33 protein-coding genes are annotated in these 48,932 nt (G+C 51.4%); 15 read left to right on the forward strand and 18 right to left on the reverse strand.

The genetic code is table 11. The features are described from left to right. The 7 genes from AB1656_02070 to thpR form a co-directional block, all read right to left on the reverse strand. Window positions 1-1,997, reverse strand: a 1,997-nt coding sequence (locus AB1656_02070) for an NPCBM/NEW2 domain-containing protein (protein ID MEW6234150.1), incomplete at its 3' end; no start/stop codon positions are given. Between the two features lie 434 nt (window positions 1,998-2,431). Next, window positions 2,432-3,055 carry a cyclase family protein gene (locus AB1656_02075; GenBank protein MEW6234151.1) on the reverse strand — a complete coding sequence of 208 codons (624 nt, stop codon included), beginning with the start codon at window positions 3,053-3,055 and terminating at the stop codon, window positions 2,432-2,434. Window positions 3,056-3,066: 11 nt separating this feature from the next. Beyond that, on the reverse strand, window positions 3,067-4,509 hold the full coding sequence (locus AB1656_02080; GenBank protein MEW6234152.1) for a S41 family peptidase: 1,443 nt from the start codon (window positions 4,507-4,509) through the stop codon (window positions 3,067-3,069). A 277-nt stretch (window positions 4,510-4,786) separates the two neighbouring features. Next, entirely contained in the window at window positions 4,787-7,249 is a 2,463-nt protein-coding gene (locus AB1656_02085; GenBank protein MEW6234153.1) for an O-antigen ligase family protein, read from the reverse strand. Further along, window positions 7,250-8,911, reverse strand: coding sequence for an ATP-binding protein (locus AB1656_02090; protein ID MEW6234154.1), 1,662 nt, complete (start codon window positions 8,909-8,911; stop codon window positions 7,250-7,252). 63 nt (window positions 8,912-8,974) lie between these two features. After that, complete coding sequence (locus tag AB1656_02095) at window positions 8,975-9,586, reverse strand: DUF4159 domain-containing protein (GenBank protein MEW6234155.1); 612 nt, start codon at window positions 9,584-9,586, stop codon at window positions 8,975-8,977. 185 nt (window positions 9,587-9,771) lie between these two features. Next, window positions 9,772-10,335 carry an RNA 2',3'-cyclic phosphodiesterase gene (gene thpR / locus AB1656_02100; GenBank protein MEW6234156.1) on the reverse strand — a complete coding sequence of 188 codons (564 nt, stop codon included), beginning with the start codon at window positions 10,333-10,335 and terminating at the stop codon, window positions 9,772-9,774. Between the two features lie 162 nt (window positions 10,336-10,497). Between thpR and AB1656_02105 the strand changes: the two genes are divergently transcribed. Together AB1656_02105 and AB1656_02110 are read left to right on the forward strand one after the other, a co-directional pair. Next, window positions 10,498-12,417, forward strand: coding sequence for a glycosyltransferase family 39 protein (locus AB1656_02105; protein MEW6234157.1), 1,920 nt, complete (start codon window positions 10,498-10,500; stop codon window positions 12,415-12,417). Window positions 12,418-12,422: 5 nt separating this feature from the next. After that, on the forward strand, window positions 12,423-13,067 hold the full coding sequence (locus tag AB1656_02110) for a methyltransferase domain-containing protein (protein ID MEW6234158.1): 645 nt from the start codon (window positions 12,423-12,425) through the stop codon (window positions 13,065-13,067). On the opposite strand, the gene AB1656_02115 is transcribed toward AB1656_02110, so the two are convergent. From AB1656_02115 to AB1656_02135, 5 genes are all read right to left on the reverse strand, one after another. Then, entirely contained in the window at window positions 13,060-15,084 is a 2,025-nt protein-coding gene (locus AB1656_02115; GenBank protein MEW6234159.1) for an HD domain-containing phosphohydrolase, read from the reverse strand. The genes AB1656_02110 and AB1656_02115 overlap by 8 nt on opposite strands. After that, window positions 15,077-17,731, reverse strand: a complete 2,655-nt coding sequence (glnD, locus tag AB1656_02120; GenBank protein MEW6234160.1) for a [protein-PII] uridylyltransferase — start codon at window positions 17,729-17,731, stop codon at window positions 15,077-15,079. Before glnD ends, AB1656_02115 begins: the two co-directional genes overlap by 8 nt. Before the next feature lie 355 nt (window positions 17,732-18,086). After that, a complete protein-coding gene (locus tag AB1656_02125; GenBank protein MEW6234161.1) occupies window positions 18,087-18,662 on the reverse strand; it encodes a cytochrome c family protein in 576 nt (191 codons plus the stop codon). A 298-nt stretch (window positions 18,663-18,960) separates the two neighbouring features. Beyond that, window positions 18,961-19,854 (reverse strand): dihydrodipicolinate synthase family protein, encoded by an 894-nt coding sequence (locus AB1656_02130; protein MEW6234162.1) that lies wholly within the window; start codon window positions 19,852-19,854, stop codon window positions 18,961-18,963. A gap of 250 nt (window positions 19,855-20,104) precedes the next feature. Next, complete coding sequence (locus AB1656_02135; protein ID MEW6234163.1) at window positions 20,105-21,286, reverse strand: hypothetical protein; 1,182 nt, start codon at window positions 21,284-21,286, stop codon at window positions 20,105-20,107. Between the two features lie 170 nt (window positions 21,287-21,456). On the opposite strand from AB1656_02135, the gene kdsB reads away from it, so the two are divergent. Next, complete coding sequence (gene kdsB, locus AB1656_02140; GenBank protein ID MEW6234164.1) at window positions 21,457-22,227, forward strand: 3-deoxy-manno-octulosonate cytidylyltransferase; 771 nt, start codon at window positions 21,457-21,459, stop codon at window positions 22,225-22,227. Window positions 22,228-22,315: 88 nt separating this feature from the next. Here kdsB and AB1656_02145 read toward each other — a convergent pair whose 3' ends face one another. From AB1656_02145 to AB1656_02160, 4 genes are all read right to left on the reverse strand, one after another. Next, entirely contained in the window at window positions 22,316-23,611 is a 1,296-nt protein-coding gene (locus tag AB1656_02145) for a Wzz/FepE/Etk N-terminal domain-containing protein (protein ID MEW6234165.1), read from the reverse strand. A gap of 140 nt (window positions 23,612-23,751) precedes the next feature. Then, complete coding sequence (locus AB1656_02150) at window positions 23,752-24,924, reverse strand: SurA N-terminal domain-containing protein (protein ID MEW6234166.1); 1,173 nt, start codon at window positions 24,922-24,924, stop codon at window positions 23,752-23,754. Window positions 24,925-24,982: 58 nt separating this feature from the next. After that, window positions 24,983-25,924, reverse strand: a complete 942-nt coding sequence (locus tag AB1656_02155; protein ID MEW6234167.1) for a hypothetical protein — start codon at window positions 25,922-25,924, stop codon at window positions 24,983-24,985. A gap of 504 nt (window positions 25,925-26,428) precedes the next feature. Then, window positions 26,429-32,902 carry a hypothetical protein gene (locus AB1656_02160; GenBank protein MEW6234168.1) on the reverse strand — a complete coding sequence of 2,158 codons (6,474 nt, stop codon included), beginning with the start codon at window positions 32,900-32,902 and terminating at the stop codon, window positions 26,429-26,431. Between the two features lie 815 nt (window positions 32,903-33,717). On the opposite strand from AB1656_02160, the gene AB1656_02165 reads away from it, so the two are divergent. The 9 genes from AB1656_02165 (at window position 33,718) to AB1656_02205 (ending at window position 43,805) form a co-directional block, all read left to right on the forward strand. Further along, on the forward strand, window positions 33,718-35,364 hold the full coding sequence (locus tag AB1656_02165) for a CTP synthase (GenBank protein MEW6234169.1): 1,647 nt from the start codon (window positions 33,718-33,720) through the stop codon (window positions 35,362-35,364). Between the two features lie 352 nt (window positions 35,365-35,716). Continuing rightward, a complete protein-coding gene (locus AB1656_02170; GenBank protein ID MEW6234170.1) occupies window positions 35,717-36,265 on the forward strand; it encodes a hypothetical protein in 549 nt (182 codons plus the stop codon). Window positions 36,266-36,319: 54 nt separating this feature from the next. Then, a complete protein-coding gene (locus tag AB1656_02175; GenBank protein MEW6234171.1) occupies window positions 36,320-36,934 on the forward strand; it encodes a hypothetical protein in 615 nt (204 codons plus the stop codon). Window positions 36,935-36,987: 53 nt separating this feature from the next. Beyond that, on the forward strand, window positions 36,988-37,302 hold the full coding sequence (locus AB1656_02180) for a HigA family addiction module antitoxin (GenBank protein ID MEW6234172.1): 315 nt from the start codon (window positions 36,988-36,990) through the stop codon (window positions 37,300-37,302). A 242-nt stretch (window positions 37,303-37,544) separates the two neighbouring features. Further along, window positions 37,545-38,162: a metal-dependent transcriptional regulator gene (locus tag AB1656_02185; protein MEW6234173.1), complete on the forward strand. Its 618-nt coding sequence runs from the start codon at window positions 37,545-37,547 to the stop codon at window positions 38,160-38,162. Then, complete coding sequence (locus AB1656_02190) at window positions 38,159-38,515, forward strand: FeoA family protein (protein MEW6234174.1); 357 nt, start codon at window positions 38,159-38,161, stop codon at window positions 38,513-38,515. Before AB1656_02185 ends, AB1656_02190 begins: the two co-directional genes overlap by 4 nt. A 165-nt stretch (window positions 38,516-38,680) precedes the next feature. Next, entirely contained in the window at window positions 38,681-41,071 is a 2,391-nt protein-coding gene (feoB, locus tag AB1656_02195) for a ferrous iron transport protein B (protein ID MEW6234175.1), read from the forward strand. A gap of 10 nt (window positions 41,072-41,081) precedes the next feature. Further along, on the forward strand, window positions 41,082-41,285 hold the full coding sequence (locus tag AB1656_02200; GenBank protein ID MEW6234176.1) for a hypothetical protein: 204 nt from the start codon (window positions 41,082-41,084) through the stop codon (window positions 41,283-41,285). Between the two features lie 252 nt (window positions 41,286-41,537). Next, window positions 41,538-43,805 (forward strand): aconitate hydratase, encoded by a 2,268-nt coding sequence (locus AB1656_02205; GenBank protein MEW6234177.1) that lies wholly within the window; start codon window positions 41,538-41,540, stop codon window positions 43,803-43,805. A 116-nt stretch (window positions 43,806-43,921) separates the two neighbouring features. On the opposite strand, the gene AB1656_02210 is transcribed toward AB1656_02205, so the two are convergent. Further along, the gene (locus tag AB1656_02210) at window positions 43,922-44,257 is read right to left on the reverse strand and encodes a type II toxin-antitoxin system PemK/MazF family toxin (protein ID MEW6234178.1); all 336 of its coding nucleotides are present in this window, start codon (window positions 44,255-44,257) and stop codon (window positions 43,922-43,924) included. Beyond that, window positions 44,254-44,502: a hypothetical protein gene (locus AB1656_02215; protein MEW6234179.1), complete on the reverse strand. Its 249-nt coding sequence runs from the start codon at window positions 44,500-44,502 to the stop codon at window positions 44,254-44,256. The genes AB1656_02210 and AB1656_02215 overlap by 4 nt, the downstream gene beginning before the upstream one ends. Before the next feature lie 712 nt (window positions 44,503-45,214). On the opposite strand from AB1656_02215, the gene dnaB reads away from it, so the two are divergent. From dnaB to AB1656_02230, 3 genes are all read left to right on the forward strand, one after another. Beyond that, the gene (dnaB, locus tag AB1656_02220) at window positions 45,215-46,615 is read left to right on the forward strand and encodes a replicative DNA helicase (GenBank protein MEW6234180.1); all 1,401 of its coding nucleotides are present in this window, start codon (window positions 45,215-45,217) and stop codon (window positions 46,613-46,615) included. A gap of 174 nt (window positions 46,616-46,789) precedes the next feature. Beyond that, window positions 46,790-48,043, forward strand: a complete 1,254-nt coding sequence (locus AB1656_02225) for an ATP-binding protein (protein MEW6234181.1) — start codon at window positions 46,790-46,792, stop codon at window positions 48,041-48,043. After that, window positions 48,040-48,684, forward strand: coding sequence for an RloB family protein (locus AB1656_02230; protein ID MEW6234182.1), 645 nt, complete (start codon window positions 48,040-48,042; stop codon window positions 48,682-48,684). Before AB1656_02225 ends, AB1656_02230 begins: the two co-directional genes overlap by 4 nt. The last annotated feature ends 248 nt before the right edge of the window (window positions 48,685-48,932 follow it).

Genomic DNA, 48,932 nt, shown 5'->3' on the forward strand with positions numbered 1-48,932 from the left:
TCGCAGCCGATGAGCAGCGGGGCGGACAACAGGCACCAAAGGCTGATATGCGTATATTGTTCGTCCGGCGTCAAACTCGTAGGATGAAGATTGGGACCCCAGCCGACCAAACCCACTACCAGCATATCGGGATCGTTCCAATGCCCCGGCCCCGCGAAGGGCGCCCAGCGCGACTGCGCAAAGCCGATCCCCGACATGCTCTGCCACGTATCGCGAATATCGCCCGTCGTGCGCCAGCAGTTCGACAGGCGCACCCACTCGCCCGCCTGGTCGAAAGGCGCGCTGTTGGAAAGGCTATAGACGACGTCCCGCCCCGATTCTTTCAGCGCGTTGGCCATCTCTTCCACATGCGGAACGTCGTTGGGACTCCAATCGTATTTCAGATAATCGAAACCCCAATCCGCCCATTGCTGCGCGTCATTTTTGGCGAACGGAAATTTTCCATGCCTTGAATCTCTCCCAAACATGCCAGGACCGCCTTGTCCAGGAGCGCCCGGAGGAGAACCGCCAGGCCCCATGCCTTCAGGAGCAGGTCCGCCTAGCCCAGGACCGCCGGGTGGAGGACCGCCGGGGCCAGCGCCATCAGGAGCCGCTCCGCCTTGAGGAGGGCCGCCGGGAGCCGCACCTTGAGGGCTAGCGCCGCCAGGACCGCCCATTGGAGGACCGCCGGGACCACCGCCAGGGCCGCCGCGCCGTTGCGGATAATCTTCGAGTTCCCATTCGCCCTTCTCGTTATTGCTGGAACCGCCCATATACCCGGCGTAAGAGACCGTCCAAGGCGTTGAATAAATTCCGATCTTGAGCCCCAAGCCGTGAACGTAATCGCACAGTTCTTTCATATCGGGGAATTTTTCGTTTCCCTGAATGGCGTTGAACTTGCCGCCGCGCTCCCGCCCTTGCCAAGCGTCGTCGATGTTGATATACGTCCAGCCATGGTCAATGAGTCCGCTCTCTTTCATCGCCTTGGCCGCCGCTTTCACTTTTTCCGCATCCACCGCTGCCGCCCAGCAATTCCAACTATTCCACCCTAACGGCGGCGTAAGCGCAATCGCGTCGCCGATGACGATGCGAAACTCGCGTTCGTCCTTTCCCGATTTGTTTTCCGCTTTCAATGTTACTTTGAATGTTCCCGCTTTGGTAACTTTTCCCGTAATCCGCCCGGTTTCAGCATCGAGAGTCAATCCATCGGGAAGCTTCGCGGTGGAAAACTTCATCGGACGTTCGCCCGTTGCGGTTATCGTATAGAGAAACGGCGATCCCGGACGCGCGCCAAAGACTTTCGCCCCGTTGATCCGAGGCGTTTTGCCCGGCTTCGGCGTTAGTATATAGGGTTCCTTCTTCTCCGCTTCCGCCGGAGCGGGCGGCTGTCCGTCGATATCGAATTTCGCGTTCGCCCAGGCGGCGAAACCGAAACGGCGGAACGGCCTGTCTTCCTCGGAAGATGACTCCACAACCAACGCCAGCTGTTTTTTTCCCGTTAAATCGACGTCAGCCTCTTTGCTGGCCTCGCCTTCCAAAACTCCGCTGTTCCAAACGCATTGCGCATCGGCGTAGATCATGAATTCCAAACTCGGCGCCGGAAAATTCGGTCGCGGCCTCTGCGCTTGTGTTTGATCGGGACCGGCCGGAGGCTGCCCGCCCGGTTGTTGTCCGCCCGGACGCCGAAAACCCGGCCCGAAATTCGGCATCCCGCTGAAGACGCCCACTGTCGCCTTGAAATTCTTTACTTTACCATCCAACTGAAAAAGCATAACGTTGGGCGAGCGAACCGCGATTCCATGTTCGTATTTCGTTTCGCCGATGGTAAATGGATTTTCCGATTCCGGCGCCTTGATAATCGACGGCATTCGGCGTCCAGGAAATCCCATACCTTGGTCATCGCCGGAAAACAACGAAAGATCGATGCTTTCCAGCCAAACGCTTTGCGTTTCGGCATGAACCAGGACGGGAACGGAAAAAATGAGCAGCCCCATAACCAACAACAGATGCCATTTCACTACGCAGCCCCTTTATTGAAGTGGTTTGGGATGGAATGACCGGAAACGGCCATTTCACAGGAATAAATCGATTCTCTAAAAACGACGGCGTGTTGTCAACGAGACTGCATAGTAAATATCGCCAGAATAATAATTATAATGGACGAAAGAGGGGCGTTGGTTACGAATAGGATTTATGATTTTTTGTCCTGCTAATCCGGCAAATCCTGACCATCTGGATTCAGACAGAAAGAGGAGAGTGAAGGGCTAATCGAAAAGCATCATGCGCTATCCGTGATTAGAAAATTTCGTGGAATTCGAGCCTTTTCGAGATTTCGTGATTCAAAAACGTAATAAAAATGCAGCCTCAGCGCTTTGCTTGAAAGGTTCTTCTCCTTTTCAAGAGAACACTTAATCCAAAGGCAAGAGTATATTAGCTGCGCAACATGAATTATTTAATCCAAGCTTCGCAAAACCGCGCGGCAGGGGCCGCCGTCGGCGCCGGCGATTTTCAAAGGCAGGACGATCAGTTCATACCATCCGGGAACGACGTCCCGCAAATCCAGCCCTTCGACGAGAATAACGCCCTTACCGCAGAGTTCATGATGTACGGGAAATCCGGAGTTGTTGTAGGCTTCGATGGAAAAATAATCGATGCCGATCAGTCGCACGCCTGCGCCGGTCAGGATTTTCGCCGCTTCCAGACTCATGGAAGCGTAATCGCAATGGAATTGGCTATCGGCGATGAAGGAGGAATTGGGCGTTTTGAAAATCAGCCGCTCTACGCCGTCAAGTGAGGGAAGATGCGGCGGCAAAATCAAATCCCTGCAATCGACCTCATGAACCAGGACGGGACCGATTAAAACGTCTAGGGGAATCTCATCCACCGCGGCGCCGTTTTCTACAATATGATAGGGCGCGTCGAGATGAGTGGCGAAATGCGAATTCATCGTCAACAGAGAAACGTTGCATTTGTCTCCCTGGCTTATGGATTGAGAAAACTTGCGAGAAAACGGAATGTCGCCCGGCCAGGGCGGCAGTTCTGATCGCAGGGAAAGAGAGATATCCCAGAGCGCCATCGTCCCGCCGCTTAATCCGCATCCTTGGCGGCGATTTCCCCGCGAAGATATTGATAGGCGGCTTTCAACTGGGGATCGATTTCCAGCATCCGTTCCAACCGGCTGATATGGGTGTAATCCTTCTCCTCTAACTTTTCTCCTTCTTCTCTCGTGAGAGGATCGACCTCGATATCTGGTTGAATGCCTTTCCCGTGGATGCACTCGCCGGAGGGCGTGTAATACTTGGCCACAGTCAAGCGCAGCCCGGCGTCCCCGTCCAGGTTGAACACTTCCTGCACCGAGCCTTTTCCGAAACTCTTTTTCCCGGCGATCTTGGCGCGTTGATTGTCTTTCAATGCTCCGGTAACGACTTCAGAGGCGCTGGCGGAAAATTCGTTGATCAATACCGCCATGGGAATTTGATTGAATCCGTCATCGGGAGTAGGCGCGGCGTAAAAATGACGCGGCGTCGATTTTCGGCCCGAAGTATAAGTAATCAAATCGCCTTCTTTGAGGAAAATATTGGCGACCTTCACCGCTTGATCCAGATATCCGCCCGGATTGAAGCGCAAATCGAAAATCAATTTCTTCATGCCTTCCGTTTTGAGATATCGCAAAGTCTCCAGCAGTTCTTTTTCGGAGTTGGCGTAAAAACTCATTAAGCGAACTCGGCCCACTTCGCCGTCCAACATCTCCTTTGTAATATGCAATTCGGGATTGATGGGTTCGCGCGTCAGCGTAATATCGATAGTTTCGGGCGAGTTGGGTTTTTTCATCGTCAACGTAACTTCTGTTCCTTTCTCTCCCGTGATCTTGGCGACGGCTTTCTCCAATTTATCCTTATAGCTTCCCTCCCAATCCTTTAATATTTCGCCATTGACTTTGACGATGATGTCGCCCGCCTTGATGCCGCTGCGCTCCGCTGGAGTTCCCGGCAGCGGCGCCACGACCAGAACGCCTAAATCTCCTTCCGTATCCCATTCCACGCTGATTCCGACGCCAAAGAATTGCTTTGCTTCATCTGGTTCGCCGGATAGAACGCGCTGCAATTCTTCATGCTGCTTCGGCGGCAAAAACTGGCTAAACGGGTCTTTCAGTCCGATTACTAAGCCATTGGCGGCGAAGTTCCATAAATCCAAAACCGTCGGCGTGGCATCGTCAGGTCTTTTTTTGATGGCCAGCTCGATGCTTTTTTCGATCTGACTCGCGTAAAAATTGCGTATTTCCTTGCTGGTGGCGGAAATATCGTAGGTCGCCGCCATAATCTCGCTCGTTACCGGCATGACGTGCGCCAAGCAAATCCAAGCCGTCTTAAAAACATCGGCGAAGTCGACGCTCTCTTCGAAACGGTCGTTAATGTATTTGCTTACCTGGTAAAAATTGCGCTGGCCTAACCCATTCTCGTATCCCGTCCCGGCATAGGAGAAGGCCGCAACCAATAAGAGTAGAAATGGCGTATATAGAAAGCGCTTCATAAACTCGACTCCGATAAGAAATGTCAGCCTTTTTAAATTAATCCGGCTGAAAGGAATTCTCTCTATATATGATAGCGTAAATTTTAGGTCTTGCGATAACGTATGTTTCTTAAGTATTGTAACCTCAAATTACGATTGCGTAGAGTGCTCGTTATGATCTCGCAAATCCAAATTCTGTGATTCCTAAATATCTTACAAAAAATCCCGAACTTCGCTTTTTTTCAGTAATCTTACCGTAAAATAACCAATTCTCTTCCATTCATGAAATGGCTCCCATTCACCTGATGCATGCCGGAATGGCGATCAAACTCATCACCGCCGGGTAGCATGAACTCAATTGCTCCTCCGTCGCTCCTAGCCGCCTCGCCATCGCCCAGCAGCCCGCGCTCTCCCACGGTTGACCCGCATGCCAGGAGACCAGTCCGGAATAAAACCACGCTTCGACGTTCGATTGCAGCGTCACTTTATGCCTCATCTCCGCCATCAGATCGTAGGCTTCCTTGACGCGGCGTTGCTGCAACAACAGCCAAACCGTCTTAGTCAAATCCTGCATGGCGAGTTCGGGCGCTTGATGCTCTCCCGCACCCGCCAAGACGCGCGCCGCCATATCGAGACGGTCGATCGAACGGTAAAAATTCATCGCCGCCAAGAAAATCGTTGGATTGGCGGGCTTAACGATCAACGCAAGGTCGAACAACATGCCCGCCGTGATATTGTCGCCATCTCCGCTCGCCGCATAAGCGCCTTTCAAGAGGCCTTCTTCCACGAATCCGGGAAAGCGCAATTCCGTTTCCGCCGCGAATTCGTAACTTTCCTTCGGCTTGCCGCCCTTGCCCAATAGCACGGCGATCTGCACCCAGCCTTCGTAAAACAGCGGATAAATGGCGACGGATTTACGGAAATTTTGCAAGGATTTTTCCCAGTCTTCCGGACGTTGTTGATGCTCCCACAACATGCGGTAAGCGCGTCCCAAATAGGCGTATTGATCGTAGAATGAATAATTGCGCTTGGAATTGTCGAGCTGTTCGATGGCTGCGCGCAAAAGATTGTCGTCTCCCTTGCTCATGCCGTGGAAATAGGACGATTTGCCCAATTCGTACAGCGCTTCTCCATCGTCAGATAGGTAAGCGATCGAATCTTTCAGCGATATATGCGCCTGGTCATAGAAATATTGCCGCTGGCTGGGATCGAGCTCCGCCTTATGTTTGTAGGTCGTATTCAATTGGCGCATCATATCCCCGACGATGTATCGATGAATGGGATGGAAAAGAAAACTGAAAACAATCAAGCCTCCCGCCAAGGCGAATCCCTTAACGCCCATCCACGATGAGGACATCCAAGACGCGCGCCATTCCCATTCCCGCCCGCCAGCGTAATAAGCGAAATAACCGAGATTCGCCAAAAACAAGCAGCTGGCCGCCGCTTCGTGAAACGGAAATCCAAACAAGGCCCGCATCAACGTTCCTACCGTGGCGGCCGCGGCGATTAATCCCCCAAACGGCGGCGACGGCGATCGCAGCAATTTGACGATATTCCATCCATGCAGCGCCAAGAGCCAGAGAATCAACGCGAGGCCTGGCAGTCCCAATTCCGCCCATCCCTGCAAATATTCGTTATGGGCTTGCTGGGAATAAGCCCCATCCTTCGGCAATCCGAGGCGGGTGTACGGATATTTCTCGAACCAGCTCTCCTGATAGGAAGGATAAAGATATGGCCAGGAAGAAAATCCCACGCCCTCCAGCGCATGCTCGCGCGCCATCAGCAGCGATATCCACCATACGCGGGGATAGGTGCCGGACAACAAATCGTCCTTCGATTGCCGGAAACGATACATTACATTCTCGATGCCCTTTTGCCCGATCGGCGCTTGCGACAATACGACTAAAAGAATCAATAAGACTCCCAAAGCCCCGCCCCCGGCGCCTAGCCATTTCTTTGGAGACATCGCCTTCCAAAAATCGTTCCTTCGCGCAAACCGTCCCTGATATAAACGCAAAAATCCCAAACCCACGATCGCAAGTCCCGGCGGCATCATCAAGACTACGCCCCGGCTGCCCCCTAAAAAAACAATGGTTAGCGCCAGAGCGATATAAACGCCGAAAAAAGCGGACCATCTCCAGCGCCTATTCCTCCGCCACAATAAAATGGCGTATAAAACCGAAATCCAAAGATACGCCGAGCTGGGATTGTTATGTCCTAAAAAAGAGCCAAGGCGCTGCCGCTCGTAACTGCCCGGCGTAAGGGTCAAAGCAGGAAACCACTTCCATGAAAAAGCGGGTTTTTCCGTAAACAATTGCCGCAGGCACCCCGCCAAGATAAACGCTCCCGCCATGAACGCCGCCCAGGCGAATAAGCGCCGGAACTTGCGGTCGCGAAAACACGCCGTCCATAACGGGAAAGAGGAAAGAATCGCAGCGAATATGAAAAAGTTGAGCCGCGCGCCGGGATTGGGCGCCGTGAAGCTTCGGATGCCCGACCACAGCAATAGTCCCAAAGCGGGAAGATAATACGGATGCCAAACCAAAACCAACCGCTCAGCGCATAGACTATGCAACAAGTAAAACAACCACGCCGATAACGCCAGGTATTGCCCTAAAAGCAATTTGTTAATCAAGGGATTGGTGTAATAAGCGTTAAAATACGTTGCCGTGGAGATCAATTGAAAACACAGCGTTATATAGACGGCATATAAAAAAAGCCGGGCGAGCGGCGAAGAAGCCTCTTCATTTCGGCGTTGCATTTATTCCTCTCCCATTTCGTGCAGCGGCAAACTCACTGTAAACGTTGTTCCCGCGCCGAGCGTACTGGCCACATCGATCCTCCCATTCATAGAGGTTACGATTTGATGAACGATAGAAAGCCCCAAACCCGTGCCTTCCGCCCGCTTAGTGAAAAACGGATCGAAGATTTTTTCCAATTCGTCCTTAGCGATGCCGCTTCCCTCGTCGGTTACGTCCACGATCGCTTCCTTGCCCCGGCGGCGCATATGAACGCGCAGTTTCGCCCCAGGCGGCGATTTTTCCATGCTCTGCAGCGCATTCAATAGCAGATTGACGAATACGGCCAACATCTGCCCCTCGTTGGCGTAAATATACGCCGGTTCCGGCGGCAAGGTACTTTCTACGATTTTTTTGCCCGCTTGATACTTCACCAAGGAAATCGAGCGTTCGAGAATTTCCCGCAAATCGCGAACCGCCGGCGCATCCCGCTTGGGCGACGCCAACGATAATAACCGGTCTATTAAATTCTGACACTTCTTGGCTTCTTCATCAATGAGATCGATTTCCTTGCGATAGGGATCGTCTATAGCGCATTTCTGACGCAGGTAATCCGCGCATGAACGTATCACCCCCAACGGATTGCCGATTTCATGCGCCAATCCGGCGGCGATCTGGCCTGCGATGCTCAAACGATCGGACCGAAGAATCGCCCCTCTTTGCGGAACGTTGGGATTCTGCTCCTGGGCCAGCGCTATGCAATACCGCATTCCCTTATGCGAAAAAAACGTCGGATAGATTTTAATTGGATGGGGAAAGTCGTCATCGGGAATCGTGATCGTCTCCTCCATTTTCGTTTCCGCATGAAACCGCAAAAGCAGCGCGTTGCGGATCGATTGCGCGCATTCCGGCCAATCTCGATCTCCCGGTTTCGGCAGCGATAAGAGTTTTCTCGCCTCCTTCGAGGCCGCCCGCAATTCGCCCTGCTCGTTCACTAAAAAAAACTCCGCCGGAAAGCGCTGCGCAATCTCCCTCCATAGCGCGTTGGCTTCCGACAACCTCTCGGCGTTGGAATTCATGTCGTCAATCCACCCCCGCGCCATCCGGATCGCCACCCACATGAACAGCAATCCCGATAGACTAAGCAGATAATCGGCGGGATTGTATCGCATATAATTTATGGAATCGACGGAATCGTAGGATAGTAAAAGCCCATAAATAGAGATTAGCAGTACGGTGGCCGCCGCGCCATCCACAATCCAATTGGCGAATTTTTTCGCCCTCGGAGTCAACAACGCTAGCGATAAAGGCGGCAGAAACAGAAACCACAATTGATTTCCCGCGTCGGGTATGACGATCAGGAAAAAAACATAAAACATATCCACCGCATAGGAAACAAGACTTATCAGCGTCGTCCCTATCGGCGGGCTTTTTCGTTCCTCTTTTTCCTCAAGGCGGCGGTGAGCGAACCAAAGAAGAACGATCAACACAAGCGAAACGGAAGTATAAACGATCGTGGGAAGCGTAACGCTAAGATTGTAAATTCTCGCACGATACACGGAAGCGGATAAAATCCACTCATAAGCGACGGAAGTGGGTATCAAAAACCATTTATTCACCAAAAGAAAGCGGAAAATCAGCCGTTCCCGTTCTTCTGCGGAGGCGTATTCGACCGGCGATTCCATTCTTTCCTCCCTCTCGCTGGACTCTGTTTAAGATGGCGTTAAGCGAAACGCTGTCCGCCCAACTCAACTGGATAGAACCATTAGAACAATATTGATGCCCATCCGCATAGCTTGTTCGCGGATTTCCGGCGAATCGCCGGGATGAACGCCTTCGCTCTCCATACCGTCGCCGATGTCCGTATTGAACGTGTAGAGAACGGCCAGCCGCCCATCCAAGTAAATCCCATAAAGATGAGGCGGCCCCCCGGCGTGTTCGTGGATTTTCGGCAGCCCATTATCGAAGCGGTAATAGATGGAATAGACGGGATGATCGTTGGGCAATTCGGCTAAGGGACGATCAGGCAGGACTTTGGCGATCTCTTTGCGGAACGATGCGTCCATTCCATAATTGTCGTCCGCCCAAAGAAATCCGCCGCGCTGCAAATAGTCCCGCAGCCGTTGCGCCTCGGCGTCGGAAAATTTCACCGTGCCATGCCCGTTCATATAAAGAAGCGGATACGAAAAAAGTTCGGGATCCAGGGGAGCGACTACGGCTTCTTCCGGCGCCGTCTGATTGTTGTCCGCCGTGTGAAGATGAAGCCTCCTCTTCAATTCCAACAGCAGATTAGGCAACGAGGTGGGATTGCTGTACCAATCGCCTCCACCCGTATATTTCAAGCGGGCGATCGTCAACATATCCTCCGTCCTGGCAATACAAAACAAAGGAACAATCCCAAAGAGAAGACACAATAACACGCGCCGTTTATTGCCGATTATCATAATTTCTTCGTTATCTTTCATTATTTTGCCAGTAGGGCGGATCGAGCGAAGAGAGCCCCGCATTATTTGTCATCATTCATCATTCATCACTCATCATTTATTTAATCTTCCTTCTCCCCCAGTGGGAAGCGCCCGCGCGGCGTATAGATCGCCCCTTGGGGATCGAGTACGCTCTCCATCAAATAAAACGCGTCGGCTTCCATAACGCCCAAAGAAACGTTTTCATATTTCCGGTAATCGATGCGTGAAGGACGGCCGGTATTCTTCCCGCGCCCGATTGTCAGATGGGGAGAAAATGGCTTTTTATCGAAAGAGATTTTCGCTTCCTCTAATGCGGCGCGGATGGCGTTCTCCAAAGATGCTATTATTTCTGATCCCTTCCTAATGCCTACCCATAACACCGATAAAGGGCCTTGTTTGGGAAATTGCCCGGCGCCGCCCATCTCGAAGGAAAAAGGCCGGAACGAATGGGCGATGGGAAGCAGACTGCGCTCGATGATTTCAACCTGGCTTTCCGCCATTTCGCCCAAAAATTTCAAAGTAAGATGGCAATTCTGGGGCCGGATCCAGCGGACGCCCGGCGCCTCCGGATCCAATTGTTTTTGAAAACGCCCTATGGCTTCATGAAGACTGTCCGTCAAGTTAATAGAAATAAACGCTCTCATGGCTCCGTTCCTCGATCAATCGTTTTCTCTTCCCCTTTTTAATGCGGGATTCCTTGACCTTGTTCATGGTCTCTTTAATATGCAAGACAGTAAAGGTTCGTTCATTCGCCGAGACGGCGCCGCGTCTCGCGCGCTTGACATCCTCATTTAGGAAATGGAACCATGTTTTTTATTTTATGGACGATGACATTTCTTCTTGGCTGCGTGGCGCAGTCGTTCATCCTCGCCCAATATTTCGTTCCCGGCCTCCTGCTCTACGGCTTCGCGGGAACACTTTCCTATTTGCTGCTCTCCTTTCCTCGCGGAGAGACAAGTTCCATCGGGGAAGAAAACGGCTCCAACGATAAAATCGCCAAAGACCTCGATGGCTTGGCTTTCGTTCTCGGATTGATCTCCTTGTTCGTCTGCCTATGGCTTGTCCATTCGGGTTCCAAAACGACTTTCCCGCCCTCGCCGCGCCTCGGTTACGCACTTCACTTTTGGCTGGGTTTCCTCGTCTTGACTCTCTTTTCCGTCCGGCGCCCGCTTATGGCGGGATTTCGTCTCGAAACGAAACAATCTCTCCTTCCCCTCGCAGGTTTGCTGCTCTTTTCTCTCTGTCTCGGCGTCTATCGTCTAACCAGCGTCCCCTACACTATCCACGGCGACGAAGGCATGGTGGGCCTTTATGCCCGCACCATCGTTGCCGGGAATATCGAAACGTTATTCTCCACGTCCTGGTACGCGATTCCGCAGTTCTTCTTTTTCCCTCCCGCCTGCGGCCTCTATCTCTTTGGAGACAGCCTTTTCGGATTGCGCATGAGCGCCGTCATTATTGGAACACTAAGCGTAATCCCTTTCTATCTTCTAACTCGTTCCTGGTGGGGCTGGAAACCGGCGTTCTTCGGCGGGTTGCTGTTGATCGGCAACCATTGGTTTTTGCACTTGATGCACAGCGGAGTGAATTACGTTCAGGCTTCCTTCTTCGCCATGCTTCTGCTATGCCTTAACGTCTTCGCCCATCGCCGCCGCTCGCTGGGACTATACGTTTTGTCGGGATTGGTCATAGGTCTTGCGCTTCAATCTTACCAAGCCAATCATATTCTCCCTTTCTTATGGCTGGCCACCCAAATTTGGCTTTTCTTTTTGCGCAAGATCCGCTGGCGCTGGTTTGCCATCTCTACCGCCGCGCCTCTCGTCGTCGCTGCGCTAACCATATCGCCCCTTTGGATTCACGATATCGTCAAAAGCGGCAAAACGGAGATGTTTTCCTCGCGGGCCGAAGGCGTAGCGGCCTGGACGCCTAGCGGACAAAGACATTTGAACGGCGCCTACCGGACGAACGGCGATTCCACGCAGTTATGGAGAGAGCAATTCTCGCGGGCGCTGCTCGCCCCCATCTACTATCCCGACACGAGTATGCAATACGGCGGCAAATCGCCGTTTCTTGACCGCATCGCCTCGGTCTTCTTTATATTCGCTTTTTTTATTATGGCGCGGCGCTTTTACGACGAGCGTTGGAGCCTTCCTTTCGGGTGGATTTTCGGCGTATTGCTCGCGGGCGGCGCATTGACGGTGGATGCGCCCTTTTATCCCCGGCTTGCGGGCTTGAGCGCGATTCTTTTTCTCCCCATCGCCGGATTGTTCGCATCTGTGATGTCCACAGGAAAGCGGGAAGACGAAACCCAACCGGCGGCGATTCTCTTCCTTCTGGTTTCGATTCTCCTTGCCAACGGCCTCAATTGGCATCAGTATTTCCACATCTACGCGCAGGACGTAAATTTGCAGAATATCCATTATCCCCAAACGCGCATGGCCTATTTCATCCTAGAAAAAGGTCCGCAAACGAATTGCTTCGTCTTTTCCGGCGGCAATTGCCAATTCAACAGCGGAACCGTCCGCTTCGCCGCCAAGGGATGCCGGGGGCAAGATATGGAGGCGATTCCTCCCGGCTTCGGACCCGGCACTGTCGCCGTAATTGTCGAAGAGCCGCGCCTTGACCTGCTTCCGGCGATTAAAGAAAAAATGCAGGGCGCCAAGATCGAAGAATTCTTTTCGCCTTTAACCGGCGCTAGATTGTTTACCACCCTATACCGAGAGTGAACGCTATGCCATCCAACTTTCAGACTTTCTACAAAAACGTTCTCGAACATACCAAGACCACCGGCTCCATCGCTCCCAGTTCGCGCCATCTCGCCGCCGCCATCACCCGCTTCGTCGAACGGCAAGACGCTCCCATCCTCATCCTAGAAGTGGGGCCGGGAACCGGTCCCTTCACCGATTTCCTCGTCAAAAAACTGCGCGAAGGCGATCTCCTCGAATTATGCGAAATGAACGGCTCCTTCGTGGAGCATCTCCAACGGCGTTTGGAGGAAGAACCGGATTGGCGCGCCCATAAAGAACAAGTAACGATCCACCATAAACCCGTTCAAGAACTAGAAGAGAAAAATCCCTTCGACTTTATCGTATCCGGCTTGCCCTTCAATAATTTCGAGCCAGACTTGGTGCGCAGCATCCTATCGTCGTATTCGCGCCTATTGAAACCGGAAGGGGTACTGACGTTCTTCGAATACGCGGGGGTGCGCTCCATGAAAAAACTAGTCGCGGGAAATCAGGAAAGAATGCGAGTAAACGCCGTGGAAGCGGTTTTGCGGGAATTTTTAACAAAATACGAAAAAGAACAAATCTTCGTCGCCTTGAATCTTCCCCCTTCCGTAGTTCACGTCTGTCGCATCCGCGAACCGTTCAAATAAAAAAATCATCTTCTTTGACGGGATTGCGAATCGATTGCTCCAGACCGTTGACGACGTCCCGGTCGAAGGCGCGGCCCGCCAAACGGGCGACGATGCGAAGCGCCCGTTCCTGCAAGTCGCGCTCGGAGGCGCTTTCCCGATTCCAACGATGCAGCAGCGCGGCGAAGGTATACGCCGCCGCAATGATCCGCGATCCCAAAGGAATCTGGTTTCCCTTCAATCCATCGGGATACCCCTTGCCGTTCCACGCCTCGTTGACGTGATAAACGATCTGTCCCACATCCTTTGGCAAACCCAAACTCTGGACGAAGCGCAGGCTCAACTGCGGACCTTTCATCCGCTGTTCGTCGAGAGTCATTTCCGTCTGGAAAGCGCGCAGCATTCCCGTATCGTGCAGCAGCGCGGCGTAAGTGATATGGCGCTTCTCCCGCTCGTTGAGATGCAATTCCCGCGCGATGCGATGCGCCCAATGGCAGGTGATCGCCGTTACGCCCGGCCGGGAAGGATCGTGCGTTTCGATCAAGTTGGCCATGCTGCGCAGCGCCTTCACCGTGATGGTCCGTTCGCCCTCATGGATGCGCGCGTTGCGCAGGGCGATGACGGCCTGCTCGGCGAAGGTAACCAATATCTCCCGGTCGCCCGGCGTAAAATCTGAATCCTTGTCCGCGACGGTGATGACGCCCTCGATGTCGTTGTCGAAAAGAGCGGCGGACATGTAGCATTCGGAAGGATAAGCGTCTCCCGAATCCTTCCACGGAGGCTTGGCCCCGCCGTGCGGATGGTAAATGACGGGATTAAAATTCTCAGCCACCCACCCCGGCAAACCTTCGCCCATTCTTAATGGTTTTTGGCCAATTTCGTTTTTTTCCAATCCCAGCGCCACTTCAGGAACGATTTGCTGTTTGGCGATGTTCGCCAGCATAATGGAACATTTCTTGGTTTTGAGCAGCTGCCGCGTCAACTGGCCGATCTTGGGCAGCAATTCTTTGAAGGTTATGCTGGAGGAGGAAATCAAGCGGTGAACCACATGGATGGTGGAGAGCGCCCTCCGGCGTTGGTTCATCCTCTCTTGCGTCAAAGCGTTATCCAACGCCGCCGCGCCGCCCGTCGAAAGCAGGCGGATCAAAAACTGCTTCGTATCCGAAACGCCCTCCGCCCAATCCGTAAATGTAAGAAAAAGGCCGATTAGATAGCGATTGCGAAAAAAGGGAATGGCGAGACAGGCGCTATTTTCTTCCGTTAAAACAACGCCCTCCTGCTCTATCGATCTTTTGAACCACAATCGCAATGGATCGCTCTCCGACAGCGGCTGCAGCAGAGAAGACGATGGAGAGGGCATGTGTTCGATATATTCGTAACGCGTAACGTCCAGATTGCGGCTTTTCAACAACGATTGCGGATAGTTCCGGACGCAGGCGGGATAAAATTCTCCATCTTCATCGACCAGAAGAATCAAGCCGGAGTCCAGACAAAGAGCCGTGAGCAATTCGTCCATAATCCGCTTGAGCAAATCGCCCAGGTCGATCACGGCGATGGTCTCCGACCATATGGTATGCACCAATTCCAGATCGTCGTGATCCTCCAGCGTAACCGCTAGGGATGATAGATAGCCCTCGATGATTTTCAGCAACGAATCCAAAAACGTCCGCCGCGAACTCTCGACATGGCAAACGCCGACGCCTCCCAGATATTGGCCCCGGTATTTGAAAAAGGAAAAACCCTGCAAATACCCGTCGCAACAGGGCCCGCTGCAGCGGCGGCAAGAGGAAACCGATCTTTTTTCGTATTGTTCTTTACACCAAAGGCGTTTTTCGTCCCTCCGCGCTTCGTCGTCCGCCGATACCGGGCAATACGGCCCCCGCCCATCGCCGGGAAAAGGATAACGGACGAAATTCTCGTCCGCGATCCACCAATGCGCTTCCGGCAAGATCGTCGCCAGTCCTTCATGCAAGGCGGAGATATAGGGATTCTGCGCGAAATCGCGAAACGATATCCGGACTATTGGCGATTCAACCATGATTTTCGTCAAGTTCCAGAACGGCGTCGATCGAGGTTTTTAGCTCCGAAAGCGCTTGTTCGTCCTGAATTTTTTCTCCGGCGGCGTCCGCAATGTAAAACACGTCCGTCACCCGGTTTCCTTCCGTTATGATGCGCGCGAAATAAATATTCATTTTCATCTCCGAAAGGATGGAAGTCAAATCCTGCAATAATCCTCTTCGGTCCGCGCAGCGTATCTCTAGAATATTATATTTCGCCGAAATGTCATTGAATATTTTTACTCTCTTTTCGAAACTCGAACGGCCCAATTGGGATTGGCCGGGAGACTTGGGAATCCGGGGCAATTTCCCTTCCAACGTCAAAATTTTATGCAACCGTTCCTGCAAGAGCAATTGCCGGGATTTGTCGATCCGCTTCTCGCCCAAGGTTTCCCGTATGACGATGTTGTTGGCGACGATTCCGTCCGACCGCGTGTTCAGCCGCGCCTCTTCGATCGAAAAATTCTCCAGCATCACCGCCGTGCAAATCCGGTTGAATAAGCCGACTTTATCCTTTGTGACGAGCACAATCTCCAAACAGGATGGATCGATATGGGGATATATGTCGATCACCGCTTTTCCCGCCTCATGCCGCTGCAAGGCTTTCAGATGCTGGCGGATATTGTCGATCGACTGGTTCAACAAATAACTGGGTGGAAGATAATCCAAATGTTCCTGAATCAGGCGGTGATCGTACTCTGGCGTCAACTTCGCGATGATCTTCTCTTTTTGCGTAAGAATATGATCCCCAAGTACTTTTTCATCCGGCGAATCGCTGACGAACAATTCCCGCGCCGCCAGATACAATTGCCATAAGAGGTTATTCTTCCATTCCGTCATAGATTCGGGCGAGACGGAGCGCATATCGACGTAAGTCAAAAGATACATCATATCCAGATCGTCGATGCTCTCGAACGCGTCGGAAAAATCGCCCGCCGTTTGCGAATCCGACAAATCCCGCCGCTGCGCCGTCTGGCTCATCAACAAATGGTGCGCGATGAGAAAAACCAGTTGTTTGCGCTTTCGTTCCGGCAGCCTCATGCGGCGGGCGATATCGTCCGCCAAACGCGCTCCGATGAGAGAATGGTCGCCGTTCCGTCCCTTGCCGATGTCATGGCAGAGAACCGCCAGCCGCAACGCGTCCTTATCCTTGCAATCCCGCCATAATAGAGACCTCTCCGCCGCGTATTTCATTGTATCTTCGAAAAGATGCTCCAAATGATACAAGCATAAGAAGGAATGCTCGTCGACCGTATATCGATGGACGAGATCGTAGCGGACCAGATTGGCGATGCCGCGCCATTCGGGAAAGAGACATTCCCATAGTCCGGTTTTTCTCATCTCCTGGATGGCGTTTTCGACGCTGAAAGGGAGAGAAAAAAACTTTCGCAGCAAGGCGGCGCTGTCTTTATCGTGAAGAAAGGCTTGATCGACCAGTTCAAGGTTGTCGCGAACCGCCGTCGCCGCCTCTTCCGAAAGAATGGTCTTCTGTTCGGCGGCGTGGATGAACGCCGTAATGAGCCGTTGGGGATTATGTTCGAAAAAATGCAGATCCGGCGGGATGTGAATCCGATTGTCGCGCATAAAAAAGCCCTCCGCCAATGGCTTGCGGGCTTTGATGCGGAAATGGGAAAAAAACGGCGCGGGAGAACATTTGTTGATCATATGTTTGGCGAAATTGGAGAGCGTCGTCGCATGTTGAAAATAATCCCGCATCATCTCCTCTTCCGCCAAACGTCCTCGCCGGTCCTGATAGCCCAGGCGCAGCGACGTCTCGTGTTGCAGGGGCATAGCGAGCACGTCCTGCTCCTTCTTCGTCGTGAAATGAAGATCGTTTCGAAGACGCCAAAGAAAAGTAATGGCGTCTCGCACCCGGCTCATTCTCTGATCGTCAATCAGATGGCTCCTCATCAGATGAACCAGATTCATCGTCTGGCATTTGTTGAGCGAGCCGAGCCATAGGCCGAAATGATAATCCCGCAAACCGCCCAGGCTCTCCTTGATGTTGGGCTCGGTTATATTGATCGTCTGGCCGAAACGATTGATCCTCTCCTCCCTTTCCGCGATTTTCCGCCGGATATGCTCCTTGCGTCCCCGGCGCAAGGAATGCCAAAGATCGGTTTTGAACTTCTCGAACAAACGCCAATCCCCGGCCAGAAAGCGGCTCTCCCACATGGCCGTTTGGCTATGCGGGTCCACGGCGGGATCGATGGCTTCGCGGCAGCTGCGGCACGTATGGCCGACTTTAAATCCCATATCGTACAACGTGCGGTAAAATTCTTTGATTAATTCCTGTTCCTTTCCATCCAACGACTTGGAATAAAGAAACAGCAAATCGATGTCCGATTGAGGATGCAACTCTCTCCGCCCATAACCTCCCTGAGCTAAAAGGAGAATATGGCCGGGTAAATCGTCCATATTCAATCGTTTCTGAGCGAGATCGAGAATGAGGCGAATAATAAGTGAATCGGTGGCGTCGGTTATCTCGCGGACGACTTCCCGCGGATTTTCGTCCGTTTCATGCAAATGCCGTATCGCCAGCATATCGTTCTTATAATGGGCGAAAATTCGCGAGATATCGGAATCGAGAGTAGGCGCAGGAGCCATAGCGGGATAGTATACAGCCATTTGATTTTACTTAACTTAATATTGACCAGAAGCGTAGGGGGCGCCGAGCGAAGTCTATTCGTTCTATACCCTGAAAACGCGCTTGCGCTCGTTAATAATGATAATTCTCGATGCTTCGACCACCAAGGCTTCGAATACCAAGATGGTTGCATCGAATGACCACGCATTCCCTATGAATCGAATACATCCTATGAGCCGCCGAATCGGCGGTCAAGGTTATTTACGGCCAAAGATATTGCTCAATAATCCTAAAAACAAGAGACGGCGAAAGGAGAGAACGATTGCCTGCGTTAAAAATCGCTCTCTACTTCCGCCGTCTCCTAGGATTTTCCATTAGACGGTAAGCGCCGTTAACTTATTTTTCTTCGCCCTCTTTTTTGACTTTATGAGCAATGATCTTAACCGCTTGTTCGAAATCGAAACCGACTTTCTTTCCGTCCTTCGTCGTGTATTTATCGTCTTTCCAGTTCGGATTGCCTTCTTTGACATGGCACTTCAAGCAAGTTTTTTCCTCTGGTTCCCATTCATGCTTTACGACGGCGTCTTTTTTGGATTTTATGTGTTTTTCGCCCGGTCCATGGCACATTTCGCATTGAACGTTGGCCATTTTGAGGGAGGTTTCGTCGTTTTCCACGAATTTTGCGAATCCACCCGGTTCGCCGAATGCCGTCGTATGGCATTTCAAGCAAACGGGATTACTGCGCTCGTCGCCTTTCAGCAACGAAAAAGCCTCGGCGTGCTTCGATTTCGACCAATCGTCAAAATAGAGGCCGCTGGATTTTTTGTTGTGGCACATCTTGCATTTGGTTGCGCCGACAAAAGCAATTTTTTCCTTATCTCCGGCTTTTTCCTCCCCTAAAATCGTTAGTGCGGGCAGAATGATAAACGCCAGAAGTCCAAAGAGAAGCGCGAGTTTGATGATACTTTTCATCGATATGGATCCTCCACAGCAAAAAATTTTAGCTATAAATTAGCTATATTCCCATTCAACGATATATTAAAGCCGCGGGAACGCCGAATGACAAGACGGATAAAATCGCCCTATCGGACTTTTCACTATCGCAGGAGGCTCTTGCAAAATTAATAAAATCCGCTTTTAATTCTCCCCCAAGTTTGGGGGGAGTTAGAGGGGGGTTGATTTTATTAGACTTAAGACAACCCCCTCCCAACCTCCCCCAGGCTTGGGGGAGGAATTATAGAGTTTTGCAAGAGGCTCGCAGGATCGAAAATCAATCGGATAGAAAACCTACTTCCACCAATTTCCTGCGCAAATCGTCCTCCTCCGCTTTCGACAAATCGCGCAAGGGAGGCCTGCACCAACCGGCGGGGATTCCCTTCATCCGCAAACCAGCCTTGATATTGGCGATGAGATTCTCGTTGACGGCGGGAGCGACGGTGTTAGTGATTTTGTTCTGCAAACGGCGCGCTTCTTCCCAATTCCCGGCGCTGGCCGCCTTATGAAATGCCACAAACGTCTCCGGCAGCCAATTGGCGAATGCGGCAACGATCGCCAAGCCTCCCAAACGGTAAGCATCATATTCGTGTTGATCGATGCCGCAAAAAACGCGGAATTTCTCGTCTTGGATTTCGTACCATTTGGCCATCGTTACCAGCGATCCGCTCTCTTTGATTCCCCGGATATTGCCGCAGCGTTTCCGCAACTCCTGCACCGCTTGGAACGAATAAGGATTCCCCGTGCGGCCAGGAATATTGTACAAGAAAAGCGGCGTATCCCCGATCGCCTCGGAAACGGCCTGTATATAAGCGATCACCGCCGCATCGTCGCAGCCGAAAAACCACGGCGAGAGTACGGCGATTCCGTCCACGCCTGCTTTGACCGCATGACGCGCGATGTCGAGGGTATCGGGAAGAAGGTTATTGCTCGATTGGATGATAATGACGGCGCGGCCCGCCGTCTGTTCGACGGCGATATCGATAATGCGTTTCCGCTCCGCTGGGGGAATCAAAGGCCCTTCCCCAGTAACGCCGGTGACGAACAATCCATGCACGCCATGTCCGATTAAAAAGTCCAGGATTTCCCTAAACGATCTTTCGTTGATGGTTTCGCCGCCCTTTTCGAAAGGGGTGGGTACAGCAGGAAAAACACCTTCGAATTTACTCATGAGTTCGATTCCTTTCGTAGTCGCTTTCGCGGTGATGTTATTTTGTTAACTGCATCGGATGGTTCAAGGACAGAATCAACCCTGCCCTTGCCACCCTACTGTATTGTTGGGCAACGCTTCGCTTTGAGCCCACCCTACCTCTGATCTTTCCCCATAAGCCGAAAGTATTATTCAAGGGCAGAAACAACCTTGCCCTTGCCACCCCATTAATAATTGTTTTCATCATTCATCATTCATCATTCATCATTCATCATTCCAAAACGCGGGCAATCGGCTTGATGTTATCTACGATCCATTGCCGCATTCGTTCGCCTTCCGGCGTTTGTTGCGGAGCGGAAATAAAATCTAAATTCAATCCCAACCGCTTTTCCAGGCGGGAAGCGAGAATCGGCCAGAGTACGCCAATATCGCCAATAAGCGGCAGGCTGCCTTCCAAGCGCGCGAATCCCGACATTTCCATCCGGAATGGAATCTGCATCAGCTTCGTTTTCGGCAATCCCTTGTCGATAGCTTCCTGAACCTTGCTGGACTCCCGTTCGAAGCGCCAGGCTTGGTCCAATGCGGAGTCCAAATCGAGGCGGATCAATTTTTTCTTTTCCAAACTATAAACGGGACGATCTTGCCAAGCGGCCCATATCCCATGACCCGTGTACATCTCATAAGGGCCGTCGTGAATCTCCTGGGTCAAGGCCACCGCCGATTCTATGATGACATCCGCCGAGGCCAACAGATCGGCGATCAAGCGTCCGCGCTGGCTGATAGCGATGCTGTCGCCGATCGACAATCCCACAGCGCCGCCGCCCACCAACTGCGGAATGGTTACAAGAACGGGAAATCCTTTTTTCGCTCCCTGCCCCAGCATCGTGCGCTCGTCCGCATATCGTCCTGCAACGGCTTCGAATGAAGCAGCTTCCTGCTGCGCCTTTCGTTGAATCCGCTCCGCCATGCGCTCGATCCACAATCCCATTGGATAGCCCATATTTCCGGCGGCTTTAATGATGTTTTTCCCATCGGCGGCTTCTCCCGCCTTCAACAATTCGCTATCCAATTCGGCGTCAAACTCGATGATATCCAATTGTTCCCGATCCAAGCGCGTAAATTCGAAAACGCCGCCGCGCGGCAGCCATTCCGCCTTTACACCCAACGATTGGCCATCCACGCGTTTGACGCAATCCAGCACGCCCCCCATCTCATGGGCGATTACCGCCGAACTGGTCGTAACGCCATCCACAACGCCAACCCGCATCAATTCCGCGATCAACGTTGTGATTCCTTCATGAATATTCGGTCCGCTGCCGGTAACGACGGCAATCTTGCCGCCCCTCTCCTTCGCTTCGCATAATAGATTGACGGCGCTTTCGACGCGCTGCTGCGTCTCTAAGGGTATAGATCGAAACCACTCCTCAATTCTCGCTCGCTCTGGTTTTATCATGAAAGCCGCCTTTTCCCCTGCAGTCGATTTCATCGTCATATTGTATATAAAAGTAATGGATTTACGCCATAAAAGCAAGGAGCCGGACAACTCAACTTTTTTTCATTTTATCGTTACAATAAGAACTCGGCGGCATCCGCCGATCCATTCCAAAACAGGAAACGAAAAACATGTCTATTCTCGGAGTAATCCCCTCCCGCTATGCTTCCACGCGCCTTCCCGGCAAGCCTCTTGCGCCCATCATGGGCAAAAGCCTTATCCGTCGCGTCTGCGAACAAGCTATGAAATGCCAAACGCTGGATTATCTCTGCGTCGCTACGGACGATCAGCGCATCGCCGACGAAGTCCTATCCATCGGCGGACGCGCCGTCATGACCTCCCCTACCCACCCGTCGGGAACCGACCGCATCGCCGAAACCGTGCAGATTCTCGAAAAAGAGGGCGTCATCCGCCCCGAAATCGTGGTCAACATCCAAGGCGACATGCCTTTTGTCCATCCGTTGATGATCGACGAAATCGTAGAAGCGCTCAAAGCGGATTCCTCCATCCCGATGGGAACTTCCGTCTATCCCCTCGCTCACGAGGAGGATTACGTCAATCCGGCTATCGTGAAAACCGTCATGGATCTCCAAGGATTCGCCCTCTACTTCTCTCGTTCCCATATTCCCTATCCTCGATCGAAAACCGGATTGCCCATCTACGACCATATTGGCATATACGTTTATCGCCGGGATTTTCTGATGAAACTATCCCAACTGACGCCCACGCCCTTGGAACGGGAAGAATCTCTCGAGCAGCTGCGCGTACTGGAACACGGTTATAAAATCAAAGTCGTCAAATCCAGTTGCCAGGATATAGAATTGGCGGGATGCTCCGTGGATACGGCGGAAGATATCCAATGGGCGGAACAATTGATGCGGCAACGGGGATTGAGCGGGTAAGAATTCTCTAATCTGCGTCCATGAAAAAAACCAAGGCCAAGCGTGATCGTCCCGCTTGGCCTTGGCCGTCTTTCAATATCCCTTCGCGTTATGTTTCGGTCGGGTTTTCTTTCTTCGTCCAGATTCCCGAATGAAGCATCCCGTACAAATCGGCGAGTAGATAATACATCAATGCCATCAAAAAGGCTACCAAACCCACTAGCGCAATAATCATCGATCTCCTGGGCCATATTTTCTTCTTAATGGGAATCGCTTTATTGGAGAGGATCAAATCCTGGCGTTCGGAGGATATGGTGGTTCCGGCCCAACCCAGATTCTTGTAAACGCCGGAAAATACTTCCAATTCCCGGTCGAAATCCGCTTTCGCTTCCGTTTCCGCTACATCCATCTCGTTAAACGCCTTGTTTTGCTCCTCCACTTTCGCTTCCACCTCCGCAATGCGGGAAGCGGTTCTCACTTGTTTGGCGATAAGCGAAGGAAGATCCACCTGCAACTTGCTGTATTCCTGGAGCAGCGTGATATAGCCGGTATTAAGCATCTCGTCGTGAATGCCCATCTGAGCTAGAGCCGAAATATCGACGTTCTCCGTCGCCGCCTTCACCAATTCCAGGGAAGCGTTATCGCTGAAGATGGATTTCCATACCGGAACGATCTTTTGAAAATCGGGATGCCGCTCGAATTGCGGATCGAAAAAGAGCGCCTTAAATTTCACCATCTTCTCTTCTTGTTCTCGAATCGAATTGTCCAGCGTCTCTTTTTCTTGGCGCAGAGTGGCGAGAATGGTTTGGTTGGTATCGAGTTCCTTCATCAAAACCTGCTTATTATTCTTCAAAAGCAGGTCGAGATAATCTTTTTTAAACTTGATTTTGCGCTGTTCGATTGTTTGAATTTCGCTGGATATCAGCTGTTGGCTTGATGATTTTTCGCCCGCCATCAATTCCCGATTCTTTGCGATCGCCCGTTCCGCGAGATCGTTCGCCACATCTGCGGCGAGAACGGGATCCTCCAAAACCACGCTGATGGATAAGTAGGATGAACCAAGCAGATAGTAAACTTGCACGCGCCCCCGCATGTCGTTAGGATAGCGCAAATTATACGGCGAGCTTCGAAGTTGATATTTTTGCATAATGTCCTGCATGACATCATCCGCCGTAATCATGGTTACGTAGGTATCCATCGGGATCGCAGGATTCTTCATCGTCTCTTGGCCCAGCCGGGATTTATTCATCAAGAGCAAAGCATGAGACTCGTATCGATTGTGCACGATGAAGGTGGCGATCATACCCAAGAACATGGATACGGCGGTAAAATATAAAATTCGCCTGCCCCGATCCCAAATGACGTTAACGACAGCATTAAGACTGATTTCTTTTTCGGCAACCATTGCGCCCTTCCTCGCGAATAAGGTGATTCGATTATAAAATCCGTACCATCCCCCATGATCTTAACAATGCAAGATACACGGGGCGATGCAAAGAATAAACCCCCAACAGCGATGGAGAAAACGAAAGTTCCCCCAGCGAATCATTCTTTCGCCGGCCCCGCCATGCTGACATTGAAAATATCGTCCGCGCGCAGCGGAAGCGGAGTTACGCCCCTCAAGTTTTCCTCGATCAGGCGAAAATCGAATTTCTTCATCAATTGTTCCTGCCATTCGTACATTTTCTTTTTCATATACATATTCGGCAGCATATTTTGAATGGCGGGATGATTGTAATCGTGCTTTTGGGATTCGAATTTGTCTCGAACCAGAAAAAAAGCATAGCCTAAGTTGGTCTTCACCAACTTGGAGAATTCATGGATGGGCGTGCGGGCGATTTCATCCAGAAGAGCTTGGGAATAAATCTCTGGCGCATTCTCGTTATGATGGATTACGATGTATCCCCAGTTGTACTTCGCCTCGCTCGTATCGGAGTATTTATCCGCATACTCCTGCATGACTTTCAATTTCTCCTCGAATAATGAAAGGGGCTCCAGTTTGACCCGGACTTCCTCGTAAATCTTCTCGGCCAGCGTTTTGGCTTCTTCCTCGGTTCGTTTCTCGCCCCAGCGGACTTCGACGCGGTTTATATCCGACCGCGCAATCGAAGTAAAAAGCCGAATATTGTCGTCGTAGAATTTCCTCAATTCCTTATCGGTCATCGCCGCGCGGATTTCTTCGGATTTTTGCTCCATGCATTTCCTTCCGAGTATCGTTTGAGCAAGTATCCGTAGAAGAGCTTCTTCCGTTTGTCCTGTTTGTTTTAAATAATTCTTGTACTCTTCCAAGGTATTGAATTTGCTTTGGGCGTTGCGCAGCAATTGCTCTTTCTCCGCTTCAGTAACCGTGATCTTGCGATCCTGCGCTTCCAACAAAAGCAAATAATTGTCGATAAGAACGACAAGAATTTCGCCCCGCTTTTTCACCAACGCTTTGTCAATCAGTTTTTCGTCCTGCGTTAACTTTTGCAACCGCTCCCGCTCCGGCGCGGCGAGTTTCTCCAGCTGGGAAAGATAGATTTTTCCCGTGTTCCATTCGGCAAGCAGTAAATCGTCTTTCGCGGGGGGGGTGGATTCGGCTTTGAAAAATGGCGATGGGACGGCCGCTGCGGCGCTTGGTTCGGCTGGTTTTTGGGATTCTTGCTGGGACGATCCCCCGCATCCCCCTAATACGCAACAAAGAAGAAAAAAAGCCAATAAAAGAGGCGCAGATTTCATGAAATCGCTATCTCCTGAATCCTATGAGCGAGAATGATTAACCAAGGGAGAATTGGCATTATTTGGGGAGATTGGATGAGGCCGCGTTCCCTGCGGAAGGTTGTATGCGATTCCCCGGGCCAAGTTGCTCGTCCATTCCCTTCATCTGATCGAAATCCGGCATGGGCAATCCCGGATGAAATTTTTGCCAATACTTTTCGTAATTTTCCCGCTGTTCTTGCGTCCCGGGGAACGCCACGGGAAATTGCTTGGCTTCTTTCATAAATTGATTTCCATACATTTCCATGTACTGCTGCCGCCCTTTTTCTCTTTCGTCGGCGCTGACGGGACGGGGCAATGGCATTCCGGCGGGAGGCTTGTAGCCTTTGGAGTATTCGCGGAATTTGTCGCCGTATATTCGCTCGTAATATTCGTAAGCCTGCTGCTGTTCTTCGCGGGTGATGGGACGCCAGTTATCCTTGATTTCGTCGAAAAAGGCGGGTTTTAACGCCAAACGCAGGCGAAAAGCCGCCTCGCCGAGTTTCAGAGTAGCCGCATCGTCTGTAAGAAGAACAACCTGAATGCCGTTATCCAATGTTTTTCCTTCGTAAATCTCTACGTATTCCTTCTTGCGCGTCTGATGGATTCTTCCGATTTTCGTTGGCCCGACTTGAGAAAAATCGACGTAGACCCAATCTTCGATCAACGCCAGAAGACGGTTGCGGTCGATCTCCTCGCTGGAAGCCCTCGGACCCGGCGTTCCCGCCGCTGGAGGAGTATCCGCCGTCAATTCCTCGATCGTTGGCAGAGCGGGAGAAGCCATCATTTCCGTCGGATCCGGAAAAAATTCCAAAATATGCTCGGCGGCGGGATCGCTGGGCGCGATGGGCTGCGGCTGGTTCGAGACATCGATTCGAGCAACGCGAATCGCCGGTTTGGTCGGCGCCGGCGCCGTCAGGACGACAAACAACACGATCCCTACGATAAGAACGCACGTCAGCGCGATCACGATCATTCGCATAATGGCCTCCCGCGAATGGAAATCCATCCGAGGTTGATTTCGTCTTTTTCGAGCGTCTTGCAGGTTAAAATTCTATCACGGCAAGCGGCGGCGGCATAGCCATATCCGGCGGAAAACCGCCCGCGGGAAGGCTTCGCCTTTCCCCTCCGCCAACATGGGTTCCGCCATGCCGATTCTTACTCTCTCATGGTACGCGGCTAGCGAATTTTCTTCCCCCAGCCTTGAAAGGCTGGGCTATTGCCAAATGCCCCTTTAAAGGGGCAAACGACAATAGCCCGCCGTTTCAACGGCGGGTTTAGGTAAAAATTTCTTTTTTTCGCGTATTTCTTTTTCATTTCGTGTTTTCGCGATTCAAACGTCGATAATAAAAGATTCCATTAATTCTTCATTGTGCGCGACATGAGTTGCTCCTACGCTTATGCAAATAAGACGTTTACGTCTCAAAAAAGTAACGGCGCCCCGTCTCCGGAACGCCGCCGCTTTTATCTTCATTCTTCCGCGCGCTTAGAAGCCGCCGGGCAGAATAAACGAACTTTCATATCGGTAATCGAAGGAAATGACCTGGTCGTCCACGGCTTCGTCCGCAGGAATTTGTACGAATCCGAAATGCTTGCCGTCCTTCGCAATGACGAGATAAGCCCGTCCCGGCGTCAACGTGGCGACATGCCCCGCGTTATCGGTAGTGCCGCCTTGTAGAACAGCTGGATCGTAAGGCGCAAGCCTCATAATAGTCCGGTTATACTTCTTGATCTCAGTCATGGGATTCAAAGTGTAGATATCCGTATTTTCCGGCAGCATCATGATCCCGCCGTTGTAATTGGGCGCCTCGAAATTCTGGCCGTTGATGGTGATGTCCGCATCGCCTGCGTAAACCGTTACGACTACTCCGCGTTTTGCAAGATCGAATCCGAAAGGAACATCCCTCTCCATGCCGTCGATGCTGGACAAGGGCGAATCGGTCGCATCCGTATCCGTTCCGAACGTCAAATCGGTGTTCTCCATCATAATCTGCCGCATATTCATACTGACTAATTTATACTGGCCGTCAGCGTTCTGCTTGAATTTAAATTCGAGCGTAGTGAACTGCCCCGAGGATAAGAAGGAGCCGTTATACGACAAGGCTTCTAAAGCCGGCGGCTGATAATCCCGATTTAAAGTCAACTCTTGAAATTCTCCGACGAGATAAGAGACGCCAAACGAATCCGCCGCATTCTTTGTTAAATGGTAATAAGCTGGCGAATCGATGGATTTATTGCGCGGCGAATAAGTGCCTAACCGCTTGTTGCCGGACAGCGTCTTGAGCAATAACATATCGTCAAACTCATAAGTATCTTGCGCCATCAAATCGGTGCGCCGGCCAAAATTCGTAATCTGCCATAGCGTAATCGACCAAAATCTTCCATCGCCGACATCGCGAATGCGTACATCCTGAGTGAAGGGGACGACCGCCATCCGAACGGCTTCGTACGTTTTCGACGTCGCCGCCTGATCGACTTCAGGCGATTGATATTGAATTTGAGGATAATAGGCGTCGAAATCCACAATGACCGTGGCATTGACGTACTCGCCTTGGTTGGTTATAACGAAAGAATTCGCCGCCAACGTCGATTCAATGAAAGAATTCACTTCGTAGAACGAGAAGAACGTCATCAAGGAAAGCCGCAAGCCTTCCGCATCGTCGCCGCAGGCGCCTTTATAATCGGGCGAGACGTAACCCATGATCTTATTTACGTCCTCATCCGCGTAAGAGCCGAAAATATTGCGCACCGACTGTACGACCGTTTGCAGATTGATGTTGGCGGTTTCCACATCGGCGACTTTGTCGTCCTCCAGTCCTGGAAGATCGGAGAAAATATACCGGTCTGAAGGCAGATTCAGCGCCGACTTGGATAAAACTTGAACCTCGCCGCTGCCCGCCACCAGCATATAAGCGCCGCTGACGCCGGGAAGCAATTTCACCTGGCGAATCGTACCCGCCGCAATCGGCGCAGCGGGTTTCAAGGAAAGCAATGCGTCTCTCGCGTCTCCGCTTCCCGTAATTGTTAGAACACCATCGTCATTGACAATCATGACGTTGGTCACCACGCCGCCCTTCGCAATCAATTCGATATCCCGGAATTTATCTTCGGGAATCAGATTCATCCAACTTTCCGTCGTGGCGCCCGCCGAGGAGAGAATGCCATTCCCCGTCAGGAAATAGATGCTCTTCCCATCCGGGGAGAGTTCCATATCCCGGTAGATATCCAAATCCATGCCCGGAGGATAAAAATTCCGGTTCGCGTTCCCTAAGAACAACATGTCGCCATCGCCGTCGAGAATATAGATGCCGCCGTTCAAATAATCGACTTCCACGTCTCTCGGATGATCGATGGCTATATCGCCCTCTTCGGGAGCGACAATCAGATTCCCGCCGTTGACGCTGTTTTTATAGAAAGCGATCTCATCTGGCTTGAATGTGATCTCGTAATTGGGCTGCAACCTTGTCAGAAACGCCTTGACGTCGCCGACGCCCAAAACCTCACCATTTGTAAGCAAAAGAATATATCCGGAGAAGGTGGAGTTGACTTCCATATCGATAACGGAGGTCGTTAACGCAATCTCCTTCATGGCGGGAGCGTCGCCCAGGCTGAAAAGCCGGCCGTCGCTGGTCAATTTAACGTAATCGATCGTATCCGTTAGATCGCCGCGTACGACTACGCTGCCGCCGCCTGTTCCACTGTCGCCGCCGCTGCCATCGCCGCCGCCGCTGGAAGCGATGATGTAACCGTCGGCGTAGGTATAAATGGGTGGATTGACGCCGTCGTCAATCTTTGCGTAGACGTAGTATTTTTTCGTAGGATCGAAATCGGCGATATGTTCTCTCAATTTTAAGGTGAAGGTCCTATCGAATCCCTCGCGCAGCGAAGCGCCGGGAATAAACGTTCCGTTGAAATCGAGACTGTTGTCGTCCACGTACAACAGGATCGACGCTACATCGTCGGAATCGTCCGCCAGGAAAGAGAGTTCGTATTCGAATTTCTCCGATGCGACGTTCACGCCTGCGCCCGGAGCGGTGAATTTAATAGTGGGAGGAACGTTCTGGCTGCTGACGATAATTTCCGACGTCGTTATCTGATTCTTGCTTACGTCCATGAACGGATCAATGCCGATTCCTGCGCCGTAATCCGTTTCCATGAAGGAATGGTAGCTGATTCCGCCCTTAGGCGCAATTACGTTTGTCGTCGTTCCCGTCGTCTGATCGGTGGTTACGTAAACTCGGCTCCGGTTGCCGGAACTGATCCGCACTCGGAAGCTTTCGCCCACACGCGCTTGATCCGAAGCGCGCAAAACGATATAGAAGTCGTTGCCCGCCAAGGGTCCCGTATTCTCGTCCGGCAATTGAATTTGATACATATAATTCGTTGAATAGAGACCGTCGTTCTGTCCTACCCAGTCGTTGACTCCCAAAGCGTAATACGGATCGTCGACGGTTACTTCGATCACATCCGGAGGATCGGGATATTCCGGTTCGGGAGTCTCGCCGGTTTCCGGGTCAGGCACCGCCGCCGCTTCCGCATCGGCTACGGCCTGGTTGTAATCGGCGATGGCTTGGTAAGCCGATTCATAGGCTTGACTCAAAGTATCTCTTATTCCGCTCAAATAGTCGCCAATGGCGTTGTAATCCGATATGCTTATTTCCAAGCCGAATTGATGGAACGGCGCGTTCACAAGGCTGTCGCCTTGTGGATCCTGCGCGCCCGTCGCAGGAACGTTGATAACCATCGGCGTCCGCCCCACGCGCACGAAGCCTTTCGTCGGATTGATGAGGCGGAACGCATTGGCGAACGAAAGCGCAAACGTACGCCGCACGTCGCCGTCGGGATCCCCAATGATGCGCAGATTGGATTCCGACGTCGATGTCAGTTGGATCATCCATGTTTGTTCGCCGGATTCGGGGTCTTCAATGAACAAATCTTCAGGATAATACGGGAAAGTGCCGTCCAACATGCTCGTCAACAGATCCATCAATCCCGTATATGGTTCTAGCGAGATAAGATAGCCGCTCCCTATAATGGTTCCCTGATTGTAATCGGGAAAATCCCAAGGCGGCCCCGCCGCCGTACCGAACGGACGGAGGGACGAGGGAGGATAAAGGTACGAACGGGACGTTTCCCAGAGGCTGTATCCCACAGCGCGCATATCCAGTTCGCCGAACCAGCTGCCTTCGCTGATGCTCAGCGGCATCAATTCACCGGTATTCACCGTATAAGGATTCGTCAAACCCGCCTGGATGGCGTTCACATAATCGGTATATTTCTCCAAACTATTGGGCGGGAAGATATAGGTTCCCTCGACGAATCCGCGCGTGGAGCCGAAGTTGTCGAAATACAAAGGAAACGGCCGGTCATTGCTGTCGAATACGCCGTTGATCCCTTTCGGCGTATAATCGCCAAGGTCTTCGTCGATCAATCCATCGCCGTCGTCGTCCTGCATGTTGTACAATTCTTCGTCCGTCAAACCATCTAAATCGTCGTCTCTGCCGTTGCCTGTGGCGGTGTCGTCGTCGAAATAGAGAGCAAGATTATGAGTGCTTACCAGCCGGCTGAAACGGACGTCGACGCCCAATTGCGTAGGCACTACGCCAAGAATGAGGGGATTGAACACTAAATTGCGGGGACCGGGCAAAAACTCCACATCCACTTCCCCCAATACCGTGTTTTCCGTCAGGAACGTGTCGATCAGCGTCAAAGCAGCGATCGATTCATGGTTGTCGGTCAACGAAGCATTTTGTCCAAAATCCATAACGTCGATGCCGATGACGGCTTTCGGCGGAGAACTCATAGAACTGTCGTAAAGAATATTGGTGTTGGACGCGAACGGTCCTTCGCCCGGCTGCGTGAGGTCTTGGAACTGGAAGCGGGGTTTTGGACGCCCTATCATCGCGTACGTCGTTCCCGTCCCTTTGCGGCCGAAGCCGATGCTGGATACGGAATTTAGCTTCTTTACGCCTTCCGTCGCCCCTTTGGTGAAGTTCGTAACGCCGGTTCCGATTTTGACATCATTGGGTTGAATGAAGGGTATGAAAGAGTCGAGACTGCGCAGATTGTCGCTTGTTTTGATGCCGATATAAATCTCCCCTCCCGCATTGTCTCCTGTGCGGTTATCCGGCGCTTTCAAATTGCTGAGCGCATTGTTTTTCGCCACGGGCATGACAAAACTGAAGCCTTGGACGATAGGATAACCGAACAATTCCTCCGCATTGATGCGTCCATTGCCTTCCGTATAATCGAAGAGATAGCGTATTTGTCCTTCGGTCAAGCCCAAATACGGCCTCAATACGTTAATCATCAAATCGAAGAACAAGCAATCTTCATCCATATAGCATTCCAGCGATCCCAAAGGCGGACGAGGTTCCGCCGCCGGATCCGGCAATTGTATCACGCCCATCAAATAAGCGGCGAGATTGTCGTCGCCGAAGAGAAACGGTCCCAATTCCTTTCCAATTTCGCCGCCGTATTGGCCAGGGAGCAGCCTCTGCAAAACCTTGCGCATCGGCGAATTGATATTCATCATCTCTTCCGGATCGATATCGAACGTTTCGATGCGGAAATTGGAGGAATCGAGTTTGATCAGATTATCGACGCCTGCGTCGTATTTTCCTTTCGTCCCTCCGTTCTCACGGTAAAGAAAAATACCGCCTGTCGAATCCGGCTGGAAGGATTGGAAAATATTCTGCGAAACGGTTTTGGGATAGGTGGCGATGTCGTAAGGTTTGCGAGGACCGTTGGCTACATAGCTAAGAACATAATTGTCGGGATTGTCGTAGCCTATCTGGAAAATAGGAATGGGAAAACCATAAATATCCAACGGCATCGTCATCGGATATTCGATCTCGTCGCCCGTGGGCAACGTTTTCTTTTCGGTCAAAAGTTCTCCCGTTTCGGGATCTTCAGGGAAATTGTAAAAATTGGGGCTATAAAAGAAGGAAGGATTGTAATACGGAGCTTGTTCCGTAATTCCGCCGCCGGAGGCCATCATGCCGGCAAATGTAGTTCCCGAATACCCGGCGTCGGCCAAAACCGTCAACAGTTTGCCCACAGCCGCCAAATTCAATCCGATCCAGTTGACGCGCACTTCGTCCAGATAATATTCCTCATCGGGACGTCCTGCAAAATCGATCCCCAAAATGGTTCTCGCATCGGAACCGGCGTCAATGCGGAACGAGTTATCTTCTTCGGTAACGACGTTTACAATCTGAACGATATCGCCCTCGAAGACGGCGCGCTCCGTAAATTCCGGCGCCAGATTGGCGAATGCGTCGCCGGGAAAACGGTCGTCGTAGACGGTGTCTTTTGGAAGTTTGTTCAAATTATCCTTAATTTTAATGCCATTGGCGGGAATACTCGCTTCAAAACGGTCGCCCTGCCGGATGTTAAGGCTGGTGCGGCATACGACGTAAAAATCGGGATAAGCGTCGTTGTATTGAGGAAGTTTAGTATAAGCGCTTCCTGAACGGGGCTTGAATGTTACCATGAATTTGCCGGGAACCACAGGATCCACTTCTACCGTCGGCTTTTCCGAAAGATCGATGGGATTATCGCTGTTGGGATCGCCGTTGACGTAACTGAACGAACCCGTATTGGCTCCGCTTTCCTGGAACAAAGCCAGTCCGCTCGTTAATGCGGAAGTCGTGAGCGGAAGAAAGTCTTCCGTAATATCCAGCGAATTGCGGGATTCCGTCAGGTCTTCGAATTGAACCTTGATTTCGATCAAGTTCTGATCTTTGAATTTCGGAATGCCCACCCCCTTTTGGATAAAAGGATAAACCGCCAGGGGAACATCTAACAGGCTGACGGGTTTGGAGAGAGGAGGAACGCCCGTAGGTATAATCTCCTCATCTTGAGCATAGGCGGATTGGGGCGCATCGATCGCAAAAAACGCCGCGCAAAACAATCCGGCTAGGATGAATCCAATAGAATTGCGTAATATTTTTTCCATGATACTCCTCATCGCGATTCTTAAACCTTTTCCTTTGGGTTTAATGGGATATATTCTGAACTTCTTCGACGAAAAATCGCTTTCCCGTCTCACCTTAACTACTTGAATTTCAGGCGTTTCGTTCGATGATGAACGCGCCCGAACCTCCACCACAACTCAACGGCCATAAGGTGAAATAGCCATTCAACGCAAAAAACGCTCTCTAGGAAGAGCGTTTCTCATTTCCCGTTTTTCAACGATGCGGGAAAGGAGCTAAGGCTAAACGTGAATATATAATGCGGTAATCATAAGTGTCAAGTTTTATATGAGCGAGGGCGGGTTCGCCCCAAACGCATATTTAAAAGAACTTATCATTCGAATGAAGCAAACCTCCCTTAAGCGGGCGCCTCTTATGACCAACGCAATCTAAACTCCTTTTTTCACGCTTTTCTTTTTATTACTAAAAAAATATTAATTTATCCCGTGATAATGAAATAATCTATAACACTATACTGGAAAACGATTCTCAATAAATGGCTTCGCAATATCGTGACGCCTCGACAAAAACAGATTAACTATTATATATTGGTTAGAAGAAAAAGACCATCCTTGCCAAGATGAGAAATAACGGGAAGAAGACTTTCATTTTTATCTCCCGTTTTCCAAAATCGGCTTGACTTAATTAAGAACCCCGCTTAAGTTAGTCATATACAAAATTCAATGGATTCCGTTATCATTTTACGCGAGTGAAACCGCCAAATCCTACTTTCGTTGTTGGAAAGATAACGGCGTACGCAATCATCTTGTTTGGCGGATTGGAATAGGGTGAGGGAACCTTGGAAGAAAAAACAAAATTCATTTTCATCACCGGCGGCGTTTGTTCGTCCTTGGGCAAGGGAATCGCTTGCGCATCCATCGGTTGCCTGTTGGAAGCGCGGGGATACAGCGTAGCGCTGCAAAAACTAGATCCTTATATTAACGTAGATCCGGGCACGATGAGTCCCTATCAGCACGGAGAGGTCTACGTCACGGAAGACGGGGCGGAAACCGACCTGGACCTCGGTTATTACGAGCGTTTCACCTCCTCGGTCATCACCCGCAAAAACAGCGTCTCCACAGGCCAAATCTACGACGCCGTCATCAAGAAAGAACGTCGCGGCGGCTACCTGGGGAAGACCGTTCAGCTGGTTCCCCACATCACCGACGAAATCAAGTTCCGCATCAACGAAGTAGCGGAAGAGACCAAAGCCGATTTTCAAATCTGCGAGATCGGAGGCACTGTCGGCGACATCGAAGGCTATCCCTTTCTCGAAGCTATCCGGCAAATCGGCTGGGAACTCGGCCCGCAGCGGGTGCTCTATATTCACCTCACCCTGATTCCCCTCATCTCCGCCGCCGGCGAATATAAAACCAAACCCACTCAACACAGCGTCAATAAATTGCGCGAAATCGGCATTCAGCCGGGAATCCTGCTTTGCCGCACGTCGATCGCGCTGACTCGGGAGATGAAAGAAAAGATCGCTCTCTTCTGCAACATCCCCGCCAACGCCGTCGTCAGCGCCCGCGACATCAAATCGACGATCTACGAAATTCCCCTCGTCTATCGGGAAGAAGGGCTGGACGATCTGGTCGTCTCCCATTTCGGCCTCAACGGCGGCGAACCCGATATGAGGGACTGGAAAAAAATCGTTACTACCATCACCAGTCCCCGCAATGGCCCCGTAACCATAGCGGTAGTAGGAAAATACATCAAACTTCAGGACGCTTACCGGTCGATCTACGACGCTCTTATCCACGGGGGCATTGCAAATAAGGCCGGAGTCGATATTCGCCGCATTCATGCCGAGGAAATCGAGAAAAAAGATCCTGGCGAACTCCTCCGTGATGTGGATGGCATCCTCGTTCCTTGGGGCTTCGGCAAGCGAGGCACGCTGGGCAAGGTGATAACGATTCAATACGCCCGCGAGAAGAAAATCCCCTTTTTCGGCATCTGTCTGGGCATGCAATGCAGCGTTGTGGAATTCGCCCGCGACGTCTTGGGGCTGCCGGAAGCGTCCAGTACGGAATTCGAACCCGATACGCCCGACCCCGTCATCAGCCTGATGGACGAACAAAGAAAAATCGTCGATAAAGGCGGCACTATGCGCCTTGGCGCATATCCCTGCATCCTGCTTAAAGGAACGAAAGCCAGAGCGGCTTACGGAAAAGACGAAGCGACGGAACGTCACCGCCATCGCTGGGAATTCAATAACGACTACCGCGAACGCTATGAAAAGGAAGGATTCATCATCGGCGGCGTTTCGCCGGACGGCCATCTCGTCGAAATCATCGAGTTGAAGGAACATCCCTGGTTCGTCGGCTGCCAATTCCATCCGGAATTGAAATCCCGGCCCCGGGATCCGCATCCTCTCTTCAAGGCTTTCATCAAAGCGGCCTTGGATTACCAGGAAGCGAAATCCCCCTTGCCGCATCCAGAATCGTAAGTACGCCCGCCAAAACGCCCGCCGTTAAAACGGTGGGCTATTATCGTTTGCCCCTTTAAAGGGGCATTTGAAAATAGCCCAACCTTTCAAGGCTGGGATGAAAAATCGCATGGGGCGGAAAGGGCGTGTGGCAAGGGCAAGGTTTTTTTTGTCCTTGATTAATAACTCATGTTACGCGAGAAGGTTATTTTTCAAGGAATTTGTCTGCTATATAATTCCTCTCCCAAGATTGGGAGAGGTTAGGTGAGGGTTGATTTGAATGAACTTATCCCCCTCACCCTAACCCTCTCCCAAAGGGCGAGGGAATAGAAATGCGTAACATGAGTTAATAATTTGATCGAAATGAATTACTATGAAACTTCGCTGGTTTCCAACTCTTTTTTGGATGTGGGCGATCGCCGTTTCCGTTTGGATCGAAACGGCGTCCGTCGGCGCTCCCGAAAGCCACGCCTACGAAAGTTTTTCCAGCATCCGCTTTACGGACATGCGATTCGAACAACGAAAGGCTCAAAGTTCATTGCTGGTTATCGACGCGCCCATAACCGATTTCTCCAGCAAGACGCGCTTGGTGAAATTGGAATCGCCCCGCCTTGCGTGGAGCTCCGGCGATAAAATTTTCACAGCGACGGGAACGAGGGGATCATTCGAAATCAACGTCTCCCAAACAGCGCTGCCGTCGAATTTGAGCGTCTTGGAATTGAAAGACGGCGCCCATATCGAAGGCAAAAACAGCGCGGTTGACTCCAAACGTTTGCTCTTCGACAATAATCGCAGGCTTTTCCAACTGCCGGAATCTTTCGTTATCCGCATGGCGAACGGCAGTACAGGGCAGTCGGATGGGGGATATTACTACAATCCCTTAACGGACGAACTCACGCCGATGGAAACCGCCAAACCCTAGCGCCATCTCGCATGGAATTCGCGGCGGGGCTATCATCTATCAGAGGAAAATACAATGGCGACGAAAAGCAATTTCAGAAACTTAGCCTTACTCTCTGCGATTTTCCTATTGGCGCAAGCGCCCGCTTGGAGCCAGGAACAACAATCTTTCACTACTTCTGGCGGCAGTATTATTTACTCCGGAACGGGAACGGCCCTAAAAATCCTCAATCTCATGTCGGCAAACCGTACTCTTATCCTCACTCCCCAAGAAGGCGTATCCGTCGCTCAAGCCATCGTTAGACGAGGCTCGGAGGAACAGATATTCACAGGCAAAACCATCACTTACCACCCCGATACCGAAGATTTCTCCATCGAAGGCGACGCCAAAATCGAAGAGGGAAAAGATTGCATCTTCGGCCCCAAAAGCATCGTTTTCGAATCCAAGAATGACATAATGACCGTAGAAGGGCATAACCGCCAGAAACCCGCGACCATTCTCTATACAGTCGGCCCCCAACAAACCTTTTATTGTGAAACCTCCAAATGTCTTTTCTATTTTACGAAAAAGGAAAACAAAAGAGTGCTTAGAGATTTCGCATCCCCTGGCAATTACTATTCCCATCTTTATGAAGGACCGTATAAATCGACTCAAGAATTACTGCGCAAGCTCAGCCCGCCGAAGAAATGAATAGCTTTTCAGAAATAATTCCAGATTGTTTTTTTAGATAATCGAAGATTACTATGATTGACCTATCATTGAATCAATATCGTCCAGATTTTGTCTCGCCTCCAGGGGAAACGTTAAAAGAAGTACTCGACTCGCTCGGCAGAACGCATTCCGATTTGGCGGAAAAAACTGGCTGTTCCCAAATTTCTATTAATGGCATTATTCAAGGCGAGAAATCCATTACCGCCGAGATGGCTAATCAATTGGAAAAAGCGTTAGGATTCTCTGCTTCTTTCTGGATCAACCGCGAAAACCAATATAGAGAGTCTTTAGCGCTAGTGGAAGAAAACCCTACTCGGATCAATGTCGAGGGGATTCATGAGGCGTAATTCTTCACTCTCTTGAGTTCGATTCCTCTCCTCCCAGCCATCCCTTCAAAAAAGCGCCTCAAAACGGTTCTCCGAACCATCTCGATCAAACGTTATTCGAATAGAAAAAAATTTACGGATTTTTGAATAAAAAATGATTCCGTCCCCTTGTTTTTCTTTTATGCAAATGTTATGCTTATATAACAAGAGTAATAAAGGAAGTTCATCCGGTTCGTAAAATAAGCGTAGAATCGCGGACGGCCATGACGCAATCGATTATCAACGACGCCACCTATTGGCGCTCTTTCGAAGAAAATAAAGTGACGCATTCCGTCGCCCACTACCTGATGGCGATCGATCAGTTGCACTCCGATCTGGGATACGCCCGCGTGACGGACGTCGCCGGACGCCTGGGCATCTCGCGCGGGGCGGCCTCCATCGCGCTTTCCCAATTGAAGGAGCGCGGGCTGGTCTCGGAAGACCCTAATCGTTTTCTGCTGCTTACGGAAGAAGGGCGGCGCCTCGCCCGATCCGTGGAACATAATTTCGTTTTGCTCGCCTGCTTCTTCGAAAATATTCTCGGCGTATCCTCGGACGCCGCCCGCGCCGACGCCTGCAAGATGGAACATCTTCTCAGCGAAGAGTCGTCGGAAGCCTTAGTTCGTTTTCTTCAAGTAATCTTTTCCAATCGGAAATGGGTAAAAGAACTCATCGCTCAAGTCAACGTTCACGGCGCATTATGTTCTAAGGATGGATCGTGCCCCCTATGCGAACCCCTCGGCGAATGCCTGATGCCGCCGGATGCGATCGAAGAATGTCCCCTTAGCCAGTCGATTTACAACGTATCTGCGAGCGCTTCAAGAAAGGATGTAAAGAAGTGAAGGAGCATTTTTTGGTTGATTGCCGATCGGGCGCGTCGGGCGTCGTTTCGCGCGTAGGAGCCGATTCTTTTCTCGCCGCCCGTCTTCAGGAATTGGGCATTTTGCCGGGCGTTTGGATCCGCGTCGTGCGATCCGGCGATCCCGTCATCCTGCAAATCGGCGATTCCCGTTTCTGCGTTCGCGCCAGGGACCTACGGGGTTTTTCCCTATATCTTTACGATGGGGATTCGGACGACGCGGGATACTCCGCCATTTTCCCCTCCGAACTTTCGCCGGCGCCAGCGGAGCCGGCGCTATCGATGACGGGCGCCAGCGAGCCATCATGGGGCAATTCGAGTAATTTACAACTATAAAGAACGTATACAGATTTCTTTTTTTTCCGCATGGTTTCCCTCTGGATAGATGCGGCGGTTTAGGATTATGCCTATTTTCCCTGTTTTGGCTCTTTCATTTCGAAAAAAACTCGGTGGATTTTCTCCTAGCTCTTCGCCAAATAGGAGCCAATTAGATCAAGGAGCATGATGAGCGGTCAAGTTAGTTCCACACTTCCAACGGCGGATGCCGCGATTAAACGCATTGCCCTGGTCGGCAATCCCAATACGGGAAAAACAACTCTTTTCAATGCGATTACCGGCCTAAACCAAAAAGTGGCCAACTATCCCGGCGTTACCGTGGAGAGAAAATCGGGCCGCCTGAAGTTGGGCGCGTATCGTCTCGAGACGATCGATCTGCCGGGGACTTACAGCCTGGCCGCCCGTTCGCTGGATGAAAGCGTTGTGACGGACGTACTTTTTGGATGTTTAGATGGAGAACCGCCTATCGATTTGATCGTCGCCATCGCGGATGCGGGGAATCTGACGCGGAATTTGTATCTGGTCTCCCAAGCGCTGGAATTGGGAACGCCCGTCGTCGTCGCCTTGAATATGATGGATATCGCCGAAGCGAAAGGCGTCAAAATCGACTGCGAAGGCCTTTCGCAGCGGCTCGGCGTTCCGTTCGTCCCGGTTTGCGCCAATCGAAGAAAAGGAATCGGCGAACTTTTATCGCGCATGGAGGAAACTCTCGAACAAGGCGGCTCAAAACCGCGCGAGACGCCCATTCTACCCGAAACGCTCCGCTTAGGCATTTACCGTTTAAAAGAATGGATAGCCGCCCGTTCGCCGGAAGGCGTATGCCCTTTTCGCGACGCAGAACTACTGCGCGCTCTTGTCGATGCCGGAAAAGGAGCGGAAAAACGGCTTGCCATTCTCTACGGCGAGGAGATTGGCGTCTGCTTGGAGAGTTTGCGATTACAGGTGGGCAAGGGCGCATCTCTCGCCGCTATCGAAGCCGAAGCCCGCTACAAATGGATCAACAATCTGCTGGCTTCCTACATACAAAAACCGGATCGTCTCGTTCGAACGCGCTCGGATCGGATCGACGAAATTCTGACGCATAAATTGTTTGGCGGCGCCGTCTTCGTTTTTTTGATGGCGTTCGTTTTCCAAGCGATTTATGTTGGAGCGGGACCGTTGATGGACGCCATCGACAGTGGCTTCGGCTTTTTGGGAGAGATTGTCTCCGCTTTCTTGCCGGAGGGCGCGTTGCGCAGCCTGATTGCGGACGGAATTATCGCTGGAGCGGGAGGCGTACTCGTCTTTTTGCCTCAAATCGCTATTCTCTTTTTTCTTATCGCCATTTTGGAGGATTGCGGTTATTTGCCCCGCGCCGCCTATTTGATGGACAAATTGCTTTCCCATTGCGGCCTGTCCGGAAAATCCTTCATTCCCATGCTTTCCAGTTTCGCTTGCGCCATTCCCGGAATCATGGCGACGAGAACCATCGAAAACCGCCGCGACCGTTTGGTGACGATTCTCGTGGCTCCCTTGATGAGCTGTTCCGCACGGCTTCCCGTTTACCTGATCTTCATCGCCGCTTTTATTCCCGACGAACGCCTCTTCGGTTCCTGGATCGGCCTGCGCGGCTTCGTTCTTCTGCTGTTCTATTTGTTGGGAGTTGGATTGGCGATTCCCATCGCTTGGTTTTTGAAAAAAGTCCTTGTTAAAGGCTATGATGCGCCATTCGTCATGGAAATGCCTTCCTATAAGATCCCCGGTTTGCGTACAGTTTTTTTATTCGTATTCGAACAATCCAAAGCCTTCGTCCTGCGGGCGGGAACGGTTATTCTCTCTGTAACTGTCGTCGTTTGGGCTTTGGCCTATTTTCCCCATTCCTCGTCTATTCTCCAGCGATACGATCGACTCCGAGATGAAGCGGCGGAGCAATTTCGCAAAAACTCTCTTCCCTTGTTGACAATGTTGGATTCCAACGCATACTCATCCTCGATGAGCGGCGGCGATATTGGGAAGGCGATGGAGAACGATCCCCGCTTTCAAAATCCTTCGCCGCAGTTATCTTCCAACGAAACACTCGAGCGTATTCTGGCCTTGCGTAATTCTTATCAAGAAGAATTGGATCGAATCGGCGGCGAAGAACAGGGCGAGCTCGTCCGTTCGAGTTTCTTGGGACGATTGGGTAAATGGATCGAACCGGCGGTGCAGCCTTTGGGATGGGATTGGCGCATCGGCATGGCGGCGATTTCCTCGCTACCCGCGCGGGAATTAGTTGTTGCCTCTCTAGGTACGATCTTCAATGTGGGCGCAGATTCCGACGAATCGTCCGTTAGCTTGCGGCAGGCGATAATGGAAGCGAAACGCGACGACGGCGCTCCTTTGTTCAACCTCGCCGTCGCCTTATCCATCATGGTCTTTTTCGCGCTCTGCTGCCAATGCGCGGCGACATTGGCTGTGATCCGCCGAGAAACCAATTCCTGGAAATGGCCGCTTTTCGCGTTTGGCTACATGACGGCTTTAGGCTATATTGGCGCTTTTGCGGCCTATCATCTCACGATGAAGTTCTATCTGTCGTAGGAGGATGCTTATGGGATGGCAGGAAGTCATTGCTTTGCTCATTGCGTCGGTCTGCGCTTTCTTCGCGGCGCGCTCCGTTTATTCTATCTTTGCGGGGAAAAACGGCTGCTCGAAGGGATGCCATTGCGCCGCAAAAAATTCCCGGCCGATTCGGATCGAATCGCTTCCCCATAGATTTCATTCCGCCCCCGTCCGCCGCGTGAAAAACGACTGATATTTTTCTCTCTATCCACTATATTGTCTGAATCGGGATATCCAGGTCCCGGCCATCCCGATTTTTACAATTTCATTCACCTTTGAGCCTGCCTCTCCTCTCATGGTTCTCTCTATTTCTTTTCGCAGCCGTATAATATAATCTTTTATCATGCTTTGCTTCTCAATATATGTATTAGAGTAGAAATAACTGGGGATGAAGCGACGTATCGCCAACGCGAAAAATTAATATGGGAGAATGGGAGGAATAAATATGATTTTCGATCTGGATATGATTCGATCGGTTTACGCTCGCTTCGCCGAGCGGGTGGAAGCGGCCCGGAAAATCGTAGGCCGACCTTTGACCTTGGCGGAAAAAATCCTCTATACGCATCTCTATAAGGGAAAGTCGGCCGAATCCTATACGCGCGGCGAGTCCTACGTCGACTTCGCTCCCGACCGCGTAGCTATGCAGGACGCCACCGCCCAGATGGCGCTTTTGCAATTTATGCAGGCGGGCAAGCCGCGAACCGCCGTCCCTTCCACCGTCCATTGCGATCATCTAATCCAAGCTCGCACCGGCGCCGCTCATGACCTTTCCGCCGCCGTGGACATCAACAAGGAAGTGTACGATTTTCTATCTTCCGTCTCCAACAAATACGGCATCGGCTTTTGGAAACCCGGCGCGGGCATCATTCACCAGGTGGTTTTGGAAAATTACGCTTTTCCCGGCGGCATGATGATCGGCACGGATTCCCACACGCCTAATGCGGGTGGTCTGGGCATGATCGCCATCGGCGTCGGCGGCGCGGACGCCGTCGATGTCATGGCTGGTATGGCCTGGGAATTGAAATTTCCCAAACTCATCGGAGTCAAATTGACAGGCAAGCTGAGCGGCTGGACGGCGGCCAAGGACGTTATCCTCAAAGTCGCGGGCATCCTCACCGTCAAAGGCGGCACCGGCTGCATCGTCGAATATTTCGGCGAGGGCGCCGAAAGTCTCTCTTGCACCGGCAAGGGGACTATCTGCAATATGGGCGCCGAGATTGGCGCGACAACCTCCGTTTTTGCCTATGACGAAAAAATGTCCGCTTACTTGAAAGCCACGGGCCGCGCCGAAGTCGCCGCATTGGCCGACGGTTTGAAAGATTATCTGCGCAGCGACCGAGAAGTGTACGAGAATCCCGAATCGTTCTACGAGCGGATTGTCGAGATCGATCTTTCCGAACTTGAGCCGCACCTCAACGGCCCCTTCTCTCCCGATAAGGCTTGGCCAATATCCCAGTTCGCCCAGGCCGTCAAGGAGAACGGCTATCCTGAAAAATTAGAGGCGGGTCTCATCGGTTCTTGCACCAACGCTTCCTATGAAGACCTAGACCGCTCTGCCTCACTCGCCCGCCAGGCCGTTGAGAAAAAACTGAAGCCCCAATCCGAATTTTACGTTACTCCCGGTTCCGAACAGGTGCGATACACCATCGAGCGCGATGGCCAGTTGGAATTATTCAGCCGCATGGGCGCCATCGTTCTCGCCAATGCCTGCGGCCCCTGCATTGGACAATGGGCGCGCGCCGGGGCGGAAAAGCAGGAGATGAATTCCATCATCACTTCCTTCAACCGCAATTTCGCCAAACGCGCCGACGGCAATCCCAATACCCACGCTTTCGTCGCCTCCCCCGAAATCGTAACGGCGATGGTTCTCGGCGGCAGCATGACCTTCAATCCCCTCACGGATTCTCTCGTCAACGAGGAAGGACAATCGGTGAAACTTGACGAACCCCAAGGCGCCGAACTGCCTCCACGCGGCTTCGACGTGAAGGACCCCGGCTACCAAGCTCCGGCGGCGGACGGCTCCGCCATTCAGGTCGTTGTCAATCCCGATTCCCAACGCTTGCAGCTCCTCCAACCCTTCGCGCCTTGGGAAGGAACCGATCTCAAGGATTTAAAATTGCTTATCAAGGCCAAAGGGAAATGCACGACGGATCATATATCTATGGCCGGCCCGTGGCTGCGCTTTCGCGGGCATCTCGACAATATTTCCAACAACTGCTTCATCGGCGCCATCAACTTCGCCAACGACAAGGCCAATAGCGTCAAAAATCAACTCACGGGCGAATACGTCTCGCCGCCCGACGCCGCCCGCGCCTACAAAGCGGCGGGATTCGGCTCCGTCGTCTTCGGCGACGAAAATTACGGTGAGGGTTCTTCCCGTGAACACGCCGCTATGGAGCCGAGACACTTGCGGGTGCGCGCCGTCATCGCCCGCTCTTTCGCCCGCATTCACGAGACGAATTTGAAGAAGCAGGGAATGCTGGCGCTGACGTTTGCGAATAAGGACGATTACGATAAAGTGCAAGAGGACGATTCGATCGATATCCTTGGCCTCGATCAATTCGCGTCCGGCAAACCTCTAACGATCATTCTTCATCACGCCGACGGATCGCAGGATGAAATAGAGGCGACGCATTCCTACAACCAAGCGCAAATCGAATGGTTCAAAGCCGGAAGCGCCCTGAATTTGATTAAGGCGAAGGAATCGACTTAAAAGGACGTTGTTTCTCGAATAAGATAATTATTGGCAGGTTTGGATCGCGTTTTATGATCTGGCAGAGAGATTGAAGGATCAAACGACGCGATTTGTCAACGGCTATATGCCGCCGTTTAAAGATCCAAAGCGTATTTTAATGCTTGATCCAAGTTGGCAAGTTGCCGGGTAGTTAACGATCCCAATTTCTTAGTAAGGCGAGATCGATCCAAAACGGCGATTTGATAACAGAGAGCTACGGAATCTCGAGTCAATCCATTTTCTTCGGCGGGAATCAAAACCGTTCCAGGAATCATCGCCCGGCGCAAATTAGTTGTAAACGGAACAACCACTATCGTAGAAGTAAAGCGAGCCAGCGTATTTCGTTGAATGATCGCCACGGGACGGATGCCGGATTGTTCGGAACCTCGCGACGGATTCAAATCGGCTAAATACACGTCGCCCCGATTCATGCTTGTTCCTCCTGTTGCAGAAGGCGGAGAGTATCGGCTGCGATTTCATCAGCCCATTGAATATCTTCCTCGCGGAATTCTTCACATAGACGGAAGGCATCCTCATCCGATATGGCGTCCCATTTGCGAATTTGTTCGCGATCCCGCAGGAACAACGCAAAATCCAGAACTTCAGCCAGTCGTTCTGGCGGAAGATTGTCGATCGCCTTAATCAAATCATCGGTAATTTTATCGGATAAAGCCATTGCTAAACGCCTCTCATCATTTTTTATTGTATCTATTATATTCTTTTTGAGGAGATTCGATATCAAAAATATTCATTAAAGAAAGCGTAATAATAAACATAATTTACTCATGTTGCGCAGCCTGTGGTCGCAGGCGTCCCGCTTGTACGATAGAGGAATCGTATCAGAGCCGCGATTAGACTTTCTATCTGGTGCGTTTCAGAATCGCGGAACTACGAAAAAACGGCGAATTCCACGAAATTTTCGAATCACGGATATCCCGGATTCTATTGGATTTCACGGAAAAATCTTTCATACTGCGCGATTCCTTGCGTCAACTGTTTTTCTTTTCTTTTTTCGCGTCTTTCCTTTTCATTTCGCATTTTCGCGATTCAAAACGGCGATCATCACAAACCTCTTCAACTTTTTATCGAGCGTAACATGATTTTTTCACAAAAAGTCAAAAAAAATTACTGACGCCAGTGTATTTTTCCAGGGTATAATTTCAATTCTTATAGCCTAAGCGATAAGAAGCAGTTAAGTGTTGATCCCGTAATTTGCGTTCATCTTTTTTATGTTTTTTCTTGGATTTTTTTAAAAAATATCTATTGACAAACTCCACTTTCATCCGAAAATACAACTCCTATTTCATCTTTTTTCTCGGCTTCTCTTTTAATGTTCTTTTGTTACATCGCAGGCTTGGAAAGCCTATAATTTGAGTTGAGGGAATTTTATGGCCAAGGCGCAACCTCTCGTATCGGCGGATCGCACGCTGCCCCATAATCCCGATGCGGAGAAGCATGTCCTGGGAGCCATGATTCGCGATGACGAAGCGCTCCATCGCGCTCATGAAATCCTTAACGAATCCGATTTTTATCAACCCAACCATCAAATCATATTCCGCGCTTTGATGGAATTGTCCACCAAAAGCGTCGCCATCGATTTGATGACGCTGGCCGACGCTTTGGAACGGCGCGGCGAATTGACCTCTTCCGGCGGCGGCTTCTATCTGGCGGAACTGGCGTCCAGCGTGGTTACGACGGCCAACGTCGAATATCACGCCCGCATCGTCCGCGAGCGTTCCATGCGCCGCCGGTTGATTCGCGAGTGCTCCGAAATCATTCAGGACGCTTACGATAACGGCGACGAAGCGGAAGCCATCGTTTCCCACGCCGAATCGCGCATTTTCAATCTCTCGCAATTGCGCCGGGGAAGGTCGTTCAATCCCGTAGGCAAATTTCTGGAAGCGGCGATCGAAAAAGTGCAACTGGCGCATGAGAGCGAAGGCGCATTGACCGGCCTGGGCAGCGGCTTCCGCGATTTGGACGCGCTGACTTCCGGCTTTCAACCGTCCGATCTCATCATTCTTGCCGCCCGTCCTTCTGTGGGTAAGACGAGTTTTGTGCTCAATATCGCGGAAAACGCGGCTATGGCGAATTCGACGGTAGGCGTCTTCTCCCTGGAAATGAGCAGCGAACAGATCGCCGAGCGCATCTTGTGTTCACAGGCGCAAGTCAATCTCAAACATCTGCGTTCGGGCTATTTTACGAAACGGGATGCAACGAAATTGCTGCAAACCGCCAGCCGCATTCACGATATCCCCCTCTATATCGACGACACGCCCAACCTTACGCCTACGGAAGTATTCAGCCGCTCGCGAAGATTGAAATCGGAGCGGCCCGATTTATCCCTGTTGATTATCGACTATCTGCAACTTATGAGCGGCGGCGGACGCATCGAAAGCCGCCAGCAGGAAGTATCGGAAATTTCGCGTTCACTGAAAATTCTCGCCCGCGATCTCAATATACCCATTATCGCCTGCTCCCAGCTCTCCCGCGCCATCGAAAAGCGCGACGACCATCTGCCCCGCCTCTCCGATTTGCGCGAATCCGGCGCTATCGAACAGGACGCCGACTTGGTCGTCTTTCTGCATCGGGAGCCGCTGAAAGGAGCGTTCGAAGGCGACGAAGAGGATTTGGAGGCGGGCCGGGAAATCCATTACTCCTACAAATTAATCGTCGGCAAGCACCGCAACGGCCCCATCGGCGAAGTGGATATCTATTTCGCCCGCGAATACACCCGCTTTTTCGACGCCGCCCGCGAAACGAACGAAGACGAAGGCGTTCCTTTCTGAGTGTTCCCCCGATTCAATTCCTTCCGTTTTTAAAGAAATATAGCCATAATCTTGGAAGACGAATTGCGTAATCTTGTATTGGGGTTGGGAGGATTCCTTCCAAACCGTCCTTATTCTCGTTCGCCAAATGCAATAATCATCCCGCTTCGCCGTGGATTTGGGAGCGTCGCGTCTATGCTGGTTGAATTCAGCGCCGCCAATTATCTTTCCTTCATGAATCGGACCGTCCTCAGCCTGGCTGCCTCCAAGGACGATTCGCTCGCCGGGAACGTTATTCCTTCCGTTCAGGGAACCAAACTGAATCTGCTAAAAAGCGCCGTCCTCATCGGCGCCAATTCTTCCGGCAAATCGAATTGGTTGCGGGCGATGAATTATGCGGCTTCCCGCGTGCGTTATTCTCATTTAACGCCGGAAGCAGGGGAAACCGGCGTAGTTCCTTTTTTATTCGACGAAAATTGCTCGTCCCGTCCCAGCGAATTCGAAATCGTATTTCTGAAAAATGGCGTCCGGTATATTTACGGTTTCGCCGCCGATGCCTTGCAGACGCATGAAGAATGGCTGTTCGACTACCCCAAAGGCCAGCGCCGAAAATTATTTTATCGCCGCTGCGCCGTGGGAGCGAATGAATCCGTTTATGAATACGGGAACCAATGGAAAAAGGGGAAAAGAGGCGCAATCGAACGTCTCGCCCGGCCTAATGTTCTGTTCCTCACCGCCGCCGCTCAATCCGGCCAGGAAACGGCTCGCTGCGTATACGATTGGTTCGATAAGGATTTCCTAATGGCGCCGTGCGATGGCGGTTCCAACGCAGAAGTCCAATATACGCTGCAACTGATCCATAATCGCCCGGAATTCAAACAAAAGCTGCTTTGTTTTTTGAACGCCGCCGATTTTAACATCATGGATTTTACAATAGAAAAACAATCGCAGGGGGTATTGAATTCTGCCAAAAATGGAACAGAGAGATTGGCCTGCGCAGCAGTCATCCGCCGGACAGCGGATCGCTTCGGCAATCCCACGCCGGTCTATTTTCCGTGGCCGGAAGAATCGGAAGGCTTTCGCAAACTCTTCGCGCTCGCCGGGCCGATGATGTACGCTCTCGCCAACGGAAGCGTATTGTTGGCCGACAGTATGGACGCCTGTCTGCATCCCGCCTTAATCCGGCGCTTGATCCAATCCTTTCACGGCGGGACGAATTCGCAGGGCGCCCAGTTGATCTTAAGCGTTCAAAACGATGGCTTGCTCGACGACGAGCTTTTCCGGCGGGATCAGGTCTGGTTCATGGAGAAGCATTCCGCCAGCGGCGCATCGTCTCTCTATTCGCTTTGGGATTTCAAGAAAACGCGCGGCGGGCCGGAAAATATTCGCCAAGGGTATCGGATGGGAAAATACGGGGCGGTTCCCACGGTGGGAACTCTTTTGGAATGAGTATGAAACAACGGGGCATTCGCAATGACGCATCGCTGCGGCGGGGAAGGCCTTGCCGCGAACCGAAGGAATCGGTCTTGATCGTATGCGACGGCAAGAAAACGGAAATCGATTATTTCGAATCGTTTCGTTCGCGAGAAATTCCTTTGGCTATCCAATCCGCCGGCGCCGCCGATCCTAAAGCGATTTATCGCTGCGCCAAGCGCCTGGCGCGGGATTTCGATTGGATTTGGTGCGTCTTCGACTGGGACCAGCGGGGCGATTTGGAGGAAGCCGTCGGGCATACGGACGGCAGCCGCCAGCGGATTCAGATCGCTTATTCCAATCCCTGCTTCGAAGTCTGGTATCTGCTTCATTTCCAGGAACTAACATCGTTCGTCAAAGATGCTGAAACAGTCATCGGCAAACTCCTGCAATACATCCCCGATTACAACCGATCCAACGATTATTCCCAGCAGTTGGCGAAACGGCAGGAGTTCGCTTTTGAAAACGCCCAGCTCTTATGGAGAGAAAATATCGAGAAATGGCGCAATCGATATAAAAATCCTTCTACATCCGTCGATCAACTGGTTGCGTTTTTGCGAAAATTACGCGGCGAAAAACCTATCGCCCCCTACACGGAGCCTTTCCCTCACCCATAGGATGAGCGCCAAGGGCGAGTCGTCATCCCAGCCTTTCAAGGCTGGGACTGGAGTTTGGCCTTTTACTAGATAGAAATAACAGGGAGTGAAATTTCCGTTTGATTTTTCACTCCTTTTCTTGTATCCTGATATCTAGTTATATGACTAGATATCCCTTTCGGAGGCGATCTCATGGGATTCCCCGCCAAAGTCCAACTTATCCAACGAAAGAGCAGCGAACAATGGTACATCAATTTCCCTTCCGCCGT

It is taken from the genome of Candidatus Omnitrophota bacterium, from assembly GCA_040755155.1.
Lineage (GTDB): Bacteria > Hinthialibacterota > Hinthialibacteria > Hinthialibacterales > Hinthialibacteraceae > JBFMBP01.

Bases quoted from the DNA above. Each gene is read 5' to 3' on its own strand.
- AB1656_02075 (MEW6234151.1), bottom strand. From the start codon at position 3,055: ATGGCGCTCTGGGATATCTCTCTTTCCCTGCGATCAGAACTGCCGCCC.
- AB1656_02080 (MEW6234152.1), bottom strand. From the start codon at position 4,509: ATGAAGCGCTTTCTATATACGCCATTTCTACTCTTATTGGTTGCGGCC.
- AB1656_02085 (MEW6234153.1), bottom strand. From the start codon at position 7,249: ATGCAACGCCGAAATGAAGAGGCTTCTTCGCCGCTCGCCCGGCTTTTT.
- AB1656_02090 (MEW6234154.1), bottom strand. From the start codon at position 8,911: ATGGAATCGCCGGTCGAATACGCCTCCGCAGAAGAACGGGAACGGCTG.
- AB1656_02095 (MEW6234155.1), bottom strand. From the start codon at position 9,586: ATGTTGACGATCGCCCGCTTGAAATATACGGGTGGAGGCGATTGGTAC.
- thpR (MEW6234156.1), bottom strand. From the start codon at position 10,335: ATGAGAGCGTTTATTTCTATTAACTTGACGGACAGTCTTCATGAAGCC.
- AB1656_02105 (MEW6234157.1), top strand. From the start codon at position 10,498: ATGTTTTTTATTTTATGGACGATGACATTTCTTCTTGGCTGCGTGGCG.
- AB1656_02110 (MEW6234158.1), top strand. From the start codon at position 12,423: ATGCCATCCAACTTTCAGACTTTCTACAAAAACGTTCTCGAACATACC.
- AB1656_02115 (MEW6234159.1), bottom strand. From the start codon at position 15,084: ATGGTTGAATCGCCAATAGTCCGGATATCGTTTCGCGATTTCGCGCAG.
- glnD (MEW6234160.1), bottom strand. From the start codon at position 17,731: ATGGCTGTATACTATCCCGCTATGGCTCCTGCGCCTACTCTCGATTCC.
- AB1656_02125 (MEW6234161.1), bottom strand. From the start codon at position 18,662: ATGAAAAGTATCATCAAACTCGCGCTTCTCTTTGGACTTCTGGCGTTT.
- AB1656_02130 (MEW6234162.1), bottom strand. From the start codon at position 19,854: ATGAGTAAATTCGAAGGTGTTTTTCCTGCTGTACCCACCCCTTTCGAA.
- AB1656_02135 (MEW6234163.1), bottom strand. From the start codon at position 21,286: ATGATAAAACCAGAGCGAGCGAGAATTGAGGAGTGGTTTCGATCTATA.
- kdsB (MEW6234164.1), top strand. From the start codon at position 21,457: ATGTCTATTCTCGGAGTAATCCCCTCCCGCTATGCTTCCACGCGCCTT.
- AB1656_02145 (MEW6234165.1), bottom strand. From the start codon at position 23,611: ATGGTTGCCGAAAAAGAAATCAGTCTTAATGCTGTCGTTAACGTCATT.
- AB1656_02150 (MEW6234166.1), bottom strand. From the start codon at position 24,924: ATGAAATCTGCGCCTCTTTTATTGGCTTTTTTTCTTCTTTGTTGCGTA.
- AB1656_02155 (MEW6234167.1), bottom strand. From the start codon at position 25,924: ATGCGAATGATCGTGATCGCGCTGACGTGCGTTCTTATCGTAGGGATC.
- AB1656_02160 (MEW6234168.1), bottom strand. From the start codon at position 32,902: ATGGAAAAAATATTACGCAATTCTATTGGATTCATCCTAGCCGGATTG.
- AB1656_02170 (MEW6234170.1), top strand. From the start codon at position 35,717: ATGAAACTTCGCTGGTTTCCAACTCTTTTTTGGATGTGGGCGATCGCC.
- AB1656_02175 (MEW6234171.1), top strand. From the start codon at position 36,320: ATGGCGACGAAAAGCAATTTCAGAAACTTAGCCTTACTCTCTGCGATT.
- AB1656_02180 (MEW6234172.1), top strand. From the start codon at position 36,988: ATGATTGACCTATCATTGAATCAATATCGTCCAGATTTTGTCTCGCCT.
- AB1656_02185 (MEW6234173.1), top strand. From the start codon at position 37,545: ATGACGCAATCGATTATCAACGACGCCACCTATTGGCGCTCTTTCGAA.
- feoB (MEW6234175.1), top strand. From the start codon at position 38,681: ATGATGAGCGGTCAAGTTAGTTCCACACTTCCAACGGCGGATGCCGCG.
- AB1656_02200 (MEW6234176.1), top strand. From the start codon at position 41,082: ATGGGATGGCAGGAAGTCATTGCTTTGCTCATTGCGTCGGTCTGCGCT.
- AB1656_02205 (MEW6234177.1), top strand. From the start codon at position 41,538: ATGATTTTCGATCTGGATATGATTCGATCGGTTTACGCTCGCTTCGCC.
- AB1656_02210 (MEW6234178.1), bottom strand. From the start codon at position 44,257: ATGAATCGGGGCGACGTGTATTTAGCCGATTTGAATCCGTCGCGAGGT.
- AB1656_02215 (MEW6234179.1), bottom strand. From the start codon at position 44,502: ATGGCTTTATCCGATAAAATTACCGATGATTTGATTAAGGCGATCGAC.
- dnaB (MEW6234180.1), top strand. From the start codon at position 45,215: ATGGCCAAGGCGCAACCTCTCGTATCGGCGGATCGCACGCTGCCCCAT.
- AB1656_02225 (MEW6234181.1), top strand. From the start codon at position 46,790: ATGCTGGTTGAATTCAGCGCCGCCAATTATCTTTCCTTCATGAATCGG.
- AB1656_02230 (MEW6234182.1), top strand. From the start codon at position 48,040: ATGAGTATGAAACAACGGGGCATTCGCAATGACGCATCGCTGCGGCGG.